Source organism: Promicromonospora sp. NPDC060271 (genome assembly GCF_042726755.1).
In the GTDB taxonomy this organism is placed as follows: domain Bacteria; phylum Actinomycetota; class Actinomycetes; order Actinomycetales; family Cellulomonadaceae; genus Promicromonospora.
Genome location: NZ_JBHXBG010000018.1, coordinates 1 through 48,135, shown reverse-complemented (window position 1 = coordinate 48,135; position 48,135 = coordinate 1). Strand labels below are relative to the sequence as shown.

The 48,135-nt window shown below is 72.9% G+C and carries 46 protein-coding genes and 1 pseudogene; 33 read left to right on the top strand and 14 right to left on the bottom strand.

Features of this window, described 5'->3' with window-relative positions:
- Positions 1-120 precede the first annotated feature (120 nt).
- Both ACFWE2_RS05055 and ACFWE2_RS05050 read right to left on the bottom strand, forming a co-directional pair.
- Positions 121-1,587, bottom strand: coding sequence for a family 43 glycosylhydrolase (locus ACFWE2_RS05055; protein ID WP_377223121.1), 1,467 nt, complete (start codon positions 1,585-1,587; stop codon positions 121-123).
- Positions 1,588-1,605: 18 nt separating this feature from the next.
- Positions 1,606-2,451: an SDR family NAD(P)-dependent oxidoreductase gene (locus ACFWE2_RS05050; RefSeq protein WP_377223120.1), complete on the bottom strand. Its 846-nt coding sequence runs from the start codon at positions 2,449-2,451 to the stop codon at positions 1,606-1,608.
- Positions 2,452-2,595: 144 nt separating this feature from the next.
- On the opposite strand from ACFWE2_RS05050, the gene ACFWE2_RS05045 reads away from it, so the two are divergent.
- Positions 2,596-3,048, top strand: a complete 453-nt coding sequence (locus ACFWE2_RS05045) for an SRPBCC family protein (RefSeq protein ID WP_377223119.1) — start codon at positions 2,596-2,598, stop codon at positions 3,046-3,048.
- A gap of 55 nt (positions 3,049-3,103) precedes the next feature.
- On the opposite strand, the gene ACFWE2_RS05040 is transcribed toward ACFWE2_RS05045, so the two are convergent.
- Both ACFWE2_RS05040 and ACFWE2_RS05035 read right to left on the bottom strand, forming a co-directional pair.
- Positions 3,104-4,696: a phytoene desaturase family protein gene (locus ACFWE2_RS05040; RefSeq protein WP_377223118.1), complete on the bottom strand. Its 1,593-nt coding sequence runs from the start codon at positions 4,694-4,696 to the stop codon at positions 3,104-3,106.
- A 141-nt stretch (positions 4,697-4,837) separates the two neighbouring features.
- Positions 4,838-5,695: a UbiA family prenyltransferase gene (locus ACFWE2_RS05035; protein ID WP_377223117.1), complete on the bottom strand. Its 858-nt coding sequence runs from the start codon at positions 5,693-5,695 to the stop codon at positions 4,838-4,840.
- A gap of 70 nt (positions 5,696-5,765) precedes the next feature.
- On the opposite strand from ACFWE2_RS05035, the gene ACFWE2_RS05030 reads away from it, so the two are divergent.
- From ACFWE2_RS05030 to ACFWE2_RS05000, 7 genes are all read left to right on the top strand, one after another.
- Entirely contained in the window at positions 5,766-6,896 is a 1,131-nt protein-coding gene (locus ACFWE2_RS05030; RefSeq protein WP_377223116.1) for a type III polyketide synthase, read from the top strand.
- The gene (locus ACFWE2_RS05025) at positions 6,896-7,429 is read left to right on the top strand and encodes an isoprenylcysteine carboxyl methyltransferase family protein (protein ID WP_377223115.1); all 534 of its coding nucleotides are present in this window, start codon (positions 6,896-6,898) and stop codon (positions 7,427-7,429) included. Before ACFWE2_RS05030 ends, ACFWE2_RS05025 begins: the two co-directional genes overlap by 1 nt.
- Positions 7,426-8,538 carry an NAD(P)/FAD-dependent oxidoreductase gene (locus ACFWE2_RS05020; RefSeq protein WP_377223114.1) on the top strand — a complete coding sequence of 371 codons (1,113 nt, stop codon included), beginning with the start codon at positions 7,426-7,428 and terminating at the stop codon, positions 8,536-8,538. The genes ACFWE2_RS05025 and ACFWE2_RS05020 overlap by 4 nt, the downstream gene beginning before the upstream one ends.
- 265 nt (positions 8,539-8,803) lie before the next feature.
- Positions 8,804-9,574, top strand: a complete 771-nt coding sequence (locus tag ACFWE2_RS05015; RefSeq protein WP_377223113.1) for a ThuA domain-containing protein — start codon at positions 8,804-8,806, stop codon at positions 9,572-9,574.
- Positions 9,571-10,674 (top strand): Gfo/Idh/MocA family protein, encoded by a 1,104-nt coding sequence (locus ACFWE2_RS05010; protein WP_377223112.1) that lies wholly within the window; start codon positions 9,571-9,573, stop codon positions 10,672-10,674. Before ACFWE2_RS05015 ends, ACFWE2_RS05010 begins: the two co-directional genes overlap by 4 nt.
- Positions 10,675-10,780: 106 nt before the next feature.
- Positions 10,781-11,227 (top strand): SRPBCC domain-containing protein, encoded by a 447-nt coding sequence (locus tag ACFWE2_RS05005; RefSeq protein WP_377223111.1) that lies wholly within the window; start codon positions 10,781-10,783, stop codon positions 11,225-11,227.
- A complete protein-coding gene (locus ACFWE2_RS05000; protein WP_377223110.1) occupies positions 11,227-11,577 on the top strand; it encodes an ArsR/SmtB family transcription factor in 351 nt (116 codons plus the stop codon). The genes ACFWE2_RS05005 and ACFWE2_RS05000 overlap by 1 nt, the downstream gene beginning before the upstream one ends.
- Before the next feature lie 31 nt (positions 11,578-11,608).
- Here the strand turns inward: ACFWE2_RS05000 and ACFWE2_RS04995 are convergent, their stop codons facing one another.
- Positions 11,609-13,399 (bottom strand): discoidin domain-containing protein, encoded by a 1,791-nt coding sequence (locus ACFWE2_RS04995; RefSeq protein WP_377223109.1) that lies wholly within the window; start codon positions 13,397-13,399, stop codon positions 11,609-11,611.
- Between the two features lie 131 nt (positions 13,400-13,530).
- Entirely contained in the window at positions 13,531-14,448 is a 918-nt protein-coding gene (locus ACFWE2_RS04990) for an AraC family transcriptional regulator N-terminal domain-containing protein (RefSeq protein WP_377223108.1), read from the bottom strand.
- Positions 14,449-14,605: 157 nt separating this feature from the next.
- On the opposite strand from ACFWE2_RS04990, the gene ACFWE2_RS04985 reads away from it, so the two are divergent.
- From ACFWE2_RS04985 to ACFWE2_RS04935, 11 genes are all read left to right on the top strand, one after another.
- Complete coding sequence (locus ACFWE2_RS04985; protein WP_377223107.1) at positions 14,606-14,911, top strand: putative quinol monooxygenase; 306 nt, start codon at positions 14,606-14,608, stop codon at positions 14,909-14,911.
- Positions 14,912-14,979: 68 nt separating this feature from the next.
- A complete protein-coding gene (locus tag ACFWE2_RS04980) occupies positions 14,980-15,957 on the top strand; it encodes an alpha/beta hydrolase (RefSeq protein WP_377223106.1) in 978 nt (325 codons plus the stop codon).
- A gap of 50 nt (positions 15,958-16,007) precedes the next feature.
- A complete protein-coding gene (locus ACFWE2_RS04975) occupies positions 16,008-16,793 on the top strand; it encodes an SDR family NAD(P)-dependent oxidoreductase (protein ID WP_377223105.1) in 786 nt (261 codons plus the stop codon).
- A 118-nt stretch (positions 16,794-16,911) separates the two neighbouring features.
- Positions 16,912-17,673 carry a DUF427 domain-containing protein gene (locus ACFWE2_RS04970; protein WP_377223104.1) on the top strand — a complete coding sequence of 254 codons (762 nt, stop codon included), beginning with the start codon at positions 16,912-16,914 and terminating at the stop codon, positions 17,671-17,673.
- A 100-nt stretch (positions 17,674-17,773) separates the two neighbouring features.
- Positions 17,774-18,781 carry an SDR family oxidoreductase gene (locus ACFWE2_RS04965; protein ID WP_377223103.1) on the top strand — a complete coding sequence of 336 codons (1,008 nt, stop codon included), beginning with the start codon at positions 17,774-17,776 and terminating at the stop codon, positions 18,779-18,781.
- Positions 18,759-19,586, top strand: a complete 828-nt coding sequence (locus tag ACFWE2_RS04960; RefSeq protein ID WP_377223102.1) for a helix-turn-helix transcriptional regulator — start codon at positions 18,759-18,761, stop codon at positions 19,584-19,586. Before ACFWE2_RS04965 ends, ACFWE2_RS04960 begins: the two co-directional genes overlap by 23 nt.
- Before the next feature lie 124 nt (positions 19,587-19,710).
- Positions 19,711-21,051: an FAD-binding oxidoreductase gene (locus ACFWE2_RS04955; RefSeq protein ID WP_377223101.1), complete on the top strand. Its 1,341-nt coding sequence runs from the start codon at positions 19,711-19,713 to the stop codon at positions 21,049-21,051.
- A gap of 250 nt (positions 21,052-21,301) precedes the next feature.
- Complete coding sequence (locus ACFWE2_RS04950; protein ID WP_377223100.1) at positions 21,302-21,805, top strand: hypothetical protein; 504 nt, start codon at positions 21,302-21,304, stop codon at positions 21,803-21,805.
- 122 nt (positions 21,806-21,927) lie between these two features.
- Positions 21,928-22,668 carry a hypothetical protein gene (locus ACFWE2_RS04945; protein WP_377223099.1) on the top strand — a complete coding sequence of 247 codons (741 nt, stop codon included), beginning with the start codon at positions 21,928-21,930 and terminating at the stop codon, positions 22,666-22,668.
- A gap of 217 nt (positions 22,669-22,885) precedes the next feature.
- Positions 22,886-23,347 carry a hypothetical protein gene (locus tag ACFWE2_RS04940; RefSeq protein WP_377223098.1) on the top strand — a complete coding sequence of 154 codons (462 nt, stop codon included), beginning with the start codon at positions 22,886-22,888 and terminating at the stop codon, positions 23,345-23,347.
- 96 nt (positions 23,348-23,443) lie between these two features.
- Positions 23,444-23,830: a VOC family protein gene (locus ACFWE2_RS04935; protein ID WP_377223097.1), complete on the top strand. Its 387-nt coding sequence runs from the start codon at positions 23,444-23,446 to the stop codon at positions 23,828-23,830.
- On the opposite strand, the gene ACFWE2_RS04930 is transcribed toward ACFWE2_RS04935, so the two are convergent.
- On the bottom strand, positions 23,817-24,386 hold the full coding sequence (locus tag ACFWE2_RS04930) for a TetR/AcrR family transcriptional regulator (protein WP_377223096.1): 570 nt from the start codon (positions 24,384-24,386) through the stop codon (positions 23,817-23,819). The two genes, ACFWE2_RS04935 and ACFWE2_RS04930, sit on opposite strands and share 14 nt — an antisense overlap.
- Before the next feature lie 96 nt (positions 24,387-24,482).
- On the opposite strand from ACFWE2_RS04930, the gene ACFWE2_RS04925 reads away from it, so the two are divergent.
- From ACFWE2_RS04925 to ACFWE2_RS04910, 4 genes are all read left to right on the top strand, one after another.
- On the top strand, positions 24,483-25,379 hold the full coding sequence (locus ACFWE2_RS04925; protein ID WP_377223095.1) for an SDR family oxidoreductase: 897 nt from the start codon (positions 24,483-24,485) through the stop codon (positions 25,377-25,379).
- A 40-nt stretch (positions 25,380-25,419) separates the two neighbouring features.
- Positions 25,420-26,325 (top strand): arginase family protein, encoded by a 906-nt coding sequence (locus ACFWE2_RS04920; RefSeq protein WP_377223094.1) that lies wholly within the window; start codon positions 25,420-25,422, stop codon positions 26,323-26,325.
- A gap of 109 nt (positions 26,326-26,434) precedes the next feature.
- A complete protein-coding gene (locus ACFWE2_RS04915; RefSeq protein WP_377223093.1) occupies positions 26,435-27,118 on the top strand; it encodes a PAS and ANTAR domain-containing protein in 684 nt (227 codons plus the stop codon).
- Positions 27,119-27,204: 86 nt separating this feature from the next.
- Positions 27,205-31,062: a S8 family serine peptidase gene (locus ACFWE2_RS04910; RefSeq protein WP_377223092.1), complete on the top strand. Its 3,858-nt coding sequence runs from the start codon at positions 27,205-27,207 to the stop codon at positions 31,060-31,062.
- Here ACFWE2_RS04910 and ACFWE2_RS04905 read toward each other — a convergent pair.
- The gene (locus tag ACFWE2_RS04905) at positions 31,059-31,643 is read right to left on the bottom strand and encodes an iron transporter (RefSeq protein ID WP_377223091.1); all 585 of its coding nucleotides are present in this window, start codon (positions 31,641-31,643) and stop codon (positions 31,059-31,061) included. The genes ACFWE2_RS04910 and ACFWE2_RS04905 overlap by 4 nt on opposite strands.
- A gap of 77 nt (positions 31,644-31,720) precedes the next feature.
- Here ACFWE2_RS04905 and ACFWE2_RS04900 point away from each other — a divergent pair, with 77 nt between their 5' ends.
- Together ACFWE2_RS04900 and ACFWE2_RS04895 are read left to right on the top strand one after the other, a co-directional pair.
- Positions 31,721-32,653 (top strand): endonuclease/exonuclease/phosphatase family protein, encoded by a 933-nt coding sequence (locus ACFWE2_RS04900; protein ID WP_377223090.1) that lies wholly within the window; start codon positions 31,721-31,723, stop codon positions 32,651-32,653.
- On the top strand, positions 32,653-32,847 hold the full coding sequence (locus ACFWE2_RS04895; protein WP_377223089.1) for a CsbD family protein: 195 nt from the start codon (positions 32,653-32,655) through the stop codon (positions 32,845-32,847). The genes ACFWE2_RS04900 and ACFWE2_RS04895 overlap by 1 nt, the downstream gene beginning before the upstream one ends.
- Before the next feature lie 33 nt (positions 32,848-32,880).
- Here the strand turns inward: ACFWE2_RS04895 and ACFWE2_RS04890 are convergent, their stop codons facing one another.
- Positions 32,881-33,642, bottom strand: a complete 762-nt coding sequence (locus ACFWE2_RS04890; RefSeq protein ID WP_377223088.1) for a DeoR/GlpR family DNA-binding transcription regulator — start codon at positions 33,640-33,642, stop codon at positions 32,881-32,883.
- 30 nt (positions 33,643-33,672) lie between these two features.
- Between ACFWE2_RS04890 and ACFWE2_RS04885 the strand changes: the two genes are divergently transcribed.
- Positions 33,673-34,833 carry an MFS transporter gene (locus ACFWE2_RS04885; protein ID WP_377223087.1) on the top strand — a complete coding sequence of 387 codons (1,161 nt, stop codon included), beginning with the start codon at positions 33,673-33,675 and terminating at the stop codon, positions 34,831-34,833.
- A 33-nt stretch (positions 34,834-34,866) separates the two neighbouring features.
- Here the strand turns inward: ACFWE2_RS04885 and ACFWE2_RS04880 are convergent, their stop codons facing one another.
- A complete protein-coding gene (locus ACFWE2_RS04880; protein WP_377223086.1) occupies positions 34,867-35,334 on the bottom strand; it encodes a hypothetical protein in 468 nt (155 codons plus the stop codon).
- 96 nt (positions 35,335-35,430) lie between these two features.
- Entirely contained in the window at positions 35,431-36,405 is a 975-nt protein-coding gene (locus ACFWE2_RS04875) for a TerC/Alx family metal homeostasis membrane protein (protein ID WP_377223122.1), read from the bottom strand.
- A 429-nt stretch (positions 36,406-36,834) separates the two neighbouring features.
- On the opposite strand from ACFWE2_RS04875, the gene ACFWE2_RS04870 reads away from it, so the two are divergent.
- Complete coding sequence (locus tag ACFWE2_RS04870) at positions 36,835-38,301, top strand: non-reducing end alpha-L-arabinofuranosidase family hydrolase (protein ID WP_377223085.1); 1,467 nt, start codon at positions 36,835-36,837, stop codon at positions 38,299-38,301.
- Positions 38,302-38,334: 33 nt separating this feature from the next.
- Here the strand turns inward: ACFWE2_RS04870 and ACFWE2_RS04865 are convergent, their stop codons facing one another.
- Positions 38,335-38,784, bottom strand: coding sequence for an SRPBCC domain-containing protein (locus ACFWE2_RS04865; protein WP_377223084.1), 450 nt, complete (start codon positions 38,782-38,784; stop codon positions 38,335-38,337).
- 166 nt (positions 38,785-38,950) lie between these two features.
- Between ACFWE2_RS04865 and ACFWE2_RS04860 the strand changes: the two genes are divergently transcribed.
- Positions 38,951-39,988: a DNA topoisomerase IB gene (locus ACFWE2_RS04860; protein WP_377223083.1), complete on the top strand. Its 1,038-nt coding sequence runs from the start codon at positions 38,951-38,953 to the stop codon at positions 39,986-39,988.
- Between the two features lie 16 nt (positions 39,989-40,004).
- Complete coding sequence (locus tag ACFWE2_RS04855; protein WP_377223082.1) at positions 40,005-41,723, top strand: acyltransferase; 1,719 nt, start codon at positions 40,005-40,007, stop codon at positions 41,721-41,723.
- Positions 41,724-41,726: 3 nt separating this feature from the next.
- Here the strand turns inward: ACFWE2_RS04855 and ACFWE2_RS04850 are convergent, their stop codons facing one another.
- A complete protein-coding gene (locus ACFWE2_RS04850) occupies positions 41,727-42,731 on the bottom strand; it encodes a LacI family DNA-binding transcriptional regulator (protein WP_377223081.1) in 1,005 nt (334 codons plus the stop codon).
- A gap of 141 nt (positions 42,732-42,872) precedes the next feature.
- Between ACFWE2_RS04850 and ACFWE2_RS04845 the strand changes: the two genes are divergently transcribed.
- Positions 42,873-43,577, top strand: coding sequence for a ThuA domain-containing protein (locus ACFWE2_RS04845; RefSeq protein WP_377223080.1), 705 nt, complete (start codon positions 42,873-42,875; stop codon positions 43,575-43,577).
- Positions 43,562-44,662: a Gfo/Idh/MocA family protein gene (locus tag ACFWE2_RS04840; protein ID WP_377223079.1), complete on the top strand. Its 1,101-nt coding sequence runs from the start codon at positions 43,562-43,564 to the stop codon at positions 44,660-44,662. The genes ACFWE2_RS04845 and ACFWE2_RS04840 overlap by 16 nt, the downstream gene beginning before the upstream one ends.
- Positions 44,663-44,701: 39 nt before the next feature.
- Here ACFWE2_RS04840 and ACFWE2_RS04835 read toward each other — a convergent pair whose 3' ends face one another.
- Positions 44,702-45,262 (bottom strand): TetR/AcrR family transcriptional regulator, encoded by a 561-nt coding sequence (locus tag ACFWE2_RS04835; RefSeq protein WP_377223078.1) that lies wholly within the window; start codon positions 45,260-45,262, stop codon positions 44,702-44,704.
- Between the two features lie 114 nt (positions 45,263-45,376).
- On the opposite strand from ACFWE2_RS04835, the gene ACFWE2_RS04830 reads away from it, so the two are divergent.
- On the top strand, positions 45,377-47,257 hold the full coding sequence (locus tag ACFWE2_RS04830) for an ABC transporter ATP-binding protein (protein ID WP_377223077.1): 1,881 nt from the start codon (positions 45,377-45,379) through the stop codon (positions 47,255-47,257).
- A 504-nt stretch (positions 47,258-47,761) separates the two neighbouring features.
- Positions 47,762-48,135 (top strand): annotated as a pseudogene (locus ACFWE2_RS04825) (hypothetical protein); the annotation flags it as partial.

Genomic DNA, 48,135 nt, shown 5'->3' with positions numbered 1-48,135 from the left:
GGCCCGGGGGGCCCGGGGGCGGGGGTGGGGGGTCCCCCTCGGGGCCCGCGCCGTCGGGGGGGGGGCGCCCCGCGGGGGGGGCCCGGGCGCCCCGCCTGAGCGGTCAGCCGGTCGGCCGGTTCAGCCCGCCTCGTCCGCGGTGAGCGGGGTGTAGCGCACGCCGGTGACGTCGACGACGCCGTCGAGCGCCCGGAGCCCGACGACGCGCCCCGTGAACCCGCCCGCCACCTCGGTCGAGAGGTACCGGCCGTCGAAGCGCGTCAGCTCGTGCTCCGTCCCGTCGACGACGGCCGTGAGGCGCACGTCGTCCGGCCCGTTGCTCGTCGGGGCGACCGACTCGGCCCGGAGGGTGACCGAGGGCCCGGTCAGCGGGACGGTGGCGCCGTGCCGGGTCTCCAGCGGACCGATGCGGACGACGGCGTGCACCTCGGCGGCGTCGGCGCGCAGCTCGCACCAGTGGGTGTCGTCGAGGCGCAGCAGGAGCGCGCCCGAGCCGCGCGCCAGGTTGAGGTCGGCCTCGAACCGCCACGCGGGATCGAGGGCGCGCGCGGTCAGGGCGCCGGCGTCGGCCCGCTGACCGGTGCCGGGGCGCAGCCGCAGCCCGCCGTCGGGTCCCGGTGCCGCTATCTCGGCCAGGCCGGCGCCGGGGGAGACCCAGCGCGGGTGCAGCGCGGAGCCGTCGAACGTGTCCGTGTACGACGTGTCCCGCACGGGCACGTCGTAGCGGTCCTCGTCGACCACCGGCCAGTCGTCCACCCAGTCGATGCCCGCGAGGAAGGTCTCGCGGCCGTTGACGTGGTACATCGGCGTGTAGCCGCGCGGGCGCACGGCCAGGTACACGACCGACCAGCTCCCGTCCGCGTTCTCGACCAGGTCGGCGTGGCCCGTGTTCTGGACGGGGTGGGTGGTGCTGCGGTGGCTGAGCACCGGGTTCGCCGGTGCGCCGGTGTAGGGGCCTTCCGGCCGGGTCGCGCGCGCGACCGAGACGCTGTGGCCGCGCTCCGTCCCGCCCTCGGCAATGAGCAGGTACCAGTAGGCGCCGCGCCGGTACAGGTGCGGTGCCTCGGGGTGCGCGAGGCCGGTCCCGCTCCACAGCCACCGGGGCTCCTCCAGGGCGATCCCCTTCTCGAGGTCGACGCGCACCTGGGCGATCCTCACCCCGTCCGGGCCGGAGGAGCAGTAGGTCACGAAGCATGTGCCGTCGTCGTCCCAGGCGAGGTCCGGGTCGATGCCGTGCAGGCCTTCGAGGTAGATCGGGGCGCTCCACGGGCCCGCCGGGTCCTCGGCGGAGACGACGAGCTGCCCGGAGGGGCCGGTGACGTCGGTGGTGATCAGCCAGAACCGGCCGTCGTGATGGCGCAGGGTCGGGGCGAACACCCCCTGGCTGGAGCCGGCGCGCCCGGGCAGGAACTGCTCCGGGCGGTCGAGGACGTTCCCGATGAGGGTCCAGCTCAGCAGGTCGCGGCTGTGCCACAGCGGGACCCCTGGCGCGTACTCGAACGACGAGTTCGCCAGGTAGTAGTCGTCGCCCACCCGGCATACCGAGGGGTCGGGGTGATAGCCGGGGATGACCGGTACGACGTTCATGGAGCAGGGTCTACAGCATCAGGTCGGACGTGTCGAACCTGGGTGCGCGCCCGGTGCGTAGAACCAGCCGTGGAACCTCGACCGCGCGGGCTGGGGGAGCAGCGCGGCGATGGCCACCATCGCCTTGGCCTGCAGGCCGGTGGCGACCTCGGCCCGGCCCTCCTGGAGGGCGTCGACCGCCCGGCGGGCCACCATGGCCGGGCTGGCCTTGGGGGCCCGCCCGATGTGCGTGCGCTCCATCTCGGCCGCCCGGAAGAACGGCGTCCGGGTCGCCGAGGGCAGCACCGACGTCACGGTGACGCCGGTGCCGGCGAGCTCGTGGCGCAGCGACCAGGCGAACGAGCGGGCGAACGCCTTCGACGCGGCGTACGTGCCGAACAGGGGGGCGGGCATCGTCGCGGCGATCGACGACGTGACGAGGATCCGGCCCGCGCCCGCCGCGACCAGGTCGGGGACGATCAGGTGCGTCAGGTGCACCAGCGAGCGGACGTTGAGGTCGACGAGCCGCAGCTCGTCCTGCAGGGGCGTGTGCTCGAACGGTCCGTGGACGCCGACGCCCGCGTTGAGCACGAACGTCCGCACCCCGAGGTCGCGTGCTCGGGCGGCGGTCTCCTCGACACCTGCGGGCAGGGCGAGGTCGACCTCCAGGCCGGTCACGCGGGCCTCGGTGTGCCCGGCGAGCCCCCGTACCGCGTCGTCGACGCCGCGTTCGGCGACCACGAGCACCTCGTGGCCGCGCTGCAGGAGCTCTCGGGCCATCGCGAAGCCGATACCGCTCGACCCGCCGGTGACGAGCGCGACCTCGGGCGCCGCCGCCGGGATCGCCGCCGGGCGGCTGCCGTGCCTGTCCTTGTCCTCGGTCATGGGCGCTCTCCCTCTCGGGTTCGCTCCTCGTCTCGAAGCCGTCCGTCGACGATAGGCAGGATGCGCACCACCCGCACCCGCCCGGTCCCCGGCGCCGCGGACCGGGCGGGTTGCCAGTGCCCGCGACCTGGTTAAGGTCAGATCATGGTGACCGTCACGCGGGCCGCACGATGCACTCCCGACGCGGTGCTGCGCGTGCTCGCCGACGGCTGGTCCTACTCGACGTGGGTGGTCGGGACGGCGCGCATCCGGGCGGTCGACCCGGCGTGGCCGGAGCCGGGCACACGCATCCTGCACTCCGTCGGCCTGTGGCCGGCTCTGCTCGACGACGAGACGGTGGTCCGCGCCTTCGACCCGGAGCGGTCGATCGAGCTGCAGGCCAGGGGCTGGCCGGCGGGCGAGGCGCGCGTGCTGATCGAGGTGGCGCCCGTGGCCGTCGGCTGCCTGATCCGGATCACGGAGGACGCCGACAAGGGGCCGGGCACGCTGGTGCCCCGTCCGGTGCGCAGCGCGGTGATCCGCCCGCGCAACGTCGAGACGCTGCGGCGGCTCGCGCTCATCGCGGAGCGCCAGGCGCCCGAGCAGCTCCAGCGCTGACCGGGCTGGTGGCGCGCGCCGCAGCGCACATCGCAGCGAGCGCCGCGCCGTCCGCTCACGCGTTCCGCAGCAGCCGTCCCCACGCGCTGCGGACGAGCGCCCGGGGCAGTGCGCCCAACGGGCTCGCCGCGGCCAGCGCGACGCGCGCCGCGTTCCACCCGCACGCCCCGTGCACGCCGCCGCCCGGATGGGCCGACGCGCTCGCGAGGTACAGCCCCTCGACCGGCGTCTCGGGCCTGCCGAGCCCCGACGTGGGCCGGAAGACCAGCTCCTGGTGCACGGCCGACGTCCCGCCGTTGACCGCACCCCCGACGAGGTTCGCGTCCGCCGCCTCGAGGTCCGCCGGGCCCTGGACGAACCTGCCGGCCACGGCGCCCCGGAAGCCGGGCGCCACGCGGTCGAGGGCGTCCTCCATGCGGTCCACCTGGTCGGCGACGGCGCCCGGGGTCCAGTCGACGCCATGAGGCACGTGCGAGTAGGCCCACGCCGACTCGGTGCCGCGTGGGGAGCGAGTCGGGTCCGACGTCGTCATCTGGCCGAGGACGAGGAACGGCCGCTCGGGTATCTCGCCCTTCGACAGCGAGGCGGCGACGTCGACGAACCCTCGCCGGTCCACGCCGAGGTGCACCGTCCCGGCGCCGTGCGCCCCCTCGGCGGCCCAGGCGAACGGCCGGTCGAGCGCCCAGTTGACCTTGAACGTCGGGTGGTCCCACTGGAAGCGGTCCAGGTCGCGCAGCAGCCGGGGCGGCAGGTGCTCGGTGCCGACCAGGTCCCGGTACAGGGCGGGGGCGGTGACGTCGGCGAGGACCGCCCGCCGGGCGCGGACGAGCCCGCCGTCCGCCGTCCGGACGCCGACGGCGCGGCCCCGCCCGACCAGCACCCGGTCGACGCGCGCACCGGTGACGATCTCACCGCCGCCCGCGCGGACCCGGGCGGCGAGCGCGTCGGCGAGCGAGCCCGCACCACCAACGGGCACGGGGAAACCGACGTCCTGCCCGAGCATCGCCAGCAGCCAGCCGAAGAGCCCGCTGCCCGCCGCGTCCGGCGGGACGTCGGAGTGCATGGCGTTGCCCGTCAGTAGGAGCCCGCCGCCCTCGCCGCGGAACGTCTCGTCCGCGAGCCGGCGCACCGGCAGGACGGCAAGCCGGCCGAGGTCGAGCGCCCCGCCGACGCCCAGCCGGCCCAGCAGCCGCAGCGCCGGCCCGGCGGCGGGCAGCGGGCTGAAGAGCGCGTCGAGCAGCGGGTCGCGCACGCGCCGCCACCCCTCGAACATCCGGAGCCACGCGTCCCCGTCACCCGGCGCGAGCTCGTCGAGGCCCGCCGCGGTGTCCTCGGGATCGGCGTGCAGCACGGCGGCCCCGCCGTCGTCGAGCACGTGGGCGAGGACCGACGGCGCACGCGACCACGCGAGCCCGTGCTCCTCCAGGTGCAGGCCGCGGATCACCGGCGAGCCGGCCGCGAGCGGGTAGAACGCACTGAACAGGTCGGTGCGGAAGCCCGGTGCGGCCACCTCGGCGGTGCGCACCGCGCCGCCGACGGCGTCCTGCGCCTCGAGCACCAGGACGTCCCAGCCCGCGTCGACCAGGGCGTTCGCGGCCACCAGGCCGTTGGGGCCCGCACCGACGACCACCGCGTCGACCGTTCTCACCACTGCTCGGGCACCTGCTCCGTCATCGGCCCGGCCACCACGACGTCCCGCATGGGCTCCTCCAGTGCTTCATGGGGTGCTCTCGCCAGCTCCGCTCCAGCGTGCCCAGGATCGGTCCCGGTCGCCAGCGCGCCCGTGCGGTCACGGGAGCACCGCGGTCTCGGCCGCGGCGAGAGCCAGGAGCACCACGCACACCACCGCGACGCACATGCTGAGGCCGAACGGCGTGCGGCTGCGCGGCCGGACGAGAGCCATGACGCCGGCGGCCAGCGCGAGACCCACCGCAACCGCGCCGCCGACCCAGGCGGCCGGACCCGGTGCCCCGGCAGGGCCCGTGACCACCACGGCGACGGCGACGACCAGCAGACAGGGGGCCAGCACCCCGGACGCGCGGCGGCCGAGCCGGTGCGGCAGGCCCCGCACGCCCGTCGCGGCGTCGTCCTCCAGGTCGGGCAGGGTGTTCGCGACGTGCGCACCGGTCCCGAGCAGCGCCGCCGCCGCGACCGCCCAGACCGCCGGGACGCGCGGGCCGGGCGCCGCGAGCACCACGAAGACCGCGAGCAGCCCGAAGGACAGCGCGTACGGCAGCCAGGACCACGCGGTCGCCTTGAGCCGGGCGTTGTACGCCCACGCGCCGCCCACCGCCACCAGGTGCGCGGTCCCGGGAACGACACCCAGCGCGAGCGACGCGACGACGCACACGGCGAGCGCCGCGAACGCCGCGCCGCGCAGGATGCGGGCGGTGACGAGCCCGGCCACCACCGGCTTGTCGGCGCGTCCGACGGCGGTGTCGCGCTCGGCGTCGATCCAGTCGTTGGACCAGCCGACGGAGAGCTGGCCGGTGCCCACCGCGACCGTGACCAGCGCGAGGGTGAGCGGACCGGAGCCGAGGGCCGCGGCGAGCGCGGCGGCCAGCCCGGTCACGACGGCGGCCGGTGCGGCGTGGCTCGCGAGCGCGAGGCCGCGTATGAGACGGCGGGCGCTCGTCCTGGACGTCATGTGCGGCACGCTATCCGCCGTGCCGGGTGCTCGCCGCGCGGGTGACCGGGTCCTGCGTGACGATGCTGAGATGTCCTGTGTCGTCGCGGTCGAGCCGGTCCTGCCCGAGCACGTGTACACCCAGGAGGAGATCACCGACGTCGTCGGGCCGCTGGTGGCGCCCGACCCGGCACGGACCGCCGTGCTGCGCCGCCTGCACGCGAGCGCCGGCGTGGACCACCGGCACCTCGCGCTGCCGCTGGAGGAGTACGCGGGACTGCACTCCCTTGGCGCCACCAACGCCGTCTTCATCCGGGAGGGTGCCCTGCTGGCCGAGCGTGCGTGCCGTCAGGTGCTGGCCGCAGCGGGGCTCCGGCCGGAGGACGTCGACCACGTCTTCGCCACGTCCGTCACCGGGGTCGCCGCGCCGTCGCTGGACGTGCTGCTCTCGGAGCGGATCGGTCTGCGCAGCGATGTGCGGCGCACGCCCTCGTTCGGCCTCGGGTGCGCGGGGGGCGCCGGCGGGCTGGCGCGCGTGCACGACCACCTGCTGGGCCGGCCGGGCGACGTGTCCCTGCTGGTGTCCGTTGAGCTGTGCTCCCTGACCCTCCAGCACGGCGACGGCTCCACCGCCAACATGGTGGCCTCGGGCCTGTTCGGCGACGGCGCGGCGGCCGCTGTCGTCGTCGGTGCGGGGCACCCGCTCGCCGGGCCGACGGCGGGCGCGGGCGCCGGCGCGAGGGATCCGGCGGACCTGGCAGCCCGGGCGGGGCGCAGGAGGGCGACGGTGGTCGACACGCGCTCGCGGCTGTACCCGGGCACCACGGAGGCGCTCGGCTGGGAGGTGCGCGACACCGGGTTCGCGATAGTGCTCTCGGCGGGTCTGCCCGACCTGCTGCGCGCGCACCTGCTCGCCGACGTCAAGGGGCTGCTCGCCGAGCACGGCCTGACCCCGGGGGAGATCCCCACGTGGGTGGTGCACGCGGGCGGCCCGCGGGTGATCGACGCGGTGCGCGACGCGCTGGGCCTGCCCGAGGGCGCCGTCCGGGAGAGCCGGGCGAGCCTCGCCTGCGCGGGTAACCTCTCCTCCGCGTCGGTGCTCGACGTCCTGGCCAGGACGCTCGCGCACACCGAAGCCCCACCGGGTTCGCCGGCCGTGCTCATGGCCTTCGGTCCGGGTGTGTCGAGCGAGCTCGTGCTGCTGAAGCTGGAGGAGCGTTGATGCTGGGTCTCTACGTGTTCCTGGTGGGTGCGACGGCGGTCGAGCGCCTCGCCGAGCTGGCCGTGTCGGCCCGCAACGCGCGCTGGTCGTTCGAGCGTGGCGGCGTCGAGTCGGGGCGAGGGCACTTTCCGGCGATGGTGGCGCTGCACAGCGGGCTGCTGGTCGCGTGCGTCGCCGAGGCGGTGCTCGCCGACCGCCCGTTCCTGCCGTGGCTCGGCTGGCCGATGCTCGTCCTGGTGCTGGCGAGCCAGGCGCTGCGGTGGTGGTGCGTCACGACGCTCGGGCACCGGTGGAACACCCGCATCATCGTGGTCCCGGGGCTGCCGCTCGTGTCCGGCGGCCCGTACCGGTGGCTGCGCCACCCCAACTACGTTGCCGTCGTGGTCGAGGGCTTCGCGCTGCCGCTGGTGCACACCTCCTGGGTCACGGCGCTCGTGTTCACCGTCCTGAACGCCGTGCTGCTGGCGCGCTTCCGCATCCCGGCCGAGGAGCGGGCGCTCCGGTCGGCCGTGAGCGGGGGCGCGGTGACGTGACGGGCGACGTGGCGGGTGACAGGGATTCCGACGTCCTCGTGGTGGGGGCGGGGCCGGTAGGGCTGGCGGCGGCGGTCCACGCGCGCGCCGCCGGGCTCGACGTGCTGGTCGTGGACCGGCGGACGGGCACCCTCGACAAGGCCTGCGGCGAGGGGCTGCTGCCCGGTGCCCTGCATGCGGTGCGGGCGCTGGGCGCGGACCCGCCGGGCCGGCCGCTCGCCGGGATCAGCTACCGGGCCCCCGGCCGGCACGCCGACCACCGCTTCACGGCAGGGGAGGGCCGCGGCGTCCGGCGTACCGCGCTGCACGAGGCGCTGTCGAAACGCGCCGCCGACGTCGGCGCACAGCTCCTGCACGGCAGGGTCACGGCCCTGCGGCAGGACGCGACCGGCGTCGAGGTCGAGCTGGTGCCCGGCGGCACCGGCGGCGATGCCGGGCGAGCCCCGGTGGCGCTGCGCGCCGGCTGGCTGCTCGGGTGCGACGGTCTGCACTCCACGGTCCGCAGGCTGGCGGGGCTCGACGTCGGTCCGGGGCGGCGCGCGGGCCGCCCGGCGGCCGGCCGTTACGGCCTCCGCCGGCACTTCCAGGTTCCGCCGTGGACCGACCTCGTCGAGGTGCACTGGTCGCCGCACGCCGAGGCGTACGTGACGCCGGTCGGCCCGGACACCGTCGGTGTCGCGCTGCTCGGGCCGCGTTCGGTGTGCGGCGCGGGGTTCGACGCGCTGCTGCGCACACAGTTCCCCGAGCTCGGTGCCCACCTCGCCACGGCGACGGCCGCCGGTTCGGTGCTCGGCGCCGGCCCGCTGCGCCAGCGGTCGCGCCGGCGTTCGGCGGGACGCGTGCGGCTCGTCGGCGACGCCTCGGGCTACGTCGACGCCCTGACCGGCGAGGGCGTCCGGGTGGGGCTCGCCCAGGCGGAGGCCGCCGTCCGGCATCTCCAGGACGCCGGCGCGTACGAGCGCGCCTGGCGGACGGCGACCCGCGACTACCGCGCGCTCACCACCGGCCTGCTCGCCTGGGCGTCGAGCCCTGCCCGGCGAGCCCTGGTGCCCGCGGCGGAACGGGCGCCGTGGCTCTACGGTGCGGTGGTCGAGCGGCTGGCTCGCTGACTACCGAGCCTTCTCCGGGCGCCGGTGGGCTGGCTCGGGTGAGCGACCGATCTCGTTCCGAGCCGCGTGCCTCCGACCGGTCTCGCGGCACCACAGCGTAGGAGGCGAGCCTCAGGGCGTAGGACAGGGCGGTGACCGGGCAATACCGTTGGTCCCGGCCTGTCCGTGCTGCTTCGATTGGCATGCCCCGCCGCCACGTCTGGCGGGCAGCCCAGGCGCCCTACGTGGTGCCGTGGGCCGGGTCCAGAAACTGGAGGAAGCAGCTATGCCAAACGCACCGATCCGGGTCCTCGTGTGGGGCGAGAACCGGCACGAGCAGGTCGAGCCAGCCGTGGCCGAGCGCTACCCGGATGGCATGCACGGCGCGATAGCGAACGGCGTCGGCGAGTGGCTCGGGGACAAGGCCCGAATCGCCACGACCACCCTCGACGAGCCCGAGCACGGGCTGACCGCCGATGTGCTGGCCGAGACCGACGTGCTCGTCTGGTGGGGGCACGCCGCCCACGGCGACGTCGCCGACGAGGTGGTCGAGCGGGTCCACCGGCATGTGCTGGCCGGCATGGGCCTCGTGGTGCTCCACTCCGCGCACTGGTCCAAGATCTTCGTCAAGCTCATGGGCACCACCTGCACGCTGCGCTGGCGCAGCGAGCGTGACCGCGAGCTGGTGTGGACCGTCAACCCGCAGCATCCCATCGCCCGCGGCATCCCCAACCCGATCATCATTCCCGAGCAGGAGATGTACGGCGAGTACTTTGACGTGCCGACCCCCGACGAGCTGGTGTTCATCAGCGGCTTCAGCGGTGGCGAGGTCTTCCGCAGCGGCATGACCTACCGCCGCGGCTTCGGCCGCATCTTCTACTTCAGCCCCGGCGACCAGGACTTTCCCGTCTACCACCACCGGGACGTGAACCACGTGATCGCCAACGGCATCGAGTGGGCCCGGCCCGACCGGGAGCGCGAGACGCCGACGCTCCTGCGCTACGACACCGACGACTTCTTCAACGGTCAGGGCTACCGAGGGGCGTTCGAGCGATGACCTTCCGGACCATCGGGACCGAGGGGCCGCTCCGACTCGTCGTGGTCGGCGCAGGCGGCATGGGCCGGGCCTGGACGCGTGCGATCCAGGCCGACCCCGCCACCGAGCTCGTCGGCATCGCCGACCTGTCCTCGGCGGCCGCCGGGTCGGCCGCCGCCGAGACCGGCCTCCCTGGTCTCGCGGTCGGGGCCGACGCCGTCGAGCTCGCTCGCCGCACCGGGGCGGACGCGATCCTGAACGCCACCGTTCCCGAGGCGCACCACCCGGTCACGACCGCCGCGCTGCTGGCCGGGATCCCGGTGCTGGGGGAGAAGCCGGTCGCGGCGAGCGTGGCCGAAGGGCTCTCGCTCGCGGCGTTGGCCGAGCACACCGGGCAGCTCTTCATGGTCAGCCAGTCCCGCCGCTACCACCGGTCGCTCTTCCAGGTGAAGCGACGGATGGCGGCGCTCGGCGCCGTCGGCGTCGTCGCGGTCGACCTCTTCAAGGCCCCGCACTTCGGCGGCTTCCGGGACGAGATGGCCAGCCCTCTGCTGCTGGACATGGCGATCCACCAGTTCGACATGGCGCGGTTCCTGCTCGACGCCGACCCCGTCTCGGTCTCGTGCGAGGAGTACAACCCGGCGTGGAGCTGGTACGCCGGCGACGCGGCCGCCACCGCGGTCTTCGCCATGGAGGGCGGCGCCCGCTTCACCTTCAACGGCTCGTGGTGCAGCCCAGGCTTCGAGACCTCGTGGAACGGCGCCTGGCGGATCTCCGCCGAGCGCGGCACCGTGCTCTGGGACGGCGACGGGGAACCCGGCAGCGACCCCGAGACCTCCGTCGCGGACGCCGAGGACCCAGGGCACGAGATCGCGGGCTCGCTGCGCGAGTTCACCGCCGCCCTCCGCTCCGGCACCGAGCCCATGGGGCGGGTGCACGCCAACGTCATGAGCCTCGCCATGGTCGAGGCGGCGATCCAGAGCGCCGCGCAGGGGCGCAGGGTCGTGATCGACGACGTGCTCGAGCGGTCCTACGAGTCCGCGCTCGCGGCCGAGCGGAACGCCGAGGTCCGCGAGGTCTTGAGCTCCTGGCCGTCAGTGCGGGCCGCCTTGGACCGGTAGGGCGCCGCCGTCGCACCTTTTTGTGCAACCGCAGGGTTGCGCCCGGTCGGAAAACGTGCAACCGTGAGGTTGCGCCAAAACGACCGATGCCAACAAGGGAGTTCCGATGAGCAACGACCGAATCGAACGCGAGACCCTGATCTCCGCCCCGCTCGAGCGGGTCTGGACCCTTGTGGCCCAGCCGGGGTTCTGGGTGGCCGACAAGGCGAGCCTGCCCGGCACGGTCGCCAAGGAGGGGGAGTCGATGATCGCCAAGAACCCCGAGTACGGTGACTTCCCGGTACGCGTCGAGAAGGTCCGGCCGCCGACCTACCTCGCCTACCGCTGGGCCAGTGCCTTCCCCGGAGAAGAGCTGCGCGACGACAACTCCACCCTCGTGGAGTTCACGCTCACGGAGGAGGGCGACCAGACCCGCCTGCGCGTCGTCGAGAGCGGGTTCGCGACGATCGCCGCGACCGAGGAGGTGCGCGACAGGGCGGTGAAGGACAACAGCGGCGGCTGGCCTGAAGAGCTCGAGGCGCTCAAGGTTCGCGCCGAGCAATCGCCCGAGTGATGAGTTCGGAGCCCGGTGGCGGCGAGGGGGTCGACCGCGTCCTCGCCGCCCTGGCCGACCCGACGCGGCGTCAGGTGCTCGACCTGCTCGCCGCCGAAGGCGAGGCCACCGCGACGGTGATCGCCGAACGGCTGCCGATCTCGCGGCAGGCCGTGGTCAAGCACCTCGTGGTCCTCGACGACGCCGGGCTCGTCTCGGGCACCCGTGTCGGACGCGAGGTGCTGTACGTCGTGGTGCCGGCGGCGCTGAACGTGACCGCCCGCTGGATGGACCGGCTCGCCGCCGACTGGGACCGCCGTCTGGCCACGATCAAGCGCGTCGCCGAAGCGGCGGAACGGGACACGCCCTAGATCGAGCGCGCGACGTCTTCTCCGGGGCCGGTCAGGGCCGGGCGCTCACCGCCTCCAGCGCGCTCTTGTACTCCTTGAGGTCGGCCCGCGCGGTGCCCGCGTGGAGGCGTGCGGCCTCGACGGCGTGCAGCAGGTCGCCGACCGTGCTGCCCCCGGCGACCGGGTCCTCCAGGGAGACCGAGCCCGCCGCGACGTTGAGCCACGCGGCGAGCAGCTGCCGGTCGATGACGTCGACCCACTCGTCGTGGTTCGGCGCCCACAGCACCTGCACGGCGTCGTCGAGCGTGGTCAGGTCGACCACCTCGTCGAACACGTCGCTCTGCGCGCGTGCCAAGGTGAGGAAGCACAGCAGCTCGTCCGGTGTGTGGTCCGGGCTCCTGACCTGCCGGTACTCCGACGACCAGTACCCGGCGCCGCGAGCCTCGGGCTCCGGCGTCGGCTCCTGGCCGCTCGGCGTGCCGTAGATCTCCAGCTCGTAGAGGGAGAAGCCCCACTGCGTGGCGCGCTCGGTCGCGTAGAGGCGCACGTGCCGGCCCGTGCCCGTCAGGTCGAGGTCGTCGAAGAGGCCGTCACCGTCGGTGACGGTGTGCACGGTGGTCCAGGTGTCGCCGTCGGGCGAGGTCTGGATCTCGTACCCCGACGCGTACGCGGTCTCCCAGTCGATCACGACACGGCTGAGGTCGTAGCTCGCGCCGAGGTCCACCGCGATCCACTCCGGCTCGCTCCACCCGCTGCCCCACCGGGTGCCGGCGTTGCCGTCCACCGCCATCTCACCGGTGCGGGCGGGATCGTCGGTGCTCGACGTCGTCACCGGCCGGCCCAGCGCCAGCGACGGGCCGTCGTCCGGTTCGCACGCATCGCCCCCGCCGTCGGACAGGTAGCAGCGCAGGTACCGGTAGGACTCGGCGGAGGACTCGAACGACGGCGCGTAGTCCCACTCGTAGGTGTAGTACTGCACGTACGGCTCGGATGCGGCGATGATCGCGGGGAGGTCGATGTCACCGTTGCCGAGGGCGACCTGCCTCGGGTCGCCCTCCGCGTCGACGTTCACCGCGTCCTTGATGTGGAGTAGCTCGATGCGGTCCCCGTACTCCTCGATCCACGCCGGGACGTCGATGCCGGCGTCAGCGGCCCAGCCGACGTCGAGCTGGAACGTGACGTAGCGCGGGTCGGTGTTCTCCTCGATGACCTGCCAGGCGCTGACCATCTCACCCGTCTCCGGGTGGGGGTACCGCGTGGTGAACTCGCTCTGGTGGTTGTGCAGCGCGATCTTGTTCGCGCCGTTCTCGTGCGCGTACTTGCCGAGCCGGTTGACGTACTGCGCGGTCGCGAGCGCTTCCTCGTAGGTGCCGTAGCTGCCCGCCATCCCGCCGGTCCCGATGTAGTCCTGGCCCAGTGCGACGGCGTAGTCGACCGTCTCGGGCCACGTGTCCCAGTCAGTGCTGCCGTGGCTCGAGGACACCTCGAGGCCGTGCCGGTCGAGGATCGCCTTGTACTCGTCGACAGGCATCGAGTAGGGCTGGCTGAACGGCTCGATGTTGGTGAAGCCCGCGCCCGCCACCTCGCCGAGCACCCGGTCGATCGTCTCGGGGGACGGCGTCCCGAAACCGAGCTCACCGACGTGGGTGAAGAGCTGGATGGAGATCTTGGAGTCGGGGAGCCCGTCGTCCGCTCCACATGCTTCGACCGCCGTGGTGGTCGGTGCGGGGGCGGCGGAGGGGGCTGCGACGGCCGGGGCCGCGGCCAGCGCGCCCGCGAGGAGCGCGCCGCCCGTCAGGGCCGCGCCGAGGCGGCGCGCGCCGGACGAGGGGGAGGTCTGCATGGGTGCTCCGATCGACGACTCTGTCATTTATGGCGACGGTCATGCGACTTTTGCCGCCACAGGTGCAAAAGGAGTCTGTGGGCCGGGCGATACCGTGTCAAGAGCGGAGTTTTCGCCTCCGCTTCGATGGCCTACACGAGCGCCGGACCGCGTCCGGCGGTCGTGTCGCGCAGCAGGACGGCGTCCTGGCTGGGCGGGAGGCCGAACTGCCGGCGGTACTCGCGGCTGAACTGCGACGGGCTCTCGTACCCGACCCGTAGCCCCACGCCCGTCACGTCGCCGGGCCGGGAGGCGAGCAGCAGCCGGGCCTCCTGGAGCCGGATCTGCTTCTGGAACTGGATGGGGCTCATCGCCGTGACCGCCTGGAAGTTCCGGTAGAACGCCGAGGCGCTCATGCCCGACAGGGCCGCGACGTCCTGGACACGGAACGGCTGCGCGTAGTGCTCCCGGATCCACTGGACGGCCCGGGCGATGTGGGCCAGCCCGCTGTCGGCCAGGCCGAGCTGGCGCACGGTGGCCCCCTGCTCCCCGGTGATCAGACGCCAGAGGATCTCGCGCTTGACGAGCGGCGCCAGCACCGCGGCGTCGCGCGGGCTCTCCAGCAGCCGCAGCAGGCGCACGACCGCGTCGACGAGGGCTGCGGGGGCGTCGCTGACCACCATGCCGGGCGGCGCGGCGGCGCTCGCCGGCGGAAGGTCGCCGGGCGCTGCCGCCAGGAGGAGCTCCGCGATCAGGGCGGGTCGCAGGACGAGCCCGAAGCCGAGAGCCGGCTCGTCGGGCCGGGCCTTGGTGAACAGGCCGGTCACCGGCAGGTCGACGGACGCGACCAGGTACTGCCCCGGGCCGTACTCGTGCACGCTGCTGCCGAGCGCGATCCGCTTCGAGCCCTGGGCGATCAGTGCCATGACCACACCCGACATGGAGGGTGCGGGTGGTGCGGACCGGTGGACCGCCGAGACCAGGACGTCGTCGAGCGCCGTCGCGTGGGTGTCGGGCCGGGCATGGCGGGCGATCAGGGCGCGCAGCTCGTCGAGGGGTACACCGTCCATGCGACGAGCATGCCACGGTGCCTTCACGATGCTCGCGTGCGCAGGAGGATCGTGCAAGCAGTCGGGACGATCGTCGTTTCGCGGCGATGGGCCCTCGCGATGTGATGGAGGCACGAGAGACCGGGCTCCCAGGAGCCCTCGCACCGAGGAGACCCACATGACCGTTCGCCACGGATTCCAGGCCACCCTGACCGCGCTGCCCGGAAAGGGCGACGCCCTGGTCGAGATGCTGCTGAACGCCCCGTCGCTGTCCCGCACGGACTGCCCCGTGTTCCTGATCAGCCGTTCCGCCGGGAACGCCGACGTCGTGCACGTCGTCGAGGGCTGGACCAGCGAGGAGGCGCATGCCGCGTTCTTCGCGACCGGCGAGGCGCAGGCGCTCGTCGCACAGCTCCAGCCGCTGCTGGCGGGAGAGTCCGCGTACACGGACCAGGTGCTGGTCGGCGGCAAGGCCGAGCTCTGAGCCACCCCGCCGCCGGTAGCGGCGTCTCGTGCGCCGACGAACCCAACCCTTCCTGAGAGGAACATGTCATGACGATCCTTCGTCCCGAGATCGATCCCGAGCTGCGTCCGCTGCTCGACCTCGTTCCCGCCGCCGATCTCGGCCCCGACACCTTGGCGCAGGTGCGTGGCCTGGCGGCCACCCCGGCGCCAGTCGTCGAGAGCCTGCTCACGACGGGACGGACGGTTGACCGGCGCGACCTCACCGTCACCGCCCCGGACGGCACCTCCGTCCCGCTCACCGTCCTGCGCCCACAGGGTCTCGACCGCGGAGAGCCGGCGCCCTGCGTCTACTGGGTGCACGGCGGCGGGATGGTGCTGGGGGACCGGTTCTCGAACCTCGACCTCCCGCTGGAGTGGCTGGACGAGCTCGGCGCGGTGGTCGTGACCGTGGACTACCGGCTGGCGCCGGAGGCGACCGGTACCGACCTGGTCGAGGACTGCTACCTGGGCCTGGTCTGGGTGGCCGAGCACGCCGCCGACCTGGGCGTCGACCCGGCGCGGCTCGTCGTGGCGGGCACCAGCGCGGGAGGCGGGCTGGCGGCAGGCGTCGCCCTGCTCGCGCGGGATCGCGGTACGCCGGACCTCGCGGCACAGGTGCTGGTCTGCCCCATGCTCGACCACCGCAACGACTCGGGATCGAGCCACCAGTTCGCCGAGGGCCCCGCGACGTGGAGCCAGGGCATGAACGCGTTCGGCTGGCGGTCCGTGCTCGGCGCGAGCCCCGGGACCGAGGTGTCGCAGTACGTGTCGCCGGCCCGGGCCGCCGACCTGTCGGGCCTGCCGCCCACGTACATCGACGTCGGCTCGGCCGAGGTGTTCCGGGACGAGGACGTCAGCTACGCGAGCCGCATCTGGGCGGCCGGTGGTCACGCGGAGCTGCACGTGTGGGCCGGCGGGTTTCACGGCTTCGACGCGCTCGTGCCCGGGGCGCAGGTCTCGATCGCGGCGCGCCGGACCCGCACCGGCTGGCTCCGGCGGGTGCTGGACGCGCGGGCCGGCTCGTGAACGACACAGGAGTGAACAGCGCAGGGACGAACAACAGGGAGACGAGAGAGATGAACCAGGACCAGAACGGCAACGACATTCCGGTGGCCGTGGTCACCGGGGCCAGCGCGGGCATCGGGCGGGGCGCCGCGATCGAGATCGCCCGTCGCGGGACGCGCGTCGTCGCGACCTACAACTCCCGCCCGCAGGAGGCGGCGGAGACCGTGCGGCTCGTCCGGGAGGCCGGCGGTGACGCCCTCGCCCTCCGGCTCGACCTCGCGCACAGCGACCAGTTCCCGGCCTTCCTGCAGGAGCTGGCGGAGGCGATCTGGGCGGCGTGGGGTGCGACGACGGTCCGCGCCCTGGTCAACAACGCCGGCTTCGGTGGCGGGCTGCCCTTCTCCGAGATGACCGAGGAGGCGTTCGACCAGTACTACCGCGTGCTCCTGAAGGGCCCCTACTTCCTGACCCAGGCGCTGCTGCCCCTGCTGGCGGACGGCGGATCCGTCGTGAACGTCTCCAGCAGCTCGGTGCGTCCGGGGGACACCGAGGCCGGGTACTCCGGCTACGCGGGGATGAAGGGCGGCCTCGTCACGGCCACCCGGTACCTGGCCAAGGAGCTCGCCGGTCGCGGCATCACCGTCAACTCCGTCGCCCCTGGCCCCACGCGCACGCGGATCGGAGACGACGCGTTCGACCGCTTCCCGGAGATCATCGACGGCATCGCGGCGCGGACCGCGCTCGGGCGGATCGGCGAGCCGCAGGACGTCGGCAGGGTGATCGCGTTCCTGGTCTCGACGGACGCCGGGTGGATCACCGGCCAGGACCTCCAGGTCTCCGGGGGATTCGCGCTCTGAAGGGTCGCGCCGCGGTGGTCACACATCACGGGCCTCGTCGGTCGAACTGCGGGAAGGGCACCGGACGCCTCGCCGCTCGATCGCGGCGAGGGACGGGCGGCGAGAGGCGAGGAACAAGATGGCGGGCATCGTGCAGCGGGCAGTCGTGATCCAGCCGGGGACGGTGGAGCCCGGATCGGTCCGGGTGCGCGCCTACAGCTCGGGCGTGCTGGTCGCCGACGCCGATCCGCCGCTGCTGGTATGGGAGCACCCCTTCTACCCGCAGTACTTCTTCGCCCAGGGGGAGATGAAGGCCGAGCTGCGCGAGGCAGGCCCGGGACGGCGGTCCCGGAGCCTCGGCCCGAGCGAGACGTACGACGTCGTGCTGGGCGACCAGGTGCTGCCGGGTGCGGCCCGGCGGTACCCGGAGGCGCCCGTCGAACACCTGCGCACCATGACGACGCTGACCTGGTCGGCCTTCGACACGTGGCTCGCGGAGGAAGAGGTGATCCACACCCACGCCCGCGACCCGTACGTCCGGGTCGACGCGATGCCGTCCAGCCGGCACGTCCGGGTCGTGGCGGGCGGGGTGGTGGTCGCCGAGTCGCGCAGGCCCGTCGTCCTGGTCCAGTCCGGGCAGCCGCCCCGGTATTACCTGCCGCGGGTCGACGTCCGGATGGACCTGCTGACGCCGACCGACACGGTGAGCTACTGCGCCTACAAGGGCACCGCCGCGTACTGGACGCTCCGGGTCGGCGAGCTCGAGCTGCCCGACGTCGTCTGGGGCTACGACACCCCGCTACGGGAAGGGCTGGCGGTCGCGGGGCTGGTCTGCTTCTGGCCCGAGCAGAGCGCCGACCTCGAGGTCTACGTCGACGGCGAGCGGATCGACCGGCCGTAGCCCGCCGCCGGCGCCAGCCGCGGACAACCTGGACCTGGATCCGGAACCCGGGCGCGCACACGCTGGAGCGGACACAGAACCGCGCGAGAGGAACCCCGCAGTGAGCAAGAAGAACCCCGCCCGGCGGCCCGACGTCGTCGTGCCGGACCTGACCGGCAGGCGCGCCGTCGTGACGGGAGCCAGCGACGGGATCGGGCTCGGCCTCGCCGAACGCCTCGCCCGCGCCGGAGCCGAGCTCGTGCTGCCCGTGCGCAACCCGGCGAAGGGCCGCGCCGCCGCCGACCGGCTGCGCGCCGCAGTACCCGGCGCCGTCGTCACCACCCGCCCCGCCGACCTCGCATCGCTCGCGTCGGTGGCGGCGCTCGCGGACGGCCTCCTGACCGAGGGGCGGCCGATCGACCTGCTCGTCGCGAACGCGGGAGTGATGACGCCGCCGGCCCGCACCACGACGGCGGACGGGTTCGAGCTCCAGCTCGGCACCAACCACCTGGGGCACATGACGCTCGTCGGGCACCTGCTGCCGCTCCTGAGCAGTTCCCGGGCGCGCGTCACCACGATGACGAGCGCTGCCGCACGGTTCGGGCGCCTGGACTGGGACGACCTGAACAGCGAGCGCGACTACTCACCCGTGCGTGCCTACAACCTCTCGAAGCTGGCCCAGCTGATGTTCGCCCTCGAGCTGGACCGGCGCAGCAGGGCGCACGGCTGGGGGATCGTGAGCAACGCGGCCCATCCCGGGACCACGTACACGGGCCTGTACACGGCGGGGCCGGGCCTGGGCAGCACCAAGCCGCCGCGGATCGACGCCGTGATGCGGCGGCTCCTCGGCCTGGGGATCTTCGTGCAGCCGGTCGAGCAGGGGCTGCTGCCCGCGCTGCAGGCGGCCACCGACCCGGCCGCCGGCGGCGGGACGTTCTACGGCCCCGACGGCATCGGCCACTTCACCGGTGGATCCGCCCGGCAGCGGGTCTACCGGGCCGCCACCGACGAGGCGGCGGCCGCCCGGCTGTGGGCGGTCTCCGAGAAGATGACGGGCGTGCGTTTTCCTGACGCGGAGCTCGCAGAGCGAGATCGAGGTGAGGTCGATGGATCGCGAGCGGCTCGCTGAGTTCCTGCGTGCCCGCCGCGAGGCGCTCCAGCCCGAGGACGTGGGGCTGCCGCGCGGGCCGCGCCGGCGCACGAACGGCCTGCGGCGCGAGGAGGTCGCCGCGCTGAGCGGCGTCTCGGCGGACTACTACAGCAGGATCGAGCAGAGCCGCGGGGCGGTGCCGTCGGAGCAGGTGCTCGCGGCCATCGCCCAGGGTCTGCACCTCACGCTCGAGGAGCGGGACCGGCTGGTCGAGCTCGCGGGGCACGCCCTACCGCGCCGCGTCCGGCGCAGCGACCACATCAACGCCGGGCTGATGCGGATCCTGGACGGGCTGGCGGACGCCCCGGCGCAGGTCGAGAACGTCCTGGGGGTGACGCTGCGCCAGACGCGGCTCGCCGCGGCGCTCCTCGGCGACGAGACCTCGTACACCGGTCCGGAGCGGGCCCGCGTCTACCGATGGTTCACCGACGCGCGCAGCCGGGACCGGATCCCCGAGGAGGATCACGACCGGCACGGCCGCACCCTCACGGCCCGGCTCGCCGCGGTCCACGCGCAGGCGGGGCCGACGTCGCCGGCGGGCGAGCTCGCGTCCGGTCTCCGCGGTCGCAGCCCCGAGTTCGCGCGGCTGTGGGACGAGCACCCGGTGCTCGGCCCCTACTGCGAGCCCAAACGGCTGAACCACCCGGAGGTGGGGCTGGTCGAACTGCACGGGCAGACGCTGCTGGACCCCGACCAGTACCAGGCGCTGACGGTGTTCACGGCGGTGCCCGGCACGGAGAGCGCCGAGCGGCTGCGCCTGCTCGCGGTGCTGGGCTCGGTCTGATCGCGGGCGTTCCGGAGCACTGCCCTGTGGCGGCCCTCACATCCCCTGCGGTCACATCTCGCGGGCCTGGCGGGTCACTACTGCGGCGGTGCACCGCGCACCGCACCCCTGGGGAAGGAACAACATGACCTCACCGATCGAGACCCTCCGTCGCGGCTTCGGCGGCGACATCATCGAACCGGGCGATGCCGAGTACGACGCGGTCGGCCGCTCGAAGCTGGCCGCGGGTAGCCCTGCCTATGTGCTGCGCCCGGCGAGCACCGACGACGTGCGGGCCGCCGTCCGGTTCGCAGCCGGCTCCGGCCTCACCTTGTCGGTCAGGGGCGGCGGCCACAGCTTCGCCGGGTTCGGCACCAACGACGGCGGTGTCGTGATCGACCTGAGCCGGCTCGCGACCGTTGAGGTCGTCGATCACGAGCGGCACCTGGTGCGGATCGGCGGCGGCGCCCACTGGGGCCAGGTCGCTGAGGCGCTGGCCCCGCACGGTCTGGCGATCTCTGCGGGCGACACCAGGAGCGTCGGCGTCGGTGGACTGACGCTCAGCGGTGGCATCGGGTGGAAGGTCCGGCGGTACGGCCTGGCGCTCGACACCGTGGTCGCCGCCGACATAGTCACCGCTGACGGCGAGCTCGTGACCGCGAGCGCCGAGGAGAACCCGGACCTGTTCTGGGCGATCCGGGGCGGCGGCGGCAACTTCGGCGCCGTGACCTCTTTCGAGTTCGAGGCGCACCCGACCACGGAGGTCGTCTTCGGCAAGGTCACGTTCCCGCAGGCCGAGGCGGTCGACGTGCTCCAGGGCTGGGCGGAGTACCTGCGCACCGCGCCGGAGGAGGTGACGTCGATCGCGAACCTCGCCAACCCGCTGGCCGGCGGCCCGGAGGCGCCGGTGGAGATCCACGTCGCGTTCGACGGCGACGACCCGGAGGCGGCCGCTCGCGCGCTCGCCCCGATCCGGGCGCTCGGCACCGTCCTGGACGACGACGTCGCGCCGCACGCCTACGCGGACATCCTCGTGGAGGGCGGGTCCCCGCCGCCCGGCATCGAGGTGCTCGCCCACGACGGCTTCGTCGAGCGGGAGTCGGTGGCCGAGGTCCTGCAGATCCTGGCCGAGGTCGGGACGTCGCCCGGGTCGCCGTCGATCGCGATCCGCAGCGTGGGTGGCGCGGTCGCCCGGGTTCCTGGCGACGCCACCGCGTACGCGCACCGGCAGGCGGAGCTGATGGTCGCCACCCTGGTGGGCGGCCCGGTGCACGTCGTCGAGGCCGCGCGCGCCCGCCTGGACGCGATCTGGGAGAAGCTCGGCCCGCACATCAGCGGCGCCTACGCGAACTTCCTCACGACGGCGACGGACGACGACGTGGCCGCTGTCTACCCGACGGCCACGTACGAGCGTCTGGCGGCGGTCAAGCGGCGGTACGACCCGCACAATCTGTTCGCGCACAACCACAACGTCCGGCCGAGGTAGGGGGCCGCGCGGACGCGGGCGTCGCCCCTATGGGGCGGCGCCCGTCTCAGGATCGGGCATGCGCCCACGTTTCCCGGGACTCCGACTCTGCCCGGCGCGGGCCGGTCTCGCGACGGGCGCGCGAGGTCGTGGACCGAGGAATCAGCCGTGCAAGCCAGCTCAGATGCGAATCGACGCATGCCGTGTCACCGTGTTCGGACTGCAATACCCGTACATATCGGGCTGTCATACCCGTACTGAGGAGGACAGCGTGAACCGCACCCCCATCGCGAGCCGGCAGCACGTCCCCACCGCCCGCCGTCTGGCTTCCGTTGCCCTTGCCACCGGCCTCATCCTTGGCCTGGGTGGCACGCTCGCCGCGTGCTCGGACCAGGACATCGATGACACCGCCGACCAGGTGAAGGACGTGTCGGGCGAGGTGCGGGGCGTCGTGGACCAGGCGAGGCAGTCGATCGACGACGCTCACGCGACGTTCGAGAATCTCGATGCCGAGGCGAGGGCCGAGGCCGAGGCAGCCGTGGCCGAGGCCGACCGGGCGATCGACGACGCGCAGGCCGCATTGGAGAAGGCTGAGCAGGACGCGTCCGCGGAGGGCCGGCAGGCCGTGGCCGACGCGGAGCAGCAGGTGGACCAGGCCGCGGCGAAGCTTGAGCAGGCCGAGGAGGCGGTGAGCGGTGACGCGGCAGCCGCCCTCGACAGCATCGGACAGAACCTCGCGGTGCTCGGCGCCGACCTGCGCGACGCCCAGGACTGACCTCGCTTGGAGTGGCGCTGAGCGCAACGCGCACTTTCGCGCCCGAACGGTAGTCATCTCATCCGAGCAACGGCAGGCGGCCTGAACCGGTGTATGCCGGTATGTGCCCTATGTTTTCTCCCGTGACGACCACACCGGCCCTGCGCGAGTCATTGCCCGACCCCGTGTTCTGGGCGCGCTACACCTTCGCCTACGCGGACGGGCCCGGCGGGGACCGGCTCGGAGCCCTCAAAGACCTCCTGGACGAGTTCGACGACGAGGACGAAGGCGAGGAGGAAGACGACGAGGACTCGTTGCTCGACGTGGCCTTCGAGGTCGGGCCCGGCCACTACGTCGTGCTGAGCATCGACGCCTCCATCGACTACTACAGCCTGGGCGTCACCACACCTGGCACGGATGAGCCGGTCGAGCTCGGCTGGGACGACCTGGCGCACTGGCACCCGTACGCCCTGCGCTGGTCGGAGCTCGACCTGATCTGCCGCGCGATCGCGGCTAGGAATCCCGAGCTGCCCCCGGGGGCGCCGTTGGCCCTGTTGTGCCGCTTCTCCGCCGTCTTCGACGACGACGACGTGGACCAGGCAGTCGCCGCCGTGGACGAGGCCTACGCCGCCCTGCGCCCTCCGCACCTGGAGGGCTACTGGCCGCGCGGCGCCGACTGGCTCGAACGCGCCGACTTCCGCGGTGTGGGCGTCACGTGGCAGCGCGACGAGGCCGGCAACCTGTGGGCCGTTCAGCACGACGCCGACGCCGACGCCGAACCCTTCTACAGCACGCGGGTCGGGCCGGACTCCGGCGCCCGCGACGGCTTTCCACACGTCCAACTCCGGGCGGTACTGGATGCCGCGGCTGCGACGGTCGCCTAGTGCCAGAGCAGTAGATCGTCTCTGACCTGCGGTGATGCCGGACGTGGGGTGGTCACCGCCGGGATGCTTCGTTGCTTGTGTGGAACAACAACCGGGCTGTGCCGACCGGCGCCGGACCCGTCCGCGCCGACGCGGCGACCGCGCTGGTGCCCCACGGCGCGTGGGCGCGGATGTCGTGCGGGGACGGGTCAAGGGACGGCGGTGGTACTCCTGGGCCGTGCTCGAGCTGGAGCCGGAGCCTGACGGCATTCTTTTGCCGGCAGGTCGGCGGGCGCCGAACCGAGTTGCTGACGTGTACAGAAGAGAGGCTCCGACGATGCTGCGACCTGAAGTATCGCTGCACCTTCCACTGGTCTCGACCGGGGAAGTCGGACCGGACGGATACGAATACCCGTGGATCGAGAAGGTCGTCGAGTGGCTCCAAGAACACCCCGCCCGGAGCGGAACGTTCGAGTTCGATGACAGCGAGTCGGAGCCGACGGGGGACGACCCTGCGGGCGATTCATGGGAAGAGGTCTTTCTTCTCTACGACGTCGGCGACGAAGCCGCGGCTGTGGCCGTCGCCAAAGCGGCAGCCCTGCTACCAGGGGTCCCACGCGGCGGCTACATCGTGGTGAACTACGACCCCGAAACCACTGACACAAGAACTGGGAGACGCATCGAGGCCGAAGAGTGCTGATCGCTGCCTGTCATCCGGTGTGATCCGCGACCGACCGATGACTTCCGCCCCGCGCCGTCGTCGGCCATAGGGCTGTTCCAAGGAAAGGAACCCACCATGGTCACCATGCTCCGCAGCTTCAGCGGCTTCTCGGTCGACGACCTCGATGCCGCCCGCACCTTCTACCGCGACACCCTCGGCCTGCCCGTGCGGGACAACGCCATGGGCGCCCTCGAGTTCGACCTCACCGAGGGATCGTCCGTGTTCGTCTACCCCAAGGGGGAGGCCCACCAACCGGCGTCGTACACCGTGCTCAACCTCGTGGTGCCGAACATCGACGAGGCGGTGACGGAGCTGGAGGCGGCTGGGGTGAGCCTGATCCGTTACCCCGACTTCGACCAGGACGAACGCGGGATCGCCCGCAGCACCGACCCGTCTCAGGGCCCGACGATCGGCTGGATCGCGGACCCGGCGGGCAACGTCATCGCGCTCATCGAGGACTGACCAGGCCGCGGAGCTCGGCCAGCACCGCCCGCTCGATGTCCGCGATCGAACGTTCCTCGCCCTCCCGGATCCACTGGGCGAAGGACACGTTGAACACCGTGATCGCCGACTCGGCCGCCAGGGTCGCCGCCGGCTCCGGAACGCCCCGCGTCCGTAGCGCGTCGCCGATCGACGTCGCGAGCGTGGACAGCTTGTGCCGTTCGCGCTCCTGCAGCGCCGGGTACTGGTCGATCACCGACTGCCGCAGCCGGGAGCGGTCGCGCCGGTCGTCGGGGAAGAAGGCGGCCGCCGACTCCAGCGCCGTGCCGATGAGCTCCATCGGCGCCGTGCCGACCGGGGCGGCCGCCATCCCGTCGAGGAAGGCGTCGAGCAGCAGGTCCTGGCCCTGGAACAGCACCTCGCGCTTGTCGCTGAAGTGGCGGAAGAACGTCCGCTCGGTGAGGCCGACGGACTGTGCGATCTCCGCCGCTGTCGTCTGCTCGTAGCCGCGACGGGCGAAGAGCTCCAGCGCGGCCTCCTGAAGTCGCTCGCGCGTGCCGGGCTGCCATCGGACCATGCCCCCAAGTCTAGGTGATGACAGTCGCTGACATGGCGTGTACGGTGATGTCAGTGACTGACGACAGTCACTGACATCACTCGGAAGGGCACCATCATGCATGTCTTCGTCACCGGAGCATCCGGCTGGATCGGCTCCGCGGCGGTCGACGAGCTGCTCGCCGACGGACACTCCGTCACGGCCCTCGCGCGGTCCGACGCCGCGGCGTCAGCCCTCGAGGCGAAGGGCGTCCGCGTCCAGCGCGGAGACCTGGACGACCTCGACGGCCTGCGCCGTGGTGCGGACTCAGCAGACGCGGTGCTGCACCTCGCGAACAAGCACGACTTCACGAACCCGGCCGTGTCGAACGCGGCCGAGCGCGCCGCCGTGCAGACCTTCGGGGACACGCTGGCGGGCACGGACCGCCCGTTCCTTTTCGCCTCGGGCATCGCCGGCATGGCTCAGGGGCGGCCCGCCACCGAGCGCGACGCGTCCCCGCACCACGGCCCCGACTCGCCGCGCGGCGGCAGCGAGAACCTCGCGCTGGAGTTCGTCGACCGCGGTGTCCACGTGGTCAGCCTGCGGTTCGCTCCGACGGTGCACGGCGCGGGCGACCACGGGTTCATCGACGTCATCACGGCGGCCGCGAAGCGGCACGGCTTCTCGGGGTACCCGGGCGACGGCGCGAACCGGTGGGCGGCCGTGCACCGGTCCGACGCCGCACGGCTCGTCGCCCTCGCTCTGGCCAAGGCGCCCGCCGGGTCGCGGCTGCACGCCGTCGCCGAGGAGGGGGTGCCCACCCGCGAGATCGCCGAGGCGATCGGCCGGGCGCTCGACCTTCCGGCGGCCTCGGTGGCGCTCGACGACACGGCGAGCCACTTCGGCTGGATCGGCGGGTTCTTCGGTGCGGAGATGTCCGCGGTGAGCGGGGTCACCCGGGAGCTGCTGGGCTGGGCGCCGTCGGGACCGACGCTCGTCGAGGACATCGCCGCGGGTGCCTACATGTCGCAGTGATTACGCTGCGAGGGAGGTGACGCCGAGGGAGGTGAGGCTGATGAGGATCGAGCTGATCGACGTGCCCTTCGACGGTTTCGGCCGCGACGGCCGCCAGGCCCGGGCCGCCGCGGCGCTCCGAGACGCCGGGCTGGTCGGCGCACTGGCACCGCACACGGTCGAGGACAACGGCCCGCTGCGCCTGCCGGCGTTCGAGACCCGCCGCGGCCCGCAGACGGGACTTCTGAACGAGCCCGCGCTGCTGGCGATGACCGAGCAGCTCAACGAGCGTGTCGCCGCCGCCGTCTCCGGCGGGGCGTTTCCTGTGGTCGTCGGCGGGGACTGTGCGCTGCTGCTGGGCGTGGTCACCGCGCTGCGCGATGTGGTGGAGCGGCCGGGCCTGCTGTTCCTCGACGGCCACGAGGACACGATGCCCCTGGACGTCGTCGAGGACGGCGAGGCCGCGAACTGCGAGATCGGGCTGCTGCTCGGCGTGACCGGGCGGCTGCTCACCGGACCTCTCGCCCAGCGGCTGCCCGCCCTGGAGACCGACGGTCTGGCCATGCTCGGCCAGCGCGACGACCAGTGGCGGCGGCGGTTCAACGTCGGCTCGGTGTCCGACCTCGGCGTCTGGTCCCGCCCCCTGGGCCGGCTGCGCGACGACCCGGCGGAGGCCGCACGGGCCGCCACCACACACCTTCGAGCGCACACTGACCGGTGGTGGCTGCACGTCGACCTGGACGTCCTCGATCCCGAGGTATTCCCTGCCCAGGGGCTGCCCGACTACCCGGACGAGCCCGACGGCCTGGACCTCGCCCAGCTCACCGCGATCACCACCGAGGCGATCGGTGCGGGTGGCTGCGTGGGACTGAGCGCGGCGATCTACGACCCGGAACAGGACCCCGACGGCTCCTGCGCCGCGGCGACCGTCGACCTGGTCCGGGCGACCGTCCGGGCGCACCGGTGAGACCGACGCTGTTCACCCCTGTCGACGGACCCTCACCCGAGTAACCTTCCAGTATCGTTCGAAGATCGTTCGAAACCTCGGTTTCGGTGGCCCGTCCTGGAAGGCACCCGTGAGCTCTGCACAGATTCCCGGCGACGTCTCGCTCGGCAAGATCGAGCAGGCGCTCGACGGCGGCGACCGGCCGCCGGTGGGCCGTTACCGTCTCGACCTCGCGACCGGCGAGTGGGCGTGGTCCGACGAGGTGTACCGGATGCACGGCTTCGAGCCGGGCGAGATCGTGCCGACGACGCCGCTGATGCTGTCGCACAAGCATCCGGACGACCGCGGACGGGTGGACGGCGTCCTGCGGCGTGCCGCCGAGAGCGGGCAGACGTTCAGCTCGGTGCACCGCATCCTCGACGCCCAGGGCAGGACCCGGACACTTGCCGTCACCGGCCAGGGCAAGCGGGACCCCGCGACGGGCCAGGTGACCGAGCTGTTCGGCTACTTCATCGACGTCACCCACTCCCACCGCGCGGCCGCGGCGCGCGACGCGACCGCCTCGATCAAGGCCTCGGACGAGCGGCGGGCCGTGATCGAGCAGGCCAAGGGCGTGCTCATGGTGGTGTACGCCATCGAGGACACAGCGGCGTTCGACCTGCTGCGGGAGGCGTCCAACCGGGCCAACATCGCGGTGCGGGACATCGCGACGACGCTGGTGAACCTGTTCTTCGGGCCGGAGATCACCGACGTCCCGACCCGCGAGGCGATAGAGAAGTTCCTGGCCGACCCCCGGCCCAGGCTGGACGAGTGATCTCACCCCAGCGATACCCAACTGATCCCGGTCGTGGCGCGTCATAGCAGGTAGAGGCGTCTCTCACCGCAGATCGGGGTTCAGTGATGAAGGCTCGTGCACGTCGGACGGCCAGGCACGGCCGTCGGACCATCAGCAAGATCGTCGTCGCGGCGGCGACGGCCGTTGCCCTCGTGGCGACGTCGGGCGCGGCGCTCGCGCCCGGCGACGACGCCGCGCCGGAACGGCCGACGCCGCCGGAGCGGCCCACCACGACGGTCGTCACCCTGATCACCGGCGACCAGGTAGCCGTCACCGAGCGGGACGGCGAGGACCTCGTGCGCATCCTGCCCGCCGAGCGCCCCGACGGCGCGCCGGTCGCGTTCCACGAGGTGGCCGGCGCGGAGCGGCACCTCGTCATCCCGACCGACGTCCTCCCGCTCGTCCCGGACACGCTCGATAGGGACCTGTTCGACGTCAAGCAGCTCGTCGCCGACGGCCGCACGAAGGACCTGCCGGTCATCATCCAGACCCGGAGCCGCGCTGACGGCCGCGCGGCGCGGCCCGACTGGGCGGCGCTCGGCGTCGACACGGAGCGCACGCTGGAGTCCATCGGCGCGGTGGCCGGAGACCTGGAGACGACGGCGGGACCCGGCGAGCCTGCGTCGTCCTGGGCGCTGCTCCGCGCGCTGGGCGCCCGGGGCACAGGTCCCGGCGCCAAGGCCGCGCCGTCGGCCAGCGGGATCGCCAAGGTGTGGCTGGACCGCCGGGTCGAGCCGCAGGACGCCGACTCGACGCCGCAGATCGGCGCCCCGCAGGCCTGGGCGGCCGGGCACACCGGCGAGGGCGTGTCGGTGGGCGTCGTGGACTCCGGCGTCGACGACGCCCACCCCGACCTGGACGACGGCGTCGTCGCGGCCGCGCGGGACTTCACCGGCTCCGGCGAGGACCCGGACAGCACCACCGACGAGGTCGGGCACGGCACGCACGTCGCCTCGATCATCGCCGGCTCGGGCGAGGCGTCGGACGGCGTCAACCGCGGCGTGGCACACGGCGCACGCGTCCTGGACGCCAAGGTGCTCACGTCCGACGGCGGCGACACGTCCTGGGTGATCGACGGCATGGAGTGGGCCGCCGAACAGGGCGCCGACATCCTCAACCTCTCGCTCGGCCAGCGCGGCAACTACACGGACGGCACCGACCCGGCGTCGCTCGCCGTGGACGCCCTGAGCGAGCAGTACGGCCTGCTCGCCGTCGCCGCGGCGGGCAACGAGGGACCGGAGCCGGGCACGATCCCCACGTTCGGCACCGCGTCGAGCGCGCTCACGGTCGCCGCCGTCGGCGACGACGACCGGGTCGCCGGCTTCTCCAGCGTCGGACCCCGGGCCGACGGCGCCCTCAAGCCCGACATCGCGGCGCCCGGCGTCGGCATCGTGGCGGCACGCGCCGAGGGCACCACGCTCGACGAACCGGTCGACGACCTGCACGTCGCTGCCAGCGGCACCTCGATGGCGGCGCCGCACGTCGCGGGCGCCGCCGCCGTCCTGCAGTCCGCACGCCCCGACCTCACCGGGCAGGAGCTCAAGGACGTGCTCATGGCGTCGACCCAGCACACGCGGCCGAACTCGGTCTGGCAGGAGGGCACCGGCCGGGTCTGGATCCCGCGCGCCCTGCAGCAGAGCGTCACGTCCGACCCGCCGTCCCTCTCGTTCGGCATCCAGCGGTACCCGCAGGACGAGGCGGAGCCGATGACCCGCACCGTCACCTACCGCAACCCCGGTACGGCCGCGGTGCAGCTCGGCCTGACGCTCGCGGTGCGGGACGCGGCGGGCGAGCCCGCCCCGGACGGCACGGTCACGGCGTCGGCGACGAGCCTGACGGTCCCGGCCGGCGGCACCGCGAGCGTCGACCTCACCCTCGACCCGGCCGCGGCACAGCCGGGCGCGTACGGCGGCGGTCTGGTCGCGCGGGCCCCTGGCGGCGTCCAGGTGCGCACCGCCGTCGGGTTCGTCAACGAGAGCGAGAAGTACGACCTGACGATCCGGGCCACCGACGTCGACGGCTCACCCGCGACGTCGGACGACCACCTGGTGCTGCAGAACGCGGCGGACCCGTGGGACCCGCTGTGGGTCGAGCCGCGGTTCACCGACGGCGTGGCCACCGTGCGGGTCGACCCCGGCTCGTACTACGTCGCGGGATTCTTCGAGGCGCGCGACGAGGGCTCGTCCTGGCCCACCGCCGTCACGGCGATGTCCGACCCGCTGGTGCGGGTGGACGGCAGCACGACCATCGAGCTCGACGCGCGCGACGCCCGCCCCCTGGACGTCCGCACGCACCGCGCGGCGGACGACGCCGGCAAGAAGCTCCTCTTCTACCGGCTCGTGGACGGTGAGTACAACAGCACGGTCGGCGCCGACTACGGCGGGTATGCCGACGACGTGGCGGCGCCCGACTTCTACGTGCTGCCGACCGAACGGGTGGGCGAGGGGATCGAGTTCGAGTTCGTGTCCGCCACCCAGCAGCGTCAGCCCGTGCTCCAGCTCACCGCCGACGGCGGTACGGGCGACGTGCCCGCCACCGCCGTACCCGGGTCGGCGCCGGTGACCGGCACGAAGCAGGTGCGCCTCGTCGACGCGGGCAACGGGTCCGCGGCGGAGCTGGCCGCCGCAGGCGCACGCGGCCGGTTCGCGCTGGTGAACCAGGGCGACGTCGCGGCACAGGCGGTCGCCGCGGCGGCCGCCGGCGCGGCGGGCCTGCTGGTCCGCAGCGACGGCCTCGGCGCGGTTCCAGGAGTGGGCGACGGCGCACGCATCCCGGTGCTCGCCACCGACCGGGACACCGGTGACCGGTTGCGCGACGAGCTGGGCAGCCGCACGGTGCGGCTGCGCGTCGTCGGCCGTGACCAGGCGGCCTACACCTACGACACGGTGGTCGAGCGGGAGGGGCAGGTGCCCGACGAGGACCTCACCCTGCGCGCCGGGCCGCGCAACCTCGCGACGCTCGACATGGACTACCGCGCGCTGGGCGCCGAGGGACAGGTCCAGGTCACGCCCGTCATCGAGCGGGCCGGACGGCAGGCGATCTTCGGTCTCATGAACCAGCTCACCGCCCCGCTGGACCGTACCGAGTACGTGACCGCCGCCGAGGGCGTGCGCTGGTACCACGAGGTGATGCCTCGGCACAGCGACGCACTGCTGGCGAGCGGGTTCGCGTCGGAGATCCGCGAGTTCGAGCCGGGGGACACGGCGAGCGAGGTCTGGCTCGCCCAGGTGCACCACGGCGGGTTCACGCCGCCGGGCGTCGCCGGGTACGGCGAGACGGGCATGGCGTCCGCCGTCCGCGACTGGGACACGTTCTCGTTCGAGCTGCCGTTCTGGGTCGACGACGCGGGGCACTCGATGCCGTTCGCCCTGACGTGGGAGGAGGAGGCCGAGGTCCGGTTCCGGCTCTGGCGGGACGGCAAGCTGGTGTTCGAGAACGACCACACCTCCGGGTACGTCTTCGACCTGCCGGCGGAGCCGAAGCGGTACCGGATGCGGGCCGACGTCGCGCGGTCCACGCCGTGGTGGCCGCTGTCCACGCGCGTGGCGACCGAGTGGCGGTTCACGTCGGCCTTCGAGGACGACCGCGTGGTGCTGCCGCTGCTGCAGATCGACTACGGGGTGTCCCTCGACGACCGCAACCAGGGCGACCTCCGCGAGGTGCTCCGCCTGTCGGCCGCCCAGCAGGCCGGCTCCACGCCGTCGGCGGTCCAGGAGATGAAGCTCTGGGCTTCGGCCGACGACGGGAAGACCTGGAAGCCGGTGGCAGTCACGGACGGCGACGGCCCGGACGAGTTCACCGCGGCCGTGCGGGTGCCGCGCGGCACCGAGTACGTCTCGTTGCGGGCCGAGGCGCGGGACGCGGCAGGCTCGACGGTCCGGGAGACGGTCATCCGGGCGTACGCCGTCGGCGGCCAGAGCTAGCCGTCGGCTCCCGGCGGGTCGACGGGCTCTGCGCCGCGCTCGATGCGCACGCCGGTGAACTCGACGTCGACGGGTTCGGCGAAACGCCGTCCGTTGATCTCGTCGTGCCGCATGAAGGTCGGCGGGTCCACGTGCACACGCAGCGTGTACCCGCCGTCCTCCGGGAGGTCCCAGTTGCGCGCGTAGTGGTAGAGCATCGGGTGCCAGACCAGCTCCTGCGGGTACGGCCCGAGCTCCTGCCCGCCCGGCGTCACCAGCGTCGCGGTCACGTCCAGGCCGGGCACGAAGCGCCCGTCGGCCGCGTCGCACACGACGATCTCCACGTGCGCGTTGGTGTCGCCGGGGTTGTGCCACACCAGCTCGCCGTCCTCGAGGTGGTACATGCCCTCGGCGTCCTCGATGGCGTAGCCGACCAGGTAGTCGCCGACCTGCTGGGTGCCACCGGCCTTGGCGACGTCCTGCGCCATGTGGTCGAGCGCCTTCCGGTAGGCATCTCCCTGCTCGACGGCGAGCCGGAGCTGGCGCTCGTCGGCCTCCGACGAGCCGGGATCCATGGGCGGGGTGGCTGGTGCGGTGGTCATCCGGGCCTCCTCAACGACGGTTCTCCGATGCTCCACCGTCGGGCGTGGCCTCGCACCTGGGAAGTTATCGTGACGGGATGACGGCGCACCGAGCGGCCGACGGCCGACCGATCCTGCGGCTCTACAACCACAACGTCCTCGGCAGACGGGCCGGCTGGGACGCGCGGCGGCGCGTGCTGCGGCACATCGTCAGCAGCGCCGCCCCCGACGTCGTGCTGTTCTCCGAGGAGATCGTCACCGACGAGTACGACCAGACAGCCGATCTCGTCGGCGCCGGGTACGAGGTGGTGCACTCGCGGGCTCGCTCCGACGACGAGCGCAGCGGCATCTCGGTGGCCAGCCGGTGGCCGGTCCTGGACCACCGCGAGCTCGACCTGATGGCCGACGGGCCGCCGGTCTACGAGTTCCGGTGGGCCGCGCTGCTGGTCGACATCGACGCGCCGGAACCTTTCGGGCGCATGCTGGTAGTCAACCACTTCCCGGAGGCGGCGGCGCCGCGCGAGGTCGACCGGGAACGGCAGGCGGTGCTGGTGGCGCGCGCGGTGGAGGACCTGGTCGGCGACGACGACCGCCTCGTCGTCCTCGGCGGCGACCTGGACGCCGACCCGGACGCGGCGAGCCTGCGGTTCCTCACCGGGAAGCAGTCCCTCGACGGGTGGAGCGTGTGCTACCGCGATGCCTGGGAGGTGGCGCATCCCGGTCAGCCGGGCTGGACCCTCGACCCGGCCAACGCGATCGTCAGCGCGACGATGCCGGGCTGGCCGTACCGGCGGATCGACCACCTGCTGGTCCGTTGCGGTTCGACGGGTATGCCGCCGGTCGACGTCGTGGCGTGCGACCGGGTGGGCGTCGAGGCCGTGGACGGCGTCTGGGCCAGCGACCACGCGGGCCTGATGACCGATCTCGCGCCCTACCCCGAACGACGTGATCTCGAACGGCGTGATCCCGAACCGCGTGCGAGCGGGACGGGTTCGGGTGAACCTGGAGGGACCGAGAGAAGGGTGAGCTGATGAGCGCCGGAGACAAGGTCCAGAACGCAGCCGAGAAGGCGGCGGGCAAGGCGAAGGAGGCCGTCGGGGACGCCACGGACAACGAGGAGCTCGTTGCCGAGGGCCGGACCGACCAGACCAAGGCGGACCTGAAGGACGCGGGGGAGAACATCAAGGACGCCGCGCAGGACGCCAAGGACGCCTTCGACAGATAGACGCCCGCTCGCCGAGCCGGGCGGCCCCACCGGTCACGCGTCCTGGTCGATCACCTCGACGCCCGCCGCCGCGACCCACAGGCGGTCGTCGGGCGAGAGCCCGCTCGTGACCAGGGTGTCGATGCGATCGGTCGGGCACGCGGTGAACGACGCCGAGATGCCGAACTTGTCCGGCGTCGTCACCGCGACGGCCCGGTGCGCCGAGGCCAGGATCGCCTTCTTGATCTCGGCGTCGTGCATCGAGGTGGCCGTGAGACCGGTGGGCTCGTCCCAGGCGCAGACGCCGACGATCGCGAGGTCGGCGCGGAACTCGAGCACCTCGCGGACGGCCCGGTGCCCCACCCAGGCCAGCTCCTCCGCGTCGAGCTCGCCGCCGGGCGTGATGATCCGCACTCCCGGGCACTCACCGAGCGCCGCGGCGGCATGCACCGAGAGGGCCAGGACGGTGAGGTCGCGGCCGGCCAGGGCCTGCGCCACGGCGGTACAGGTCGTGCCGGTGTCGATGATGACGCTCGACCCGTCAGGCACCAGGTCCGCCGTCGCGGCCGCGATCGCCTGCTTCTGCCCGGCCTGGGCGTCGAGACGGACGGCGAACGGCAACCGCGTGCCTCGCGCGGGCGAGCTCACCGCACCGCCGTGCGTGCGCCGGACCACCCCCTGACGCTCGAGCTCGGCCAGGTCGCGCCGGATCGTCATGAGCGAGGCCCCCGTCGCCCGTGACAGGTCGACGACGCGCGCGCCGCTGGGCGACCGCACGGCGTTGATGATCGTTTTGAGCCGGATCGAACGTTGCACGTGTTCGATTGCAGCGCAAGAGTGCCGCGTATGCAACCACGTTCCCCTCAGCGTCGCGCCCGCGTAGCGACGATGATCGCGTTCGCCACCAACGGCGCCCTGCCGGCGACCCTGCTCGCCCGCTACGCCGAGGTCAAGGACCTGCTCGGCCTCGACTCGGCCGTGTTCGGGCTCCTCGTCGTGGGCTTCGTCCTCGGTGCCGTGTGCGCGTTCCACCTGCCGGGCGCGATCCTGCGGCGTATCGGCAGCCGGTGGACGGCGTCGGTGGGGACCGCGTGGATCACGCTCGCGCTGGTGCTCGCCGCCACCGGCGTCGTCCTGGGGAACCCGTGGGTGTTCCTGGCCGGGCTCGTGCTGAGCGGGTTCGGCGATGCCGTGGTCGACGTCGCGCAGAACGCCCACGGCCTGCGCGTGCAGGAGGCGTACGGGCGCTCGCTGCTCTCCTCGATGCACGCGGGCTGGAGCATCGGCGCCGCGGCCGGCGGCCTGGTCGGCACGGCGGCCGCCTCGGCCGGGGTGCCCCTGGTGGTCCACGTGGGCGCGTGGGGACTGCTCTGCACCGTCGTGATGACGTGGTCCGCGCGGGCCTTCCTGCCCGACCGGCCGGCGGGCACCGACGACGAGCAGGGCGCCGGCCGGGTCGGGTGGCACGCGGCCTGGCTGCTGGCGCCGCTCGCGCTCGTCGCGCTCGCGGGAATCACGGTCGAGGACATCGGCAACAACTGGTCCGCCGTGCTCCTGGCCACCGAACGAGACGTTCCCGTCGCGGCCGCCGGGATCGGCCTGAGCGTCCTCCTCGGCGCGCAGTTCGCGGGCCGGCTGCTCGGGGACCGGTTCATCGACCTGGTCGGCAACCGGCCGGCCCTGGTCACCAGCCTGGGTCTGATCGCGGCGGGCCTGCTGCTCGCCGCCTGGGCGCCCGGGCTCGTGCTGACCCTGGCCGGTCTGGCGCTGGCCGGGCTGGGCTGCGCGATCACCGTCCCGCTGGCCTTCGCGGGGGCCGACGCCCTGCGTGGCCTCCGCCCGCACGCCGGGGTGACGTGGATCAGCTGGGTCATGCGCGCCGCGAGCATCGGGCTGAGCCCCGCGATCGGCGCGATCGCCATGGTCGCCTCGCTGCCGCTCGCCATGTCGCTGGTCTCGCTGCTCGCGATTCTCGCCCTCGCGACCCAGACACCGCGGTCGCGGTGACGGTGCCCGCAAGGCCCGCGGCCTCGTGCCTGCTCAGTGGCTGGGGGACCGCTGGGCCGTGCGGGACCGGGAGCGGGTGCCAGCCCCGTTCGAGACACCGTTGCTCGCGCTGGAACCCGCACCCGCGTCCCACTGCCGTGCGATGCCGAGGCGGCGCAGGTGCTCGCCGGTCACCGTGGCGCCGTCCGGCCCTATCCAGTGCTCGGCGCCGAACCGTTCGTCGGTCGCGGCGTCCCAGCGGCGCATGAACGGCGTGCCGTTGTCCGTGATGACCACCGACCCGTAGCTCGTCGGGAGCGGCAGGGCGGGGAGGTGGATGAGGGTGTAGACCTCCGCGAGATCCGCCGGCCCGACGGAGGACACGCTGTACCAGTTGCCGTCCACGTCACGCTGGACCGCGTACCCGCTGGCGTCCAGCGCGACGCTGAGGTGCGGCAGGTCGGCCGCGAGAAGCTCCTGGCTGGTCTGGTAGACGGTGCCGACCTGGGCTACCTGGCTCATCGGGTAGGTCTCCTTGGCGTCGAATCGGTGGTGTCCACCCATCAAAGCGGATTTGTCGCGATTCGGGGGCCTGAGACGTCCTGCGGGCCGCCCGGGCTAGGACGCGGCGACGCGCTCGGGCGTCTCCAGGTCGTCCTTCGGGCCCTTCGAGCCACGCGTCGCGTACAGGCTGGTGGCGGTCACGACGGCGAGGACACCGACGATGACGCCGAGCGAGGCGAGCGTCGGGATCTCCGGGACGCCCGCCCAGATGCCGTGGGCCCAGTGCAGGACGAGCTTGACGCCGATGAACGCGAGGATCGTCGCGAGGCCGTACCCGAGGTGGACAAGCTTGCTCAGGGCGCCCTGGAGCACGAAGTACAGCGCGCGCAGGCCGAGCAGGGCGAAGGCGTTCGTCGCGAACACGAGGTACGGGTCGCTCGTGATGCCGTACACGGCGGGGACCGAGTCCACCGCGAAGACGACGTCGGCGGCGAAGACCGCGACCACGACGACCGCCAGCGGGGTGAGCATGCGCCGGCCGCCCTCGCGGACCGAGAGGCTGGAGCCGCGGTAGTCCTCGGTGACGGGCATGAAGCGACGGATCAGCCGGACCGACCGCAGCTCGGACACCTCGACGTGGTGGGAGCTGCCGCGGAGCTGGTCGACGAGGATCTTGACCGCCGTCGCCAGCAGGATCCCGCCGAAGAGCAGGAACGCCCAGCTCAGGTTGGCCAGGACCGCCGCGCCGAGCGCGATGAACACCCCGCGGAGCACGAGCGCCCCGACGATGCCGAGCAGGAGCACGCGCTGCTGCAGCGCCGCCGGTACGGCGAAGGCGGTGAGCAGGAGCATGAACACGAACAGGTTGTCGACCGACAGCGACTTCTCGACGAGGTACCCGGTGAGGTACTGGACGCCGATGTCCGAGCCGAACGTGGCCCAGATCCAGCCGCCGAAGGCGAGGGGGAGGGCGATGTAGAAGGCGCTCCAGCCGAGGGCCTCACGCATGGACACCTCGTGCGGGCGTCTGGTGATGAGGAAGTCCACGGCGATCAGGGCCAGGACGGCGAGGATGGTCACCGCCCACATGGTGGGGGTGGCGACAGAGGGCAGGGCAGCAGAAGCAGTACCTGTGATGGCGAGCAAGGAGTCTCCGTGGTAGATGGCTCCGAGGTCTCCTTCACCTTGCCGGGCAAGGTCGCCGCCCGAGGTCGCATGGTGCGCCGTAATGACCGGACGATGTTAGGGAAGTACTCCCCTCGCAGTGCGCATCCTACGACACTTTTCTGGGTGAGATATGTCTTGTATGCCACGTGGGAGTTGGATAACGTTATCGACAAGCTACCGCTGCGTGAGAGCCCTCCCCGCAACAACGATGTTAGCGCTCACACGACTGGCCCCACGCAGGCGGCTCCCGATGAGCCGCGGCCCTGATCACGCCGCAGGTAGGCACTGCACTGACCGGTACGCCCAGGCGCAGCCGTCGCAGACTGCGCCCTGACGGAAGAGGAGCGAAGGATGAGGAAGTCCATCGCACGACTTGCACTGGCGCTCACCGCGGCCCTGGTGCTGGCCCCGGCGGCAGCGTTGCCGTCCGAGGTCGCCCCGGCGGCCGCCGCGAGCGCCAACCTGCTCACGAACGGCGACCTGGAGAACGGCACGACCGGCTGGTCGGCCTTCGGCGCGGGCACGGTGGCGTCCACCACCAGCCCGGTCCACGGCGGCGCTCGCGCCCTGCTGCGGACGGGACGGACCGCCGCGTGGAACGGCGCCGCCCAGACCGTCACGTCCGCGCTGACGAACAACACGAGCTACACGGCGAGCGTGTGGGTGCGCTCCCAGAGCGGGACGCCGACCGGCCGGATCACGCTGGCCCTGACCGCCGGCGGCACGACGAGCTACGTCAACCTGGCCCAGGGGAACGTGAACTCGTCGGGCTGGACGCAGCTCACGGGTACCGCGACGGTGTCCTGGTCCGGGACGCTGTCGTCCGCCACGTACTACGTGGAGACGGCCGCCGGAACCGACAACCTCTACATCGACGACGCCTCGCTCGTCAGCAACACGGGGACGTCCTGCGACCTGCCGTCCAGCTACCGCTGGTCGTCCACCGGGGTCCTGGCGAACCCGAGGTCCGGCTGGGTCTCGCTCAAGGACTTCACCGTGGCTCCGTACAACGGTCAGCAGCTCGTGTACGCCACGACGCACGACTTCGGCACGTCCTGGGGCTCGATGAACTTCAGCCTCTTCTCCAACTACTCGCAGATGGCGAGCGCCTCGCAGAACGCCATGAACTCCGGCACGGTGGCGCCGTCGCTCTTCTACTTCGCCCCGAAGAACATCTGGGTGCTGACCTACCAGTGGGGCCCGTCGCCGTTCATGTACCGGACCTCCAGCGACCCCACGAACCCGAACGGCTGGTCGGCAGCCAGCCCGCTGTTCACCGGGTCGATCTCCGACTCGGGCACCGGCCCGATCGACCAGACGATCATCGGCGACGGCACGAACATGTACCTGTTCTTCGCCGGTGACAACGGGCGGATCTACCGCGCCAGCATGCCGATCGGGAACTTCCCGGGGAACTTCGGCAGCAGCTACCAGACCATCATGACCGACACCAGGAACAACCTGTTCGAGGCCCCGCAGGTCTACAAGCTCAAGGACCAGAACAAGTACCTGATGATCGTCGAGGCGATCGGCGCGAACGGGCGGTACTTCCGCTCGTTCACGGCGACCAGCCTCTCCGGTTCCTGGACCCCGCAGGCCGCGACGGAGAGCAACCCGTTCGCCGGCAAGGCCAACAGCGGTGCCACCTGGACCAACGACATCAGCCACGGTGAGCTCCTGCGCACCAGCGCGGACCAGACCATGACCGTCGATCCCTGCAACCTGCAGCTGCTGTACCAGGGCCGTTCGCCGAGCTCGGACGGGGTGGACTACGGCCTGCTCCCGTACCGGCCGGGCCTGCTCACGCTCCAGCGGTAGGGGCCGGGCACGTCGCGCGGTACCCGCGTCTCGCTAGCTGTGCGAGGCGCGGGTACCGCCGTCGCGGTGCGCGAGCGTGGCGAGCGCGTCCTTCCAGTAGCCCTCGGCGGCCCTCGCGTGGCGTTCGGTGTCGATGTTGCCCTCGACGACGGTGACTCGCGTCCCGCCGTCGTCGGGTTCCAGCACCATGCGGATGTCGTGGTAGTTCTCGGGGACGTCGTCCAGGCCGTTCAGCGGCGCGAAGTGCGTGAAGTGCAGGAGCCGCGGCCGCTCGACGGCGATGACCGTGCCCTTGTCCGCGAACACGCGGCCGAAGAAGTGGCCCTCGAACGTGATGGGGCTGCCCGGCTGGAAGTCCGTCTCGATGTTCGCGCCGAGCATCCACCGCGCACCCGGGTGCATGAGCTCGGCCCAGACGCGCTCGGGCGGCTCGGCGACGTGGGTCGTCGCGGTGACGCTGTGGCGCGGGGTCTCGGTGGTCATCGCTGCCCTCCCGGCTGCTGGCGAACTCGGGTGCTCTCCCCGGACTCGGGTGCGTTCCCGGACTCGACCGTACCGTCACGCGTCCGCGAGCGTGTGACGACGACCCGGTCCATAGTTGCTGGAGGCGAGACCAGCCGACGCGGGGGAGAGTGCAGGGAGGTTGGCGATGGACGACGTCGGGGACCTGCTCACCCACAGCTGTGACGCCGACGGCGGTATCCGACGGCGTCGGCGCGGCACGGGGTTCTCGTACGTGGACGGCGACGGCGCCAGGGTGACCGACCCGGACACGCTCGCGCGGATCCGCGCCCTCGCCATCCCGCCCGCGTGGACCGACGTGTGGATCTGCCTCGACCCCGCCGGCCACGTCCAGGCCACCGGGCGCGACGCCAAGAACCGCAAGCAGTACCTGTACCACCGCCGGTGGCGCGAGTACCGCGACGCCGCCAAGTTCCACGAGCTGGTGGAGTTCGGCGGGAAGCTGCCGGACCTGCGCAAGCGTGTGGACGCCGACATGCGCTCACCGCGGCTCGGCGCGGAGCGGGTGGTCGCCACCGTCGTCCGGCTGCTGGACGAGACGCTGATCCGGGTCGGGAACGACGAGTACGTACGGTCCGGCGAGTCGTTCGGGCTGACGACGCTGCGCAACCGGCACGCCACCGTCGAGGGTGCGGAGGTGCGGTTCCGCTTCCGGGGCAAGTCGGGCACGCCGCACGACGTGGTGGTCCACGACCGGCGGGTGGCGAACATCGTGCGCCGCTGCCGGGAGCTGCCCGGGCAGCGGCTGCTGCAGTACATGGACGGTGACGAGGTGCGGAGCATCGGGTCACGCGACGTCAACGAGTACCTCGGCAGCGTGACGTCCGCCGACTACACCGCCAAGACCTTCCGGACCTGGGGTGCGAGCGCCGTCGCCTTCGGCCACCTGCGGCACCTCGAACCGGCGACCCGGCGCGAGCACGACGCGCAGCGCGCCGAGGCCGTCCGGATCGCCGCCACCCACCTGCACAACACCCCGGCGGTGTGCCGCAAGAGCTACATCCACCCCGCGATCCTCGCCGACGACCGCGCGGAGCTCGACGAGCTGATCGAGCGGTCCGGCGCGAACGCCTCCCGCGGGTCACGCTGGATGGACGCCGACGAGCGCGCGCTCCTGAAGTTCCTGACCGCCGCCGAGGAGACCCGGGAGGCGCCTGCGGCCTGAGGTTAGGGTTGCGGGCGTGCATCACTCCATGACCGACGGCGTCCGACGAGTCGACTTCCTGCCCTGGGAGTACGACCCCACCTCCCCGGAGGGCGCTGCCCAGGCCGCTCGCCAGCGGGAGCTGGTCGACGCCGGGGCACGGCTCGGCACCAGCGTGTTCGTCGCACCGACCGCGGCGGTCTTCTGCGACCGCCTCACCGTGGGCGACCGCACGTACATCGCGGCGCTCGCCTACGTGACGGGAGACCTGACCATCGGCGCCGACTGCTCGATCAACCCCTACGCGGTGGTCCGCGGCGATATCCGGATGGGCGACGGCGTCAGGATCGGCGCGCACACGTCGATCCTCGGGTTCAACCACAGCATGGCCACCGACCGGCCGATCCACCGGCAGGGCACCTGGAGCAAGGGCATCACGATCGGCGACGACGTCTGGATCGGCTCGAACGCCACGATCCTCGACGGCGTGACGGTCGGTGACCACGTCGTCATCGGCGCCGGCTCCGTCGTCACCAAGGACGTGCCCGACTGGGCTGTCGTCGCGGGCAACCCGGCGCGCGTCCTGCGGGACCGCCGGGCGGACACCCGCGGCGAACCGGCCCCGGACCTCGCCGCGGAGGTGCGGGACTTCGCGGGGCGTGCCCGCGAGCAGGCCGGCGACGTGCTCGCCCGCTGCTTCGAGGACGGCCGGTTCGTCGACCGGCCGGCTGCGCTCGCGGGAGCTCTCGAGCCCGCCGTCCGGCCGTGGGCGGACGCCGTCGAGATCGCCGACCTGCTGCTCGACGCGCCGCCGCCGGGCTTCTCGGCCGCGGACCTGGTCCGTCGCCTCACCGCCCGGCAGGATCCCGCGACCGGGCTGATCCCGGCGGGCGACCTCTCCGACGACGGCCTGTCCGGCCCGGCGCTGCCACAGGCACCCGGGGTGCCGCTCGACCCCATGGACGGCCCCGCGAGCTACCACGTCCTCAGCGTCGGCTACGCGGTCCGGCTCCTCGGCGGGCGGCTGCCGCACCCGATCCGTGCGGTGCACGCGCTGAGCGACCGCGACCTCGTCAGCTCGCTCGAGGCGCGCGACTGGGGCGCGCAGGCGTGGGGGAGCGGCGCGGCCGTCGACGCGCTCGCCACGGCGTGCGCCCTGAACATCGCGGACTTCTCGGCGGAGCTCGCCGACGGCGGCGTCGGCCCGCTCCACGCGCTCATGGGCTGGCTGACCGCCGCCGCGGACCCCGGGACCGGGATGTGGGGCGCACCCCAGCCCGCGCCGCGCTGGCTGCAGGCCGTGAACGGGTTCTACCGGCTGACCCGCGGCTCGTACGCGCAGCTCGGGCTGCCGCTGCCCTACCCGGAGGCCGCGATCGACACGGTGCTGGAGCACGCGGCCGACCCCTACCTGGCGACGCCCGACGGGCACACCACCTGCAACGTCCTCGACGTCATCCACCCGCTCTGGCTCGCGGCCAAGCAGACCGGGCACCGCCGCGCCGAGGGTGAGGCGTGGGCGCGCGGCCAGCTACGGCGGGCGCTGCGCGGCTGGGTCGACGGCGCGGGGTTCGCCTTCGCACCCGCGAGCGACGGTGCGGACGCCGTCGCCGGGCTCCAGGGCACCGAGATGTGGCTGAGCATCGTCTGGCTGCTGGCCGACTACCTCGGCCTCGCCGACGAGCTCGGCTACCGGCCGCGCGGTGTGCACAGCCCGGACCCGCTGGTCCGTCTGACGCCTGTGGGCGAGCGCTGACGCTCAGGCGGTGGACCCGCGGACGACGAGCCGCGTGGCCAGCTCCTCGCGTGGCGCGACCTGCGGCGGTTCGGCGCCGATGCGCAGCAGCATCCGCAGCGCTGCCGACCCCATCTCCGCGATGGGCTGGTGCACGGTCGTGAGCGCCGGGGTCACCCACTGCGCCTCGGGGGAGTCGTCGAAACCCACGACGCTGACGTCCTCGGGGATGCGCAGGCCCAGGGCCGCGGCGGCGTCGTACACCCCGAGCGCCATGGTGTCGGAGCAGGCGAAGATGGCCGTCGGCCCAGGATCGTCCCGCAGCAGCGCGGTCGCCTGTTCGGCGGAGCTCGCCCGCTGCCAGTCGGTGTGCGCGATGCGCTCCTCGGGCAGGTCGTGGCCGGCCTGGGTCACCGCCGAGCGGAAGCCGTCGATACGGGCCTGGCTGTAGAGGTGCGTGCGCCGTCCGGCCAGCACGGCGAAGCGCCGGTGGCCGAGCGAGAGCAGGTGCTCCGCCGCGGCGCGGCCCCCCGCCCAGTTGGCGGCCCCGACGCTCGCGACGGTGCTGGGCGGCTGCGAGACGGGGTCGAGCAGGACGATGGGCACCCGGGCGGCGGCGAGCGTCGCGAGCTGTTCGCTCGTGGTGTCGACGAGGGCCAGGACCGCGCCCCGCAGCCGTCGCGCGAGCAGGCGCGTGAGCCAGGCGTCGTCCGGCGGCCGGGCCACGGAGACCACGACGTCGACCCCCGCCTCCTCGGCCGCGTGCTCGACACCGCTGAGCGCGCGGTTGGCCCAGGTGCCCTCGACGCCGCTGAGCACGAGATCGACGAAGGGGGACTCCGCCCCGCGCGTCGCCGCGTCCCGGCCGGACCGCCCGCGGTACCCGAGCTCCGCGACGATGCTCATGACCCGCGCGCGGGTCTGTGCGGAGACGTCGGACCGGCCGCTCAGCACCTTCGAGACGGTCGGCACCGTCGTGCCGGCGGCCGCCGCCACGTCCGCGAGCGTCGTCCGGCGAGGCTTCTGCATGGGGCGACCCTAGCGGCGTCAGAAAAGTTGCGCAATATTCTGCCTCTTGATCCCGCTCGGAGCGTGCTGTATCAAAGGGGGGCGGGGCGATGTGGCACTCCGCCGGGCTCAATGTTGCGCAACTATGGGAGCGAGCTGTACATGAATTCTTCGACGAAGCGCGCCCTGATCGTGCGCGGGGGATGGGACGGGCACCAGCCCGTCGAGACGACCGACTCGTTCGTCCCGTTCCTGAAGGAGCAGGGGTACGACGTACGGATCGAGGAGACGACGGCGGTGTACACCGACGCCGACTACCTGGCGGGCGTCGACGTCGTCGTCCAGACCAACACGATGAACACGATCGAGGGTGACGAGCTGCGCGGCCTGATCACGGCCGTGCGGAACGGCGCGGGGCTGGCGGGGTGGCACGGCGGGATCGCCGACTCCTACCGGAACAGCTCCGACTACCTCCAGCTGATCGGTGGGCAGTTCGCCACCCACCCGCCGAAGGCTCGCCCGGAGGAGCTGGCCGGCGAGGCCGCCGACAACTTCCTGCGGCACACCATCGACATCGTGCCGGAGCGGGCCGACCACCCGATCGTCGCGGGGATCTCCAGCTTCGAGCTCACGACGGAGCAGTACTGGGTGCTGTCCGACGACTACAACGACGTGCTCGCGACCACGACCATCGCCGCGCGCGACTTCGACGCCTGGCACCGGCCGGTCACGAGCCCGGCCGTCTGGACCCGCCGGTGGGGCAACGGGCGCGTCTTCGTCGCCACGCCCGGTCACGACCTCGCGACGGTCAGCGACCCGAACGTCCGCACCATCATCGAGAGGGGCATCCTGTGGGCCAGCCGTTGAGAGTGGGGATCGTCGGCCTCGGCGCGATCTCCGGCCAGTACCTTTCCGCGTTCGCGCGGCTCGAGGCCGTGCGGGTCGTCGCGGTCGCCGACCTCGACGCGGCGCGTGCCGAGGCGGTCGCCGCGGAGCAGGGCGCGCGGGCGCTGACGGTCGACGAGCTGGTCTCCGACCCCGAGGTCGACCTCGTCCTCAACCTCACGATCCCTGCCGCCCATGCCGAGATCGCGCTCAAGGCGATCGCCGCGGGCAAGGACGTGTACGGCGAGAAGCCGCTGGCCGCCACGCTCGACGACGCGCGCGTCGTCGTCGAGGCAGGCCGGGCGGCGGGGGTGCGGGTGGGTTGCGCACCGGACACCGTGCTCGGCACCGGCGTGCAGACGGCGCGGGCGGCCATCGACGCCGGCGCGATCGGCGAGCCGGTCGCGGCTACCGCCACGATGATGACGCCCGGCCACGAGCGCTGGCACCCGAACCCCGACTTCTACTACCAGCCCGGCGGGGGACCGCTGCTGGACATGGGGCCGTACTACGTGACGACGCTGGTCACGCTGCTCGGCCCGGTCGCCTCCGTCGTCGGGGCCGCGAGCCACACCCGCGCCACGCGCACCGTCGGTTCCGGGCCGCGCCAGGGCGCCGTCATCCCCGTCGACGTCGACACGCACGTCACCGGGGTGCTCCGGCACGAGTCCGGTGTGCTGTCGACCCTCGTGATGAGCTTCGACTCCGTGGCCACCCAGGCCGCCGAGATCGAGGTCCACGGCCAGGCCGGATCGCTGATCGTCCCGGACCCCAACAGGTTCGACGGCGACGTCCGGCTCCACGAGCTCGGCGGCGACTGGCGGACCCTGCCGCCCAGTGCGGGGTACCGCGACGCTGGCCGCGGCTACGGCGTCGCCGACCTGACGACGACCCTGCCGGGTGCCGCCGCCCGGGCGAGCGGCGACGTCGCGTACCACGTGCTCGACATCATGACGTCGCTGCTCGCGTCGGCGGGCAGCGGGACCGCCGTGACGGTCGAGAGCACGTGCGAGCGCCCCGCACCCGTTCCGCTGTCGGACGCGCCGGGCGGGATCCGCCGGGGCTGACGGGGACCGATCGGCGCCGGGCGGCCTCGGCGGCGCCGATCAGGGCGCGACGCTGCGCCGGAACGACTGCACGGCGAGGTCGGCGGCCGTGTGCCGCGGCAGGTCCTGGTTGCTGACCTCCGCGGCGGTGTAGAGCACCGCGTAGTAGAGCGAGACCGCCCACGACGTCGGGATCCCCGGGGCGATGGATCCCTCGGTGCGGGCGCTGTCCATCAGCGCCCGCATCTCGTCGTCGCCGTCCTCGGCGGACCAGTGGGGGTTGCCGTCGAACCTGTTCGGGTCCGAGAACAGGAAGATGACGCGATCGCCCATCGCGACGCCCGCGCGGAGGTACTGCTCGAGCGTGTCCATCGCCGAGCCGTGAGCGGCGACGCCGCCGTCCAGGGCCTCGAGCCGTGCCAGCGAGTCGAGCAGCAGGGCGTCGATGAGGGCCTGGCGGTCGGTGAAGTAGCGGTGCAGCGTCGAGCGGCTGACCTCGGCGCGCTCGGCGATGGCACTCAGGGACGCGGAGAAGTCGCGCGCCCACACGGAGGCGGCCGCGTCGAGCACCGCCTGCCGGGTCCGCGCGCGCGCCCCGCGCTCTGTCTGCTCCGTCGTCACGCTGCCGAGCGTATGTGGTCCGACTCGAAGAAACAATTCAGTTGCCAAATGCGACAGTGGTGTCGCAGGATGGATCGCGGATGTGCAAGCGAGTCGAGTGAACGGAGTGGCGACGTGCCGGACGGCGGGACTGTCGACGAGCAGGCGAGCGGCGAACGAACGGCCAAGGACCGGGCCAACAGCGACGGGAGCGCGAAGGGCCGGACCACCAACGACAAGGTGCGCATCCTCTGGGCCTATGCGCGCCCGCACAAGGCGGTGCTCGTCGTCGCCCTGGTCCTCGGTGCGCTGGGCACCGCTGCCGAGCTGGTGACGCCACTGGTGACCAAGTCGGTGCTGGACGGGCTGGAGGCGTCCGCCTCCCTGCGCACCCCGATCACGATCCTCGGCGTCCTGCTCGTGGCCGGAACCGTCATGGGGCTGGTCCAGGGCATCATGCTCGGTACCCTCGCCGAGCGGATCATCCTCGCGGCCCGCACCGGCCTCGTCCGGCACCTGCTGCACGCCCGGGTGCCCGAGGTCACGTCCCGCGCGCCCGGCGAGCTCGTCACCCGCGTCACCTCGGACACGCTGCTCATCCGCGAGGCGACGACGTCCAGCGTCGTCAACTTCGTCAACGGGATCATCGGCCTCGTCGGCGCGATAGTGCTCATGGCCTACCTCGACGCGGTCCTGCTCGGCGTCACGGTGGTGGTCCTGGTCGTCGCCGGGATCAGCGTCGTGGCGCTCATGCCGCAGCTGTCCAGGGCGCAGCAGGAGGCGCAGGAGCACGTGGGTGCGCTCGGCGGACGCCTCGAGGGTGTGGTCCGCGCGCTGCGGACCGTGAAGTCCGCCCGTGCGGAGTCGCGCGAGAGCGACCGGGTCGCCGGCCATGCCGAGGCCTCCGCCCGGAGCGGCATCCGCGCGGTCCGGCTCGAGAACGTGTCGTGGACGATCACCGGCGTCGCGGTCAACCTGGCGGTGATGCTGCTGCTCGGCGTCGGGGCGTGGCGGGTCTCGACCGACGCGATCACCGTGAGCACGCTCGTGGCCTTCCTGCTGTACGTGTTCCAGCTCATGATGCCGGTGATGCTCCTGACGATGTCGCTCACGTCGCTCCAGTCGGGGCTCGCGGCCGCCGCGCGGATCGCGGACGTCGAGGAGATGGAGCTGGAGACCGACGACGTCGCCTCCGCCGGTGGCGCCCGACGCCCCGGTCAGCACGGACCGGCCGCCGGCGACGCGACCCCGGTGCTGCGGCTCCACGAGGTCACGTACCGCTACGCCGGCTCGGACGAGGCCGCGGCCCCGGCCCTCGACGGCGTGAGCCTCGACATCCCCCGGCGCGGGCACACCGCCATCGTCGGCCCTTCGGGCGCCGGAAAGACGACGATCATGTCGCTCCTGCTCCGGTTCCTCGGCCCGGACGAGGGGCGTGTCGAGCTCGACGGCCTGCCCTACGCCCGGCTGACCACCGACGAGATCCGCTCCCGGATCGCGTATGTCGAGCAGGACACCCCGATAGTGCCCGGCACGCTGCGAGAGAACCTCGCCTACGCCGCCCCGGACGCCACGGACGCCGAGATCTGGGCCGCCGTCGACGCCCTGCGGCTCGGCCAGCGGGTGGCCGCACTGCCGGACGGCCTCGACACCGAGGTCAGCGCGTCGCAGCTCTCCGGCGGCGAGCGGCAGCGGGTCGCGGTGGCACGGGCGCTGGTCGCCCGGCCGGACATCCTGCTGCTCGACGAGGCGACGGCGCAGCTCGACGGCCTGACCGAGGCCGCCCTCGCCGGCGCGATCCGGGAGGTCGCGAGGACCGGCGCCGTGGTGACGATCGCGCACCGGATCTCGACGGTCGTCGATGCCGACCAGATAGTGCTGCTCGAACGCGGCCGCGTGCGTGCGGTCGGCCGGCACGCCGAGCTGCTCGAACGGGACGAGCTCTACCGGGAGCTCGTCGCGGCGCTGCGGCTGGACACGAGCGTCGCCGCGCCCGGGGCGGGTGTGGGGTCGTGAACCAAGCCGGGGCGAAACCGCCGTTTGATGGGGCCACGCTCAAGGGCCTCGGGTGGGGAGTTGGTCGGCGTCAGTTGGGCTCGACGCCCGGACCGTGCCGTGGGAGGCCCGCTGTCATCGGCGTTTGCTGCGGCCTCGGGCGCTGCCTCCTCGGTGAGTCCCCGGCTGTGGCGCTTGTCCGCGAGGATCAACAACGGGCCCCAAGATGGCTTGGTCGCCGACACGCGTGATGCGGACCACCTTTGCGGTTGCTCGCTCACTACCGCGAGCGTTCCAGCTGTCAGGCGGACGTGTTGCCGGGAAGGCTGGCTGCCGTCGGGCCGTGGATCGCTGCCGGGAAGGCTGGCTGCCGTCGGATCGTGGATCGCTGCCGGAAAGGCTGGCCCGGGTGCGGTGGGTCGTCGTCTGCAGGTGCCTCGTCGCCGATCGGCGACGCATTTCTGCTGTGGGCGGATGGCTCGGTCCTGGCGAGCGGGTCGAACGTGTGTCGGATAGGTTGGTGTCATGACGCGAAGCGGTGAGATGCCATCCCGGACGGCCGACGGGCCTGACCCGTCGAGGCCGTTCGGTGGCATGGCCGCTGGCACGACCGCTGGCACGACCGCCGGCTTGGCGGCCGGCATGACCGCTGGCCCGACTGCTGGTGTGGGCGGTGTCGTGGCTGCCGACGCGGCCGGTGTGCGGGCGTTGCGTGAGTTGTTGGCGAGGATGATCCTGCCAGGCGGTACTGACACGGCGTCGTCGGTGTCGAGGCAGACGCAGGCCGAGTGGGTAGACCTTCTCGGGGAACTCGAAGCCGTGAAGAACACTGTGACCGCGACGCAGGCGCGGCTGGCCGTGGCGTTGGAGGAGGCCACGAAGGCGGACGAGGCGCGGCA

Bases quoted from the DNA above. Each gene is read 5' to 3' on its own strand.
- ACFWE2_RS05055 (WP_377223121.1), bottom strand. From the start codon at position 1,587: ATGAACGTCGTACCGGTCATCCCCGGCTATCACCCCGACCCCTCGGTA.
- ACFWE2_RS05050 (WP_377223120.1), bottom strand. From the start codon at position 2,451: ATGACCGAGGACAAGGACAGGCACGGCAGCCGCCCGGCGGCGATCCCG.
- ACFWE2_RS05045 (WP_377223119.1), top strand. From the start codon at position 2,596: ATGGTGACCGTCACGCGGGCCGCACGATGCACTCCCGACGCGGTGCTG.
- ACFWE2_RS05035 (WP_377223117.1), bottom strand. From the start codon at position 5,695: ATGACGTCCAGGACGAGCGCCCGCCGTCTCATACGCGGCCTCGCGCTC.
- ACFWE2_RS05030 (WP_377223116.1), top strand. From the start codon at position 5,766: ATGTCCTGTGTCGTCGCGGTCGAGCCGGTCCTGCCCGAGCACGTGTAC.
- ACFWE2_RS05025 (WP_377223115.1), top strand. From the start codon at position 6,896: ATGCTGGGTCTCTACGTGTTCCTGGTGGGTGCGACGGCGGTCGAGCGC.
- ACFWE2_RS05015 (WP_377223113.1), top strand. From the start codon at position 8,804: ATGCCAAACGCACCGATCCGGGTCCTCGTGTGGGGCGAGAACCGGCAC.
- ACFWE2_RS05010 (WP_377223112.1), top strand. From the start codon at position 9,571: ATGACCTTCCGGACCATCGGGACCGAGGGGCCGCTCCGACTCGTCGTG.
- ACFWE2_RS05005 (WP_377223111.1), top strand. From the start codon at position 10,781: ATGAGCAACGACCGAATCGAACGCGAGACCCTGATCTCCGCCCCGCTC.
- ACFWE2_RS05000 (WP_377223110.1), top strand. From the start codon at position 11,227: ATGAGTTCGGAGCCCGGTGGCGGCGAGGGGGTCGACCGCGTCCTCGCC.
- ACFWE2_RS04995 (WP_377223109.1), bottom strand. From the start codon at position 13,399: ATGCAGACCTCCCCCTCGTCCGGCGCGCGCCGCCTCGGCGCGGCCCTG.
- ACFWE2_RS04990 (WP_377223108.1), bottom strand. From the start codon at position 14,448: ATGGACGGTGTACCCCTCGACGAGCTGCGCGCCCTGATCGCCCGCCAT.
- ACFWE2_RS04985 (WP_377223107.1), top strand. From the start codon at position 14,606: ATGACCGTTCGCCACGGATTCCAGGCCACCCTGACCGCGCTGCCCGGA.
- ACFWE2_RS04980 (WP_377223106.1), top strand. From the start codon at position 14,980: ATGACGATCCTTCGTCCCGAGATCGATCCCGAGCTGCGTCCGCTGCTC.
- ACFWE2_RS04975 (WP_377223105.1), top strand. From the start codon at position 16,008: ATGAACCAGGACCAGAACGGCAACGACATTCCGGTGGCCGTGGTCACC.
- ACFWE2_RS04970 (WP_377223104.1), top strand. From the start codon at position 16,912: ATGGCGGGCATCGTGCAGCGGGCAGTCGTGATCCAGCCGGGGACGGTG.
- ACFWE2_RS04960 (WP_377223102.1), top strand. From the start codon at position 18,759: ATGGATCGCGAGCGGCTCGCTGAGTTCCTGCGTGCCCGCCGCGAGGCG.
- ACFWE2_RS04955 (WP_377223101.1), top strand. From the start codon at position 19,711: ATGACCTCACCGATCGAGACCCTCCGTCGCGGCTTCGGCGGCGACATC.
- ACFWE2_RS04935 (WP_377223097.1), top strand. From the start codon at position 23,444: ATGGTCACCATGCTCCGCAGCTTCAGCGGCTTCTCGGTCGACGACCTC.
- ACFWE2_RS04930 (WP_377223096.1), bottom strand. From the start codon at position 24,386: ATGGTCCGATGGCAGCCCGGCACGCGCGAGCGACTTCAGGAGGCCGCG.
- ACFWE2_RS04925 (WP_377223095.1), top strand. From the start codon at position 24,483: ATGCATGTCTTCGTCACCGGAGCATCCGGCTGGATCGGCTCCGCGGCG.
- ACFWE2_RS04920 (WP_377223094.1), top strand. From the start codon at position 25,420: ATGAGGATCGAGCTGATCGACGTGCCCTTCGACGGTTTCGGCCGCGAC.
- ACFWE2_RS04910 (WP_377223092.1), top strand. From the start codon at position 27,205: ATGAAGGCTCGTGCACGTCGGACGGCCAGGCACGGCCGTCGGACCATC.
- ACFWE2_RS04905 (WP_377223091.1), bottom strand. From the start codon at position 31,643: ATGACCACCGCACCAGCCACCCCGCCCATGGATCCCGGCTCGTCGGAG.
- ACFWE2_RS04900 (WP_377223090.1), top strand. From the start codon at position 31,721: ATGACGGCGCACCGAGCGGCCGACGGCCGACCGATCCTGCGGCTCTAC.
- ACFWE2_RS04895 (WP_377223089.1), top strand. From the start codon at position 32,653: ATGAGCGCCGGAGACAAGGTCCAGAACGCAGCCGAGAAGGCGGCGGGC.
- ACFWE2_RS04885 (WP_377223087.1), top strand. From the start codon at position 33,673: ATGCAACCACGTTCCCCTCAGCGTCGCGCCCGCGTAGCGACGATGATC.
- ACFWE2_RS04880 (WP_377223086.1), bottom strand. From the start codon at position 35,334: ATGAGCCAGGTAGCCCAGGTCGGCACCGTCTACCAGACCAGCCAGGAG.
- ACFWE2_RS04875 (WP_377223122.1), bottom strand. From the start codon at position 36,405: ATGTGGGCGGTGACCATCCTCGCCGTCCTGGCCCTGATCGCCGTGGAC.
- ACFWE2_RS04870 (WP_377223085.1), top strand. From the start codon at position 36,835: ATGAGGAAGTCCATCGCACGACTTGCACTGGCGCTCACCGCGGCCCTG.
- ACFWE2_RS04865 (WP_377223084.1), bottom strand. From the start codon at position 38,784: ATGACCACCGAGACCCCGCGCCACAGCGTCACCGCGACGACCCACGTC.
- ACFWE2_RS04860 (WP_377223083.1), top strand. From the start codon at position 38,951: ATGGACGACGTCGGGGACCTGCTCACCCACAGCTGTGACGCCGACGGC.
- ACFWE2_RS04850 (WP_377223081.1), bottom strand. From the start codon at position 42,731: ATGCAGAAGCCTCGCCGGACGACGCTCGCGGACGTGGCGGCGGCCGCC.
- ACFWE2_RS04845 (WP_377223080.1), top strand. From the start codon at position 42,873: ATGAATTCTTCGACGAAGCGCGCCCTGATCGTGCGCGGGGGATGGGAC.